The sequence below is a fragment of the Stenotrophomonas lacuserhaii genome, from assembly GCF_014836545.1.
GTDB classification, from domain to species: Bacteria; Pseudomonadota; Gammaproteobacteria; order Xanthomonadales; family Xanthomonadaceae; genus Stenotrophomonas; species Stenotrophomonas lacuserhaii.
On record NZ_JACSQS010000001.1, the window covers coordinates 112517 to 167849 of the forward strand.

The 55333-nt window shown below is 65.0% G+C and carries 59 protein-coding genes and 2 tRNA genes; 51 read left to right on the plus strand and 10 right to left on the minus strand.

Annotated elements, in window-relative coordinates:
• The first annotated feature begins 16 nt into the window (after window positions 1-16).
• Window positions 17-271, plus strand: coding sequence for a helix-turn-helix domain-containing protein (locus H9654_RS00555; RefSeq protein ID WP_191768167.1), 255 nt, complete (start codon window positions 17-19; stop codon window positions 269-271).
• A 4-nt stretch (window positions 272-275) separates the two neighbouring features.
• On the opposite strand, the gene H9654_RS00560 is transcribed toward H9654_RS00555, so the two are convergent.
• On the minus strand, window positions 276-470 hold the full coding sequence (locus tag H9654_RS00560) for a hypothetical protein (protein WP_191768169.1): 195 nt from the start codon (window positions 468-470) through the stop codon (window positions 276-278).
• A 54-nt stretch (window positions 471-524) separates the two neighbouring features.
• Here H9654_RS00560 and H9654_RS00565 point away from each other — a divergent pair, with 54 nt between their 5' ends.
• From H9654_RS00565 to H9654_RS00605, 9 genes are all read left to right on the plus strand, one after another.
• Window positions 525-1004, plus strand: a complete 480-nt coding sequence (locus tag H9654_RS00565; RefSeq protein WP_191768171.1) for a phage regulatory CII family protein — start codon at window positions 525-527, stop codon at window positions 1002-1004.
• Window positions 1001-1183, plus strand: coding sequence for a hypothetical protein (locus H9654_RS00570; protein WP_191768173.1), 183 nt, complete (start codon window positions 1001-1003; stop codon window positions 1181-1183). Before H9654_RS00565 ends, H9654_RS00570 begins: the two co-directional genes overlap by 4 nt.
• The gene (locus H9654_RS00575; protein WP_191768176.1) at window positions 1180-1497 is read left to right on the plus strand and encodes a winged helix-turn-helix domain-containing protein; all 318 of its coding nucleotides are present in this window, start codon (window positions 1180-1182) and stop codon (window positions 1495-1497) included. The genes H9654_RS00570 and H9654_RS00575 overlap by 4 nt, the downstream gene beginning before the upstream one ends.
• A 104-nt stretch (window positions 1498-1601) precedes the next feature.
• Window positions 1602-1814 carry a hypothetical protein gene (locus tag H9654_RS00580; protein WP_191768178.1) on the plus strand — a complete coding sequence of 71 codons (213 nt, stop codon included), beginning with the start codon at window positions 1602-1604 and terminating at the stop codon, window positions 1812-1814.
• Window positions 1815-1817: 3 nt separating this feature from the next.
• Window positions 1818-2801: a hypothetical protein gene (locus H9654_RS00585; protein WP_191768180.1), complete on the plus strand. Its 984-nt coding sequence runs from the start codon at window positions 1818-1820 to the stop codon at window positions 2799-2801.
• Entirely contained in the window at window positions 2794-3243 is a 450-nt protein-coding gene (locus H9654_RS00590) for a hypothetical protein (protein WP_191768182.1), read from the plus strand. Before H9654_RS00585 ends, H9654_RS00590 begins: the two co-directional genes overlap by 8 nt.
• Window positions 3233-3424: a hypothetical protein gene (locus H9654_RS00595; RefSeq protein ID WP_191768184.1), complete on the plus strand. Its 192-nt coding sequence runs from the start codon at window positions 3233-3235 to the stop codon at window positions 3422-3424. The genes H9654_RS00590 and H9654_RS00595 overlap by 11 nt, the downstream gene beginning before the upstream one ends.
• Entirely contained in the window at window positions 3421-3627 is a 207-nt protein-coding gene (locus H9654_RS00600; protein ID WP_191768186.1) for a hypothetical protein, read from the plus strand. Before H9654_RS00595 ends, H9654_RS00600 begins: the two co-directional genes overlap by 4 nt.
• The gene (locus H9654_RS00605; protein ID WP_191768188.1) at window positions 3624-4028 is read left to right on the plus strand and encodes a recombination protein NinB; all 405 of its coding nucleotides are present in this window, start codon (window positions 3624-3626) and stop codon (window positions 4026-4028) included. Before H9654_RS00600 ends, H9654_RS00605 begins: the two co-directional genes overlap by 4 nt.
• A 17-nt stretch (window positions 4029-4045) precedes the next feature.
• Here H9654_RS00605 and H9654_RS00610 read toward each other — a convergent pair whose 3' ends face one another.
• Window positions 4046-4639 (minus strand): DUF4145 domain-containing protein, encoded by a 594-nt coding sequence (locus H9654_RS00610; RefSeq protein ID WP_191768190.1) that lies wholly within the window; start codon window positions 4637-4639, stop codon window positions 4046-4048.
• Between the two features lie 154 nt (window positions 4640-4793).
• Here H9654_RS00610 and H9654_RS00615 point away from each other — a divergent pair, with 154 nt between their 5' ends.
• From H9654_RS00615 to H9654_RS00655, 9 genes are all read left to right on the plus strand, one after another.
• Window positions 4794-5102 carry a hypothetical protein gene (locus H9654_RS00615; protein ID WP_191768192.1) on the plus strand — a complete coding sequence of 103 codons (309 nt, stop codon included), beginning with the start codon at window positions 4794-4796 and terminating at the stop codon, window positions 5100-5102.
• Window positions 5099-5539 carry a RusA family crossover junction endodeoxyribonuclease gene (locus tag H9654_RS00620; RefSeq protein WP_191768194.1) on the plus strand — a complete coding sequence of 147 codons (441 nt, stop codon included), beginning with the start codon at window positions 5099-5101 and terminating at the stop codon, window positions 5537-5539. Before H9654_RS00615 ends, H9654_RS00620 begins: the two co-directional genes overlap by 4 nt.
• A gap of 225 nt (window positions 5540-5764) precedes the next feature.
• Window positions 5765-6478, plus strand: a complete 714-nt coding sequence (locus H9654_RS00625) for a hypothetical protein (protein ID WP_191768196.1) — start codon at window positions 5765-5767, stop codon at window positions 6476-6478.
• A 117-nt stretch (window positions 6479-6595) separates the two neighbouring features.
• Window positions 6596-6670 (plus strand) — tRNA-Gly (locus H9654_RS00630).
• A 65-nt stretch (window positions 6671-6735) separates the two neighbouring features.
• Window positions 6736-6810 (plus strand) — tRNA-Met (locus H9654_RS00635).
• Window positions 6811-6823: 13 nt separating this feature from the next.
• Complete coding sequence (locus H9654_RS00640; protein ID WP_191768198.1) at window positions 6824-7384, plus strand: glycoside hydrolase family 19 protein; 561 nt, start codon at window positions 6824-6826, stop codon at window positions 7382-7384.
• On the plus strand, window positions 7381-7836 hold the full coding sequence (locus H9654_RS00645; protein ID WP_191768199.1) for a hypothetical protein: 456 nt from the start codon (window positions 7381-7383) through the stop codon (window positions 7834-7836). The genes H9654_RS00640 and H9654_RS00645 overlap by 4 nt, the downstream gene beginning before the upstream one ends.
• Window positions 7833-8315: a hypothetical protein gene (locus H9654_RS00650; RefSeq protein WP_191768201.1), complete on the plus strand. Its 483-nt coding sequence runs from the start codon at window positions 7833-7835 to the stop codon at window positions 8313-8315. Before H9654_RS00645 ends, H9654_RS00650 begins: the two co-directional genes overlap by 4 nt.
• 1 nt (window position 8316) lies before the next feature.
• Window positions 8317-8586 (plus strand): hypothetical protein, encoded by a 270-nt coding sequence (locus H9654_RS00655; RefSeq protein WP_191768203.1) that lies wholly within the window; start codon window positions 8317-8319, stop codon window positions 8584-8586.
• Window positions 8587-8590: 4 nt separating this feature from the next.
• On the opposite strand, the gene H9654_RS00660 is transcribed toward H9654_RS00655, so the two are convergent.
• On the minus strand, window positions 8591-8758 hold the full coding sequence (locus H9654_RS00660; RefSeq protein ID WP_191768205.1) for a hypothetical protein: 168 nt from the start codon (window positions 8756-8758) through the stop codon (window positions 8591-8593).
• Window positions 8759-8794: 36 nt separating this feature from the next.
• On the opposite strand from H9654_RS00660, the gene H9654_RS00665 reads away from it, so the two are divergent.
• The 23 genes from H9654_RS00665 (at window position 8795) to H9654_RS00775 (ending at window position 33938) form a co-directional block, all read left to right on the plus strand.
• Window positions 8795-9415 carry a putative metallopeptidase gene (locus H9654_RS00665; protein WP_191768207.1) on the plus strand — a complete coding sequence of 207 codons (621 nt, stop codon included), beginning with the start codon at window positions 8795-8797 and terminating at the stop codon, window positions 9413-9415.
• Window positions 9416-9445: 30 nt separating this feature from the next.
• Window positions 9446-9919: a DUF2280 domain-containing protein gene (locus tag H9654_RS00670; RefSeq protein ID WP_191768208.1), complete on the plus strand. Its 474-nt coding sequence runs from the start codon at window positions 9446-9448 to the stop codon at window positions 9917-9919.
• Between the two features lies 1 nt (window position 9920).
• Window positions 9921-11330 carry a phage terminase large subunit gene (gene terL, locus H9654_RS00675; RefSeq protein ID WP_191768210.1) on the plus strand — a complete coding sequence of 470 codons (1410 nt, stop codon included), beginning with the start codon at window positions 9921-9923 and terminating at the stop codon, window positions 11328-11330.
• On the plus strand, window positions 11330-13114 hold the full coding sequence (locus H9654_RS00680) for an anti-CBASS protein Acb1 family protein (protein WP_191768212.1): 1785 nt from the start codon (window positions 11330-11332) through the stop codon (window positions 13112-13114). The genes terL and H9654_RS00680 overlap by 1 nt, the downstream gene beginning before the upstream one ends.
• 3 nt (window positions 13115-13117) lie before the next feature.
• Window positions 13118-14239, plus strand: coding sequence for a DUF2213 domain-containing protein (locus tag H9654_RS00685; protein ID WP_191768213.1), 1122 nt, complete (start codon window positions 13118-13120; stop codon window positions 14237-14239).
• A 3-nt stretch (window positions 14240-14242) separates the two neighbouring features.
• A complete protein-coding gene (locus tag H9654_RS00690; protein ID WP_191768215.1) occupies window positions 14243-14710 on the plus strand; it encodes a structural cement protein Gp24 in 468 nt (155 codons plus the stop codon).
• 13 nt (window positions 14711-14723) lie between these two features.
• Window positions 14724-15662 (plus strand): DUF2184 domain-containing protein, encoded by a 939-nt coding sequence (locus H9654_RS00695; RefSeq protein ID WP_191768217.1) that lies wholly within the window; start codon window positions 14724-14726, stop codon window positions 15660-15662.
• 45 nt (window positions 15663-15707) lie between these two features.
• A complete protein-coding gene (locus H9654_RS00700; protein ID WP_191768219.1) occupies window positions 15708-16322 on the plus strand; it encodes a hypothetical protein in 615 nt (204 codons plus the stop codon).
• Window positions 16323-16324: 2 nt separating this feature from the next.
• Complete coding sequence (locus H9654_RS00705) at window positions 16325-16837, plus strand: DnaT-like ssDNA-binding protein (RefSeq protein WP_191768221.1); 513 nt, start codon at window positions 16325-16327, stop codon at window positions 16835-16837.
• Window positions 16834-17190, plus strand: a complete 357-nt coding sequence (locus H9654_RS00710; protein WP_191768223.1) for a hypothetical protein — start codon at window positions 16834-16836, stop codon at window positions 17188-17190. Before H9654_RS00705 ends, H9654_RS00710 begins: the two co-directional genes overlap by 4 nt.
• Window positions 17190-18281, plus strand: a complete 1092-nt coding sequence (locus tag H9654_RS00715) for a phage minor head protein (protein ID WP_191768225.1) — start codon at window positions 17190-17192, stop codon at window positions 18279-18281. The genes H9654_RS00710 and H9654_RS00715 overlap by 1 nt, the downstream gene beginning before the upstream one ends.
• Window positions 18262-18687, plus strand: coding sequence for a hypothetical protein (locus H9654_RS00720; RefSeq protein ID WP_191768226.1), 426 nt, complete (start codon window positions 18262-18264; stop codon window positions 18685-18687). The genes H9654_RS00715 and H9654_RS00720 overlap by 20 nt, the downstream gene beginning before the upstream one ends.
• The gene (locus H9654_RS00725; RefSeq protein WP_191768228.1) at window positions 18684-19088 is read left to right on the plus strand and encodes a phage tail terminator-like protein; all 405 of its coding nucleotides are present in this window, start codon (window positions 18684-18686) and stop codon (window positions 19086-19088) included. The genes H9654_RS00720 and H9654_RS00725 overlap by 4 nt, the downstream gene beginning before the upstream one ends.
• A gap of 9 nt (window positions 19089-19097) precedes the next feature.
• Entirely contained in the window at window positions 19098-19340 is a 243-nt protein-coding gene (locus H9654_RS00730) for a hypothetical protein (protein ID WP_191768230.1), read from the plus strand.
• A 380-nt stretch (window positions 19341-19720) separates the two neighbouring features.
• Window positions 19721-20179 carry a hypothetical protein gene (locus H9654_RS00735; protein WP_191768232.1) on the plus strand — a complete coding sequence of 153 codons (459 nt, stop codon included), beginning with the start codon at window positions 19721-19723 and terminating at the stop codon, window positions 20177-20179.
• Window positions 20180-20280: 101 nt separating this feature from the next.
• Window positions 20281-20673, plus strand: coding sequence for a hypothetical protein (locus tag H9654_RS00740; RefSeq protein WP_191768233.1), 393 nt, complete (start codon window positions 20281-20283; stop codon window positions 20671-20673).
• A 28-nt stretch (window positions 20674-20701) separates the two neighbouring features.
• Window positions 20702-21016: a phage tail assembly chaperone gene (locus tag H9654_RS00745; RefSeq protein WP_191768235.1), complete on the plus strand. Its 315-nt coding sequence runs from the start codon at window positions 20702-20704 to the stop codon at window positions 21014-21016.
• A 2-nt stretch (window positions 21017-21018) separates the two neighbouring features.
• Window positions 21019-24339 (plus strand): phage tail tape measure C-terminal domain-containing protein, encoded by a 3321-nt coding sequence (locus tag H9654_RS00750; protein WP_191768237.1) that lies wholly within the window; start codon window positions 21019-21021, stop codon window positions 24337-24339.
• Entirely contained in the window at window positions 24336-24689 is a 354-nt protein-coding gene (locus H9654_RS00755) for a hypothetical protein (RefSeq protein ID WP_191768239.1), read from the plus strand. Before H9654_RS00750 ends, H9654_RS00755 begins: the two co-directional genes overlap by 4 nt.
• Entirely contained in the window at window positions 24686-25147 is a 462-nt protein-coding gene (locus tag H9654_RS00760) for a DUF1833 family protein (RefSeq protein ID WP_191768241.1), read from the plus strand. Before H9654_RS00755 ends, H9654_RS00760 begins: the two co-directional genes overlap by 4 nt.
• Window positions 25147-25542, plus strand: coding sequence for a peptidoglycan endopeptidase (locus H9654_RS00765; RefSeq protein ID WP_191768243.1), 396 nt, complete (start codon window positions 25147-25149; stop codon window positions 25540-25542). Before H9654_RS00760 ends, H9654_RS00765 begins: the two co-directional genes overlap by 1 nt.
• A complete protein-coding gene (locus H9654_RS00770; RefSeq protein ID WP_191768245.1) occupies window positions 25533-33428 on the plus strand; it encodes a host specificity factor TipJ family phage tail protein in 7896 nt (2631 codons plus the stop codon). Before H9654_RS00765 ends, H9654_RS00770 begins: the two co-directional genes overlap by 10 nt.
• A gap of 54 nt (window positions 33429-33482) precedes the next feature.
• Window positions 33483-33938 (plus strand): hypothetical protein, encoded by a 456-nt coding sequence (locus tag H9654_RS00775; RefSeq protein ID WP_191768247.1) that lies wholly within the window; start codon window positions 33483-33485, stop codon window positions 33936-33938.
• Window positions 33939-34102: 164 nt separating this feature from the next.
• On the opposite strand, the gene H9654_RS00780 is transcribed toward H9654_RS00775, so the two are convergent.
• Entirely contained in the window at window positions 34103-34546 is a 444-nt protein-coding gene (locus H9654_RS00780) for a BLUF domain-containing protein (RefSeq protein ID WP_191768249.1), read from the minus strand.
• A 522-nt stretch (window positions 34547-35068) separates the two neighbouring features.
• On the opposite strand from H9654_RS00780, the gene H9654_RS00785 reads away from it, so the two are divergent.
• The gene (locus H9654_RS00785) at window positions 35069-35443 is read left to right on the plus strand and encodes a hypothetical protein (RefSeq protein WP_191768251.1); all 375 of its coding nucleotides are present in this window, start codon (window positions 35069-35071) and stop codon (window positions 35441-35443) included.
• A gap of 276 nt (window positions 35444-35719) precedes the next feature.
• Here the strand turns inward: H9654_RS00785 and H9654_RS00790 are convergent, their stop codons facing one another.
• Entirely contained in the window at window positions 35720-36019 is a 300-nt protein-coding gene (locus H9654_RS00790) for a hypothetical protein (protein WP_191768253.1), read from the minus strand.
• Between the two features lie 479 nt (window positions 36020-36498).
• Between H9654_RS00790 and H9654_RS00795 the strand changes: the two genes are divergently transcribed.
• A complete protein-coding gene (locus tag H9654_RS00795; RefSeq protein WP_191768255.1) occupies window positions 36499-37128 on the plus strand; it encodes a hypothetical protein in 630 nt (209 codons plus the stop codon).
• A 24-nt stretch (window positions 37129-37152) separates the two neighbouring features.
• Here H9654_RS00795 and H9654_RS00800 read toward each other — a convergent pair whose 3' ends face one another.
• The 4 genes from H9654_RS00800 to H9654_RS00815 all read right to left on the minus strand — a co-directional run bounded on the left by H9654_RS00800 (window position 37153) and on the right by H9654_RS00815 (window position 49462).
• Window positions 37153-38310 carry a tyrosine-type recombinase/integrase gene (locus tag H9654_RS00800; RefSeq protein ID WP_191768257.1) on the minus strand — a complete coding sequence of 386 codons (1158 nt, stop codon included), beginning with the start codon at window positions 38308-38310 and terminating at the stop codon, window positions 37153-37155.
• A 347-nt stretch (window positions 38311-38657) separates the two neighbouring features.
• Window positions 38658-39470: a hypothetical protein gene (locus H9654_RS00805; RefSeq protein ID WP_191768259.1), complete on the minus strand. Its 813-nt coding sequence runs from the start codon at window positions 39468-39470 to the stop codon at window positions 38658-38660.
• A 1059-nt stretch (window positions 39471-40529) separates the two neighbouring features.
• Window positions 40530-40733, minus strand: a complete 204-nt coding sequence (locus H9654_RS00810) for a hypothetical protein (RefSeq protein WP_191768261.1) — start codon at window positions 40731-40733, stop codon at window positions 40530-40532.
• Window positions 40734-40753: 20 nt separating this feature from the next.
• Window positions 40754-49462: a glycoside hydrolase family 94 protein gene (locus H9654_RS00815; RefSeq protein ID WP_191768263.1), complete on the minus strand. Its 8709-nt coding sequence runs from the start codon at window positions 49460-49462 to the stop codon at window positions 40754-40756.
• A gap of 210 nt (window positions 49463-49672) precedes the next feature.
• Here H9654_RS00815 and H9654_RS00820 point away from each other — a divergent pair, with 210 nt between their 5' ends.
• Entirely contained in the window at window positions 49673-49990 is a 318-nt protein-coding gene (locus tag H9654_RS00820) for a hypothetical protein (RefSeq protein WP_191768264.1), read from the plus strand.
• Window positions 49991-50107: 117 nt separating this feature from the next.
• Window positions 50108-50968 carry an excinuclease Cho gene (gene cho / locus H9654_RS00825; RefSeq protein ID WP_191768266.1) on the plus strand — a complete coding sequence of 287 codons (861 nt, stop codon included), beginning with the start codon at window positions 50108-50110 and terminating at the stop codon, window positions 50966-50968.
• A gap of 192 nt (window positions 50969-51160) precedes the next feature.
• On the opposite strand, the gene H9654_RS00830 is transcribed toward cho, so the two are convergent.
• Complete coding sequence (locus tag H9654_RS00830; RefSeq protein WP_191768268.1) at window positions 51161-51523, minus strand: hypothetical protein; 363 nt, start codon at window positions 51521-51523, stop codon at window positions 51161-51163.
• Window positions 51524-51691: 168 nt separating this feature from the next.
• Between H9654_RS00830 and H9654_RS00835 the strand changes: the two genes are divergently transcribed.
• The 5 genes from H9654_RS00835 (at window position 51692) to H9654_RS00855 (ending at window position 55059) form a co-directional block, all read left to right on the plus strand.
• Window positions 51692-52057: a hypothetical protein gene (locus tag H9654_RS00835; RefSeq protein WP_225211776.1), complete on the plus strand. Its 366-nt coding sequence runs from the start codon at window positions 51692-51694 to the stop codon at window positions 52055-52057.
• Window positions 52058-52140: 83 nt separating this feature from the next.
• Window positions 52141-52401, plus strand: coding sequence for a hypothetical protein (locus tag H9654_RS00840; protein ID WP_191768272.1), 261 nt, complete (start codon window positions 52141-52143; stop codon window positions 52399-52401).
• A 328-nt stretch (window positions 52402-52729) separates the two neighbouring features.
• Window positions 52730-53119, plus strand: a complete 390-nt coding sequence (locus H9654_RS00845) for a hypothetical protein (protein WP_191768274.1) — start codon at window positions 52730-52732, stop codon at window positions 53117-53119.
• Window positions 53120-53205: 86 nt separating this feature from the next.
• Complete coding sequence (locus H9654_RS00850) at window positions 53206-53682, plus strand: hypothetical protein (protein ID WP_191768276.1); 477 nt, start codon at window positions 53206-53208, stop codon at window positions 53680-53682.
• 12 nt (window positions 53683-53694) lie between these two features.
• Window positions 53695-55059, plus strand: coding sequence for a S41 family peptidase (locus H9654_RS00855; RefSeq protein WP_191768278.1), 1365 nt, complete (start codon window positions 53695-53697; stop codon window positions 55057-55059).
• The last annotated feature ends 274 nt before the right edge of the window (window positions 55060-55333 follow it).

The window sequence follows — 55333 nt, forward strand, 5'->3', positions numbered from 1 at the left end:
TGCTTAAGATGGGGCCATGAACGCCATCGCCACTGCCATCGAGAAATTGGGTTCCGGCCAAGCCGGTGTTGCTCGCCTGCTGGGCGTCACGCCGCAGGCAGTGAATCAATGGGTCAGCAATAACCGACCCGTTCCCGCGCGCCACGTGCTTACGATCGAGCGTGCCACGGGTGTAAGCCGTCATGCGTTGCGGCCAGACGTCTTCGGACCGGCTCCTAAGGGGCAGGGCGCAGCCAACGACAGCTCGCAGGCGATAGAGCGCGCGGCCTGACTGATCAGGCCGCTGCATCTTCGGGCTCCCACATCCACAGCACTTTGCCGCCGCCAGCGGGAACCGGCCCGAGGTCCGGAAGGGCAAGGGGAAAAGCCTTGGGCTTCCCATCAACCCTTCGCAGCACGAACGGCTTCCCGCACATGCGGACCAGCGACACCACCTGATTCACCGACCTCCCTGAGTTGTTCATGTCCATGGCGCTGATCATCCGCCGGCCCTGCAACCCATTCCACGTTCACGAAGCGAACCAATGAACATCATCGACGCTGCCCACAAGACCGTAAAAGACTCGCCCGGCGGCGCCGAGGCGCTGGCTACGCGACTGATCACGACCAACGACAAGGGTGAAGAGAAGCCCATGTCGGGCGCTGTTCTGCGCAACAAGGTCAACCCGAATAACACGACGCACCACGTCACGCTCAAGGAAGCGAGCGAGATCATGGACCTCACCGGTGACCACCGGATCCTAGTCGCGCTCGCGGCCGAGCATGGCTATGGCCTGCATCGCCTTGAAGCACCAGAGAACGCCGGTTGCCTCACCAGCACCATCCTGGCCACCTCCGCCAGCAAGGGCCAGTTTGCGAAGGTGCTGAACAGCTGCCTCAAGGATGGGCTGATCACTGACAACGAGTTCGCACAGCTCCAGTCGGCAGCCAGTGATGTGCAAGCCGCGATGATCATGTTGATGTCGCTCCTGCGCGAGGCCAAGGGCCAGCGGGGTGTTCTGTGAGCCGCCTCGAAAACGACATCCGCGCGCGCGAGCCCGACCGCCAGAAGATGCAGGCGAAGCTCGACGCATTCTTGGCCAAGGGTGGCCAGATCGAACGGCCGGGAACGCCATCACCCATCAAGCCCCTCTCGATGCGCGACTACGGCGATATCACGTGGGCACGGAGGAATGAGCAATGAGCCACCTTCCCGCACGCAACACCGATCCGGATACCAGCCACGAAGCCGCGCGCGACCTTGTGGATTCGGGTACGCAGGCACAGCAGCACGCCCAGGTGGCGTCAGCGTTGCGCCAGCATCCGGGCCTGACCAGCCGCGAGCTGGCTTTCTCTGCCGGCCTCGACCGGCACATGGTCGCCCGCAGATTGCCAGAGCTCGAGGCCGAGGGCCTGGCCGTCCATGGTGCGCCCCGCATCTGCAGCATGAGCCGTAAGCGCTGCCAGACCTGGCTGCCAGTGCTGGCAGGCGAGGACGGCATTCCTCTGGCAGCCTAGTAACTATCTGCCGTCCCCCTAATCGACGGGTAGCTCCCGTCGAGACAGTCCGAGCCTAGCGGGTTGGGGGAACGGCTTCATCTAGGCATCTAGGAGAAAGTTCAATGAGTGATAAGTTCGATTGGTCCAAAACTGACAGTGACACGGTCGTTGTGCCCAGCGTGCGCGGCGTCGCCGTGTACGAGAATGAGCGAGACGATGTCGTGATCCGTCAGGAGGCGGGGCCGCTGGATAGTCACGACGACTTCGTCATTATCCCGAGATCCTTTGTCCCGGCCCTCATCAAGGCGCTGCAGGCCGTGGTCGAGGAGAACTGAGCCGTGGCCGGCGACTGGATCAAGTTTGATGTAACCACGCCCGACAAGCCCGAAGTCGTGAGGATGGCTGCCGTGCTGGGGATCGATCAGGATGCGGTCGTCGGCAAGCTCTTGCGCGTATGGGTGTGGGCCGATCAGAACTCCATCACCAGTAACGGTGGATGTAACGGCGTTACCGTTACATCGGCGTTTCTTGATCGGCTCACTTTCTGCCCTGGCTTCACTGGGGCCATGCGTAACGTTGGGTGGCTGACGGGCGAGGATGGGAACCTGTCCTTGCCTAACTTTGAGCGCCACAACGGGAAAACCGCGAAGGAACGGGCGGTTACAAATCGACGTGTCGCCAAGAGCCGTGCTGGTAAGGGCACGAGTAACGCGCCAAGCGTTACGGATGTAACGGTGCCACCGTTGCAAACACCGCTACCAGAGAAGAGAGAGAGAAGAGAAGAAGCTTCTACTCCAGACACATCACAGCAAGCACCAGAGATCTCTGAGGGCGCGACCTTGGCTGGGCAGGCGTGCTTGATGATGCGCCGAGCCGGATGCCACACGACGAACCCGAGCCATCCGGATCTGCTGGCCGCTCTGGGCGAGGGCGTAACGCCGCAGGCCTTGGGCGACACGGTCACCGAGGGCTTGAGCCGCGCACCACCGGTGGCGAAGCCCTTCGCCTGGGCGATCACAACCGCCCGGGCTCGCCACGCCGAAGGCCCCAAGCAACCCCCGCAGAACACCGGAACCCAGCATGGAACACGTCGCCTCGCTCCTGCCGACCAAGTTGAGCAGTTCATCCGCGCCCGAGAGCAGGGCGGAAACGTCATCGACGCCACGCCTGCAATCGCAGCACGTCATGGATCAGTTGTGGAAGCACATGGCTCAGATCTACGGCCACAAGTGGACGAGTGGGTACACGGCGGATCCGGCGGGGGCCGCGGCGAAGACGTGGTCGAAGGGTCTTTCCGGGTTGTCGGGAAGGCAAATGGCTGACGGCCTGGCTGCGTGTATCGCCACTGCGGATCCGTGGCCGCCGACGCTGCCGCAGTTCCGGATGATGTGCCTCGGCATCCCACCGTTCGACGCGGTCCGTGCCGATGCTGGCCAGCAGGATGGCTTCACGCGGCTGGTGTGGCAGTACCTGGACGGACACCGCTACCGGCTGGCCAGCGCCGACAAGGCCGACAAGCTGCTGCAGGCCGCCTACAACCGGGCGAAAGAGTTCGTGATGCGCGGCGGTGAACTGCCGCCGGTGCCGGTGGCTGAGATCGAGCACGAGGTGCGGCATCCGGTTCCGGCAACCCGCGACCAGGTTGCCCGCCACATGGACGACATCGCGGAGCTGCTGGGCGTCGCGGATCCGGCGCCGCAGGTGCAGGGCGACCAGCAGGCTGGGCCGGCGAGCGAGCCCGAAGAGGTGCGCCATGCAGCCTGAGGTCAGCAGCGACCTGCTGCGGCGCGCGCGCCAGGCCGGGCGCTTCATGCGCGAGGCGCACAAGCCGCGCAGCTCGGTGCCGCTTTTCGCGATGGGCATCGAGGGACACCTGCAGCGCAAGGAATGGGAGGCCGGCTGGGATCAGCGGGATTACGAGATGAAACTGGGAGTGGCGGCATGAGCCTGGAAAAGATCGACACCAGCACGACGGCTGGGAAGGTGAGGGTGATGCAGGCCTATCTGGATGGCGCCACGATCAAATACCGTGGTCATGGGCGTCCGAGATCACTTCTGCGCGGGACCTTCACCCGTGACGATCCCGGGCAGCCGCTGTGGTCCTGGTCGGACATCGACTATTCAGTCGTTCAGGAAGTGGCGGAATGAGCGCGCTCAAACCAGAGGACTGGCAGGACCGCGGCGAGGGGATGATGACGACCAAGCAGCAGCGCATGCTCAACGCCATCTGCGGTGATCTTGCCGCCGGCCTGTCCTGGCACGGCCAGCGCCTCACGAAGGACGACTGGCGGCACATGGTAGCCGGCACGATGCTGGGCTGGCGCCTGATGCCGGCGATTGACAGGGGGCAAGGCGCCCCTGGTCACATCATGCTGGGCGGATCCAGCATGAAGCTGACTAAGTCGCTCGCCTGCGACGCCATCACCGTGCTGGTGCACATCGGCGACCACCCGGAGGAGCAGGGCATACGCGCGCGGCCGGTGCGCTGGTCTGACACGGTGCTGCTTGGGCTGGGCCACAACCCGAGTGACTTCGCGGAGGCCGCGTGACTGTTTCTTTTCAAACGTCACTTGGCGCCTTCAGACGCCATTTTCTTCAACGCGACTTGCGCAGGAAGCGTGAACGTGTAGATAAGGAAGAGCTCGGTAAAACTTTCCAGCTGCGCGATTTCTTCGTCCGTCAATTCTGTCGCGCCATGGGCGCCCTTATTTCCGTCCAGTCGAATCGCGTGAGCCCAGTCCTTAAGGTCTTCGGTAAGTCGTCCTGCATCAAAGAGGGCGTTGATCCGGGAAGCGAGCGACAGCTTTTGCAAGTTTTCATCAAGTTCGCACGTCGCAACGTCGAGCGCCTTTCTGAACATTGCCGCCGCCGCGTCGTTTTGCTTTCGTCTCGCATTGTCGATCCCTTGAAGGTACGTCCTCTCGACAGTTTTCGATGTGAAGTGAGGCGCCGTATGTTGTTCTCTCTCGGGGTACGAATTGACTACTGCAAGATTGTAATAACCAACGACTTCCTCAAGGGTGCCGTTGTCCTTAAACAATGGGGCGCTGTCGTTATTGCCCTCGTAGATTCGAACGCAAGTAATGTCCCGGCATCCGTTACAGGCAAATATTCCCGTGACCAAATGTGGGCTGCTCCTCGATGCGGCAACGAAGGTCATGCCGATTTTGTTTGCGAGACAGTGAGGACAGTCTGCGACGTGAGTGATAGGCATGTTTTTGCTGACCATCATGGTCGTGAGTCAATGGAAAATAAGTTATCTCATTATCTGAGGAGAGAGGAAAGTGCCTGCGTGCACCAAAGGGGCGGCTGGGATGCACGCTAATTACCGTGATCGCGCGTTGCTCGATGCGGTGTACCACGTCGAGTGCACCCTGCAGATCGAGCGCTGCTGCGAGGGCGGCTTCGGCGAGCCTGCGCACAGCAACCAGAGCCGGCACGGCAAGGGCGGCGCGCTCAAGGCGCACGACTGCTTCGTGGCGGCGGGCTGCAGGGCATGCCACCGCGAGCTGGACCAAGGGCGGCGCTTCACCCGCGAGGAGAAGGCCGAGATCTGGCAGCGCGGCCATGAGCGCACGATGCTGGCCCTGTGGCAGATGGGCGCGATCCAGGTGGCTGCATGAGCATCCGGATTGTGGTCTACGGGTCGCCGGCGCCGCAGGGGAGCAAGTCGTTCAAGGGGCTGGCCAAGAGCGGCCGGGCGATTCTGGCCGAGTCATCGAAAAAGGTCAGGCCGTGGAGGCAGGACGTCAAAGCTGCGGCGGAGCAGGTGCGAGCGCAGTTGGGCCTCGCGCTGCTGGATGAGCCCCTTTGCGTCCGGATGACCTTCACCCTGCCCAAGCCGACCAGCGCCCCGAAGCGCCGCGTAACCTTGCCGAGCAAGCTGCCCGATCTGTCGAAGCTGGTGCGTTCCACCGAGGACGCCATCACCGACGCGGGCGTCTGGCGCGATGACGCCAGGGTGGTGGAGTGCACAGCCTCGAAGCGCTACCCGGGCGAGGGCGTGGACGCGCTCGATGCGCCGGGCTGCGTCATCGAGATCGAGCGGCTGCTGCCATGACCACACCGCGCTACAGCGAGGAGATCGGAGGACCTCGGCACTCAGTTCGCGTGGGCCTGCTGATCGCCTGCCGGGTTGCTGACAAGTACCGGCGCCGCCTCCCCACCGTCCAGGAGCTAATGGACGACTTCGGCATGCACCGAGCCACCGCATATCGCTGGCGCGCCACCCTTGCGGAAGCGCGCGGCATTCCTACCACCAGCAGTACCCCAGGAGAGAACACCCATGGCTGACCGCCGCGAGATGCTGGCCCGCCTGAACCCACAGACCGTGCGCTTTGACGTGGGGCAGGGCGGAGGCGCGCCCAGCCTGACGACGTCCGATATCGCCGCCGCGCTCGGCATGGTCCCGGCCGGCTTGGGCCGCGAGGTGATGGAAGCGGTGTACCTGCCCGATGGAGCCCTGCGGCACCGGCCGAAGCTAACTGAGGCGGTGCTGGCCATCGTCCGGCCAGAGTTTACCCGCCGCGCGCGAGCGCTGGCCGATGCGGAGGCCGACCTGGAGTTCGTGCAGGCCATCGTGTTGCTGGGACGGCGCGGGATGTCGGACGCGCAGCGTCGCGCTCTGCAACAGCGCAAGGTTGCCGTCGACCAGGCGCGCGCCGCCGCTTGGCCGCGCAACACCTACCAGCACCTGAGCCGAATGGTCGACGCCGTGGTGCAGGAGCTGGCCAGCGGCAACCGGTGCGAGGCGTGCCGCGGCGCTGGCATCGTCGAAGACAAGGGCTGCGCGGCCTGCAAGTGCACCGGCATGGAGCCTCTGCCCGACCGTCGTCGGGCTCTCGCAATGGGGTGCGATCCCTCGGCGTACCCGAAGCGCTGGAGGCCGGTGTTCGAATGGTTGCTGTCGGAGCTGCATCAGGCGGGCGAAGTGGCAGCGCGCAACTTTTCCCGCGCACTGAGCAACTCCGATTACGTACCCGAGGCACGCGCTGCATAGGCTCTGAAAATGTGGTGTTGCTGGGTCCATGCTTTGACCTGCAGAATCCACATCATCGCGAGACTTGGCCGCCGGCCAAACTCATCAGCCCCGCCATCGAGCGGGGCTTTTTCTTGTGCGGGCCTGGCCGAGTGGCTCAGGCATCAGCCTTCCAAGCTGACCACATGGGTTCGATTCCCATGGCCCGCTCCAGCTACGCCCGCATCCCCACACCGGATCAACCCTCGTGCCCAGCCGGCAGCGGGGCGGGCACCCATTGCAGCGTGGAGAAGCGGCATCTCGCCGGGCTCATAACCCGGAGGTCGCCCGTTCGAATCGGGCCGCTGCTACCAGTACAGGGGCACCATGGTGAGCATCGAAACAGTCGCCGCCGGGATGGGGTTCTCGCCGGCATTGGCGCTGGCCCTCGAACAGGCCTGCCATCGCTTCGGCATAAACACCGAGCTTCGCGTCTGCCACTTCCTGGCGCAGGTAGCGCACGAGAGCGGCACGGGTCGCTGGCTCAAGGAACTGTGGGGGCCGACGCCCGCGCAGAGCCGGTACGAAGGCCGCAGGGATTTGGGTAACACGCAGCCTGGGGATGGCTTCCGCTTCCGGGGCCGAGGCGGCATCCAGCTCACCGGCCGCGACAACTACGAGAAGTACAGCCAGGCGATCTACGGTGATGACCGCGCCGTCCGTGATCCGGACATGCTCGCCTCGTTGCCCGACGCTGCACTGGCGGCCGGCTACTTCTGGAGCCGCGACAGGATCAACGCCGTCGCTGACCGGGACGACGTTCTGGCGGTGAGCCGCGCTGTGAACCTCGGCTCCCCCACGAGCAAGGCCATGCCGAACGGCCTGGACGACCGCAAGCAGAAGCTGAAGCTGGCTAAGGCCGGATACGCAAGGTTGGTAGGCCGATGACTGAACCCGTGAGCACTCTCAAGACCGTCGTCGGCACCTTCACCGCGGCGGTGGTGGGCCCGGCGACGGCTGACGCCCTGCGGCAGGCCGAACGGGTCATCCTCGGCGTACCTCAGTCGGTGCTGCTGGTAGCCATCGCCGGTGCCCTCATCGGCGTGCTGCTGCTGCCGGAGAAGGACGCAGAGCGGGTCTCTGCCGATGCAGCCCGACCGCGCGGGCGCCGATGGATCCAGAGCGGCACCCGCCTGCTGGCCTTGGCCGTCGCGGTGATCGCTTACGCAATCCTCGCTGCCTGGGTCATCGCTGTCGCGGGCTTTTGGTTCCCCTCACTCGCCGGCGCGCCCCAGCTGCCGCTGGCAGGCATCTCCGGAGTCGTCATCCGCCGCCTGCTGCCGAGCTACCTCAAGCTGGTAGAGCGGGCGACTGGCGCAAATGGAGGCACGTCCCCATGAACAGCGTTCTGCAACTGCTCTCCGCCCTCTGGGGCCTCATTGTCGGTTGGCTTACCGGCACCGTCCGGTGGCTGAGGAAGCCCGGCAGCCTCGTCAAGGTCTTCTGCGCGGTGCTGGCGTTCGGTTGTCTCGTGTCCGGCTTGACCGCCTACGAGCGGGAGCAACGGATCCAAGAGCTCAGCGCGCAGGTGGTCAAGGTCAAGGCCGACTGGCGTGCCGACGCCGACCGCCTGCAGGCCGACGTAGACGCAAGGGATGCCAGGCTTGCCGAGGTGGCCAGCACCCTGCGGGCGGAAGCCGAGAAGCTTGAGCGCCTCAGGGCGGAGAGCGCGCAGGCGCTGAACGAGCTGGCTGGAAAGATCGAGGCATCTGAGAAGGACGCCTCCACCTGGCGCGAGCGGTACGAGGAGCGCCCCGACACATGCCAGGCAGCCCTTGAGCTGCTGGACTCTGCCTGCCCAGCCCTCAAGGGGTACTGAGATGCGGATCGTGATCATCGCCCTGTTGGGCAGCCTCGCCGCCTGCGCCTCCGAAGCGCACAAGCCGAACCCGCCGGCGCCTGTGGTAGTCAGTGTGCCGGTTGCCACGTATGTGCCGATCGCTCCGGAGCTGACCAAGCGGTGCAGCTGGCTGCGGGACGGCAGCCCATCAGCGGTGTTCTCAGTGAGCAACGGTCGCAAGCGCTGCCTGCTCCAGTACGAGGCCCAACTGGACGGGGTGGAGCAGGTTCAAGGCAAGCCTGTCCCCTGATCTCCTATCCGGCGTGGAAGAAATCCCAGCCTTCGTCCGTTACCTCCGGCTCCTCGTCATTCATGATCACGTATCCCAAGCGAACGGCCCAGTCCAGTTTCGCTTGATCGACGGCGTGACCGTTGGCGACATCCATGATGATTGCCTGCTGCTCGGCGGGTCCCCACTGCATCGTTGTGCTCCTTGTGATGTCCGGAGATGGTAGCCCATGGGCAGACCCCAGCCGCCAAGTGTGCTGCACGACATCGACCTGGAAGACATGGCCATGCGGTTTCGGCCTGCTCCCGACGTCTGGCAGTGGATCGAGGCAGAGGTGCTGTCCGAGGATGGCAGCCTCCACAACCCCGATCACCTCCACCTGCAGGGCGCCGACGTGGGCATCCTCTGGGCGGGCAGCTGCTTCACCAAGCAGGGTAGAACGGTGGTGGGGCAGGCTGAGCTGGTCGCCTTCCGGGCAGGTGGGTGGCAGAAGGCCCGCATGGAGCGCCAGATGGTGGACTGGTTCGGCCGTGTGCCCGAGGTGGTGATCACCCTGGCCGCTGACTACTGCTCCCAGTGCAGCGACACCGAGTTCTGCGCGCTGGTGGAGCACGAGCTGTACCACGTGGCCCAAGAGACCGATCAGTACGGAGCCCCGAAGTTCAGGCGGGACGGAAAAGCTGCGCTCATCATGCGCGCCCACGACGTTGAAGAGTTCGTGGGAGTGGTCCGACGATATGGGGCAGGGGCAGAGGTCCAGCGCCTCATTGACGCAGCCAAGGGGCCGCCTGAGGTGGCCAGACTCGATATTGCCCGGTCCTGTGGGACGTGCCTGCTCAGGGCCGCCTGACCTGACTGGGCCTGACAAGGTTCCCAGCCAATGCCCGCCCTCAGTCCCGACATCAAGACGTTCATCGTCCAGCAGCTGGCGTGCTTTGACACCCCCACGCAGGTCGTGGACGCCGTCAAGAGCGAGTACGGGCAGGCGGTGTCCCGCCAGGTGGTGGAAGGCCACGACCCCACGAAGAAGGCTGGCCAGAAGCTGGCGAAGCGCTGGGTGGACCTGTTCAACGAGACCCGGGAGCGCTTCAAGACCGAGACGGCGGACATCCCCATCGCCAACAAGGCCTACCGGCTGCGTGCGCTGCACCGCATGGCTGTGCGAGCCGAGAGCATCAAGAACATGGCACTGGCCGCTCAGCTCATGGAGCAGGCGGCCAAGGAAACAGGCGGGGCCTACACCAACAAGCAGCAGCTGGAGCACAGCGGCCCGAACGGAGCACCCATCCAGAGCGCGGACATGACGCCGGGCCGGTTCCGTGACGTGGCGCGGGGGCTTATGGAGGACGTGTGACGTGACAGAGCTGACCGCCGAACAGAAGGTGGTCGCTGCGGAACTGGCGCGCGAGGACTTCTACTTCTTCAGCCGCTACACCTTCCTACGGAAGAAGAACTTCCCATGGATGAAGGCAAAGCACCACGCCCAGCTGTGTGCCGCGCTCAACCGCGTCTACCGCGGCGAGTGCAAGCGCCTGGTGATCAACCTGCCGCCCCGGTACTCCAAGACCGAGCTGGCGGTGGTGAACTGGATTGCGTGGTGCCTGGGCAAGGTGCCGGATTCCGAGTTCATCCACATCAGCTACGCCGCGCCACTGGCGCTGAACAACAGCTCCAATGCCCGCGAGCTGGTACAGCACGAGGTCTACCGGGAGATATTCCCCGAGCTGGAGCTGCGCAAGGACAGCAGCGCGAAGGGCGACTGGCGGACCACGAAGGGCGGGGTGGTGTATGCCACCGGCGCCGGCGGCACCGTCACTGGCTTCGGCGCAGGCAAGGCCCGCCCAGGCTTCGGTGGCGCCATCATCATCGATGACCCGCACAAGCCGGACGAGGCGGGCAGCGACAAGGTCCGTGGCGGGGTCCTTGATTGGTTCAACAACACCCTGCAGTCACGCGTGAACAGCGCCGACACCCCGATCATCGTCATCATGCAGCGGCTGCACGAGGGTGACCTCGCCGGGTGGCTGCTTGGCAGGAAGCCCGGGCAGCCTCCAGCGCCAGGCGGTAACGGTGAGGTCTGGGAGCACGTCTGCTTCGAGGCCCTCTCCGAAGAGGGCGAAGCGCTCTGGCCGGAAAAGCACAGCGTCAAAGACCTTCTGCGCATGCAGGAGGCCATGCCTTACGTCTTCGCAGGGCAGTACCAGCAGCGGCCCTCGCCACTCGCCGGCGGCATCATCAAGGCCGGCAGGATCGAGATCGTGGATGCCCTGCCAACCGGCCTGCGCATGCTGCGCGGGTGGGATCTGGCGGCCACCAAGGACGCCGGCGACTGGACTGTCGGGGCAAAGCTGGCGCGTGACAGGGACGGGATCATCTACATCGTGCACGTTGCCCGCGAGCGGGGCGGGCCGGACGAGGTCGAGAAGCTGGTGGTGAACACGGCCAAGGCCGACCGCTGCAAGCAGTCGCTGCCGCAGGATCCGGGTCAGGCAGGCAAGGCGCAAGCCGCGTACCTGGGCAAGAAGCTGGTCGGGGTGCCTTTCGCGTTCACCACCGAAACGGGCGACAAGGTTACTCGTGCTTCGCCGTTGGCTGCGCAGATCAACGTCGGCAACGTCCGCATGCTCCGCGCCGAATGGAACGAGAAGCTGCTGGACGAGTTCCGCATGTTCCCCAACGGCAACAACGACGACCAGGTGGACGGATGCGCACGCGCATTCAACGCCATGGGCGGTAGCAACTACAACTTGGGGAACGCGCTCTGATGGGCAAGCTCGCACAAATCAAAGACGGGCTGGTCAACCTGGTCGCCAACCTGGGCACGCAGCGTGACAAGTCCGCTGCCACTGCGTATGGCCTCCCGGTGCTCAATGAGCAGGACGCCAACAACGCTTACCGCGGCACCTGGCTGGCTCGCAAGGTGATCGATATCCCAGCTATGGACAGCTGCCGGAAGTGGCGGGGATGGAGCGCCGACCAGAAGCAGATCAGCGCGATCGAAGCGGAGGAAAAGCGCCTCGGGGTGCAGCAGAAGACCCTCGACGCGATGATCCGGGCGCGACTGGTGGGCGGGGCGGCGCTGTATATCGGCACCGGCAACTCCGATCCGATGCAGCCGCTGAGGCCAGAGACAATCGGCAAGGGCGGCATTCGCCACATCAACGTGCTGTCCAAACGTGTGCTGCAGGGCGGCGAGCTTGATCGCGACCCCGAGTCGCCCGGCTACGGCCGCCCGGCCTTCTACAACCTGAACAGCGGCACCGCTGGCCAGCTTCGCATCCATCCCTCGCGCTTGGTGATCTTCCACGGTGCGCCCAAGCCAGACCCCGAGCTGGACGCGGGTGACGGCTGGGGCGATTCGGTGCTGATGGCGATCAGTCGCGCCCTCAAGGACGCTGATGCCACCACCGCGAACATCGCGTCCATGGTGTTCGAGGCCAAGGTCGACGTCATCAAGATCCCGGACTTCATGGAGAAGCTCGCAGATCCGGAGTTCGAGCAGCAGATGCTGCAGCGCCTGCAGCTGGCCATGATGGCGAAGGGCATCAACGGCACCCTGATCATGGATGCCGCCGAAGAGTACGAGCAGAAGCAGCTCCAGTTCGGCGGCCTGACGGACGTGCTGATGTCCTTCATGCAGATGGCGTCGGGCGCAGCCGATATCCCGATGACCCGCCTGATGAGCCAGTCACCTGGGGGCCTCAACGCCACCGGCGAGAGCGACCTGCGCAACTACTACGACCGGATCAGCTCGGGCCAAGAGCTGGTGCTGAGCCCCGCTCTGCAGGTCTTGGATGAATGCCTGATCCGCTCCGCGCTCGGCACCCGTCCGGAAGAGGTGTTCTACAACTGGCGCAGCCTGTGGCAGACCACCGACAAGGAGCGGGCCGACATCGGCAAGACCACCGCCGAGAGCATCAAGATCGTTGCGGAGACGAAGCTGATCCCCGACGATGTGATGACCACGGTGGCAGTGAACATGCTCACCGAGGCGGGCGTGGCGCCCGGTCTGGAATCGGAAATGGCCGAGTACGCGCTGTCGGCGCCCGAAGGCGACGATCCGGACGACGACGAAGAGAGGGGGGCAGCAGCCACGCCGGTTGTCGATGCGGCACCGCGCTCGCTGTATGTCCGCCGCGACGTTCAGAACGTCAGCGAGATCGCAGCCTGGGCGAAGGGGCAGGGCATCACAGACCTCCGCGACGACCTGCACGTCACCATCGTCCACTCCAGCCAGGCATTCGACTGGATCAAGGCGGGTAACGCCAATGACTGGTGCTCGGACGGCAGGGATGAGCTCGTCATCCCCGAAGGTGGTCCGCGCGCAGTCGAGCCGCTGGGTGGCATGTCGGCGGTGATCCTGTTCGCTTCCTCCCAGCTGGTCTGGCGCCACGAAAGCATCATCCGCGCGGGTGGGTCTCACGACTTCGAGGACTACACGCCGCACATCAGCCTGACGAAGGCTCCCATTGACCTCTCCAAGGTCGAGCCGTACCGGGGCCGCATTGTGCTCGGGCCGGAGATCTTCGAAGAGCTTCGCGAGGACTGAACCATGTTCCTTACTGACCGCGTCTCGGTGTCGGCTCCACGCCGCACCGCAGACGGCTACCTCGTGGCCGACGTCAAGGTGGCCCGCACTGGCGTGCAGGACTACCTCGGCAGCGAGCTGGGAAAGCCCGACATGCCCATCGTCAGGCTGTATCGGCCGCCGGAAGAGGTCTTCTCGCAGGATGCGATGACCAGTTACGCGTATCGGCCCGCAACGGTCGATCACCCGGCGCACATGGTCGATGCGAACACCTGGAAGGCAGTGTCGGCTGGCCAGACCGGCGGCGAGGTGGTCCGTGACGGCGAGTTCGTCCGGGTGCCGCTGGTGCTGATGGATGGCGCGGCCATCAAGGCCTACGAATCGGGCAAGCGCGAGCTGTCCATGGGCTACACCGCCGAGATCGTCTTCCGCGATGGCGTCACGCCCGAGGGCCAGCCCTACGACGCGGTGCAGACGAACCTCCGCATGAACCACCTCGCTCTGGTCGACAAGGCCCGTGGCGGCGCACAGCTTCGCATCGGGGACGGGGGCGCCCCTGGTGCTCCGGATCCCGGCCCCCATCACCACCAGAAGGAACCAACCATGAGCGACAAGACCATCCTGGTCGATGGGCTGTCCGTCGTGACCAACGACGCCGGCGCACAGGCCATCGGCAAGCTGCAGGCGCAGCTGAAGGACGCGCAGACCGCGCAGGCGTCCGCTGACCACACCCACCAGACGGCCATCGCGGTCAAGGATTCCGAGATCGCCAAGCGCGATGCCGAGATCGATTCCCTGAAGGCCCAGGTGCTGAGCGACGCGGCGCTGGATCAGCGTGTGCAGCAGCGCGGCGACCTGATTGGCAAGGCCAAGGCCATCCACGACGCCGACTACAGCGGCAAGACCGATGCCGAAGTCCGCAAGGCTGCCGTGGTCGCCAAGCTGGGCGATGCCGCCATCGCAGGCAAGCCGGATGCCTACATCGAGGCGCGCTTCGACATCCTGGCCGACAGCGCCAAGCCGCGCGACCCGGTGGCGCAGGCGATGCGCGACGGCGCCGTCCAGCGCACCCCGGTCAATGACAACGGCTGGGCAGCTTCGGTTGCCGGGCTCGATTACCGCACCGCCGGCCACAAGGAGGCCTAAGCCATGGCACTGCAGAACACCTACCTCGACACCCAGCCGGCCGCCATTGCCGGCGCGCCGGCGACTATGCTGCCGGCGACCGAAATCTCACGCACCATCGAAGGCGCGGCCGTCGCCTTCGGCAAGGCGGTGGAGCAGGGCGCCACGGACAAGAGCGCGAAGCCCTTCGCCGGCGGGAACTTCGTCGGCATCGCGCTGCTGGATCGCTCTGCGTCCGGGCTCAGCGTTACCGCAGGCCAGGTGACGGGCCGCGCGATCGATGCTTTCGGCGTCGGTGAATCGGCGCGCATCCGTACGAAGGGCGACGTGTGGGTCGTAGCTGCGGTGGCTGTCGATGCCGGCGACGGCGTCTACCTCACCGACGCCGGGGCGTTCACCAACGCCGAGGCTGACAACACCGCCATTTCCGGCGCCCGCTGGGACACCAGCACCACCGCCGCCGGCCAGCTGGCCGTCGTCCGTCTCGGCTAAGGAGCCAAAACCAATGAATGGACAATCCCTGCACCTGTTCGATGCGCAGGCCGCCCTCGGCTTCGTCATCGCCCAGGCATCGATCATCGAACCGGGCGTCTACCGTACCCGCTACCCGTCGGTGCAGTACCGAGACCTGATTCCGGTCGACACCTCCGGCAGCGAGTTCGCCACCTCGGTGACCTACTTCTCGTCCGACCAGTACGGCAAGGCCGGCTGGATCAACGGCAACGCGGACGACATCCCGAAGGCCGGCACCAACCGTGCGCAGCACCAGACTGGCGTGCACACCGCTGGTATCGGCTACGGCTACGGCTGGGAAGAGATCGGCCGGGCGCAGCTTCTGGGCATCAACTTGCAAAGTGACGACGCCAACGCGGCGCGCCGGGCATCTGAAGAGATGGTCGACCGCGTTGCACTGCAGGGCGACGCCGACAAGGGCTTCACCGGGCTGTACAACGCGGCGGGCGTGATTCCGGTTGCCGCGCAGACCGGCAATTGGACGGTCGAAACCGACACGAACCTGATCGTGGGCGTGCTCAACCAGGCGCTGCTGAACGTCTTCAACGGCACCAACACAGCGTCCATCGCCGACATGCTCCTGCTGCCGTGGTCCCGCTTCAATCTGCTCGCCACTCGCAAGATGAGCGAGAACAGCGACATGACCGTGATGCAGTGGTATCTGGCCAACAACCTGTACACCGTGCAGACCGGCCAGCAGCTCACTGTGCGCGGCGTGCGTGGCTTGGACACCGCAGGTGTCGGCGGCACCACTCGCTTGGTCGCTTACCGCAAGGATCCGGAGGTGCTGAAGCTGCACATGCCGATGCCGCACCGCTTCCTGCCGGCCTGGCAGAGCGGCCCGCTGCGCTGGGACATCCCGGGCGTGATGCGCCTGGGTGGCCTGGACGTGCGCCTGCCGAAGGAAGTCGTCTACCTGGACGGCATCTGATCCAAACGGCCCCGGCAGATAGCCGGGGCCTCACCGGAGCGAAGCATGAAGATCACCAACAATCACAGGGGCCCGCTCGGGCTGCCTGACGGCACTGTGCTGGCGCCGGGCGTTGAAGAGACGGTCGCCAACTGGGAGCAGCTGAAGAAAAACACCGTGGTGCAGGGTTGGATCAGGGCGAAGATCCTGACCCTCGGCGGGGATGCCAGTGCTTCCGCGCCGCAGGCACCTAGTCTGCTGGGTTCCAACGTGCTGCCCGTACGCATCGATCTGGTTGACGACGTCTCCGTGTCGCTGGGCGACGTAGTCCGATGTGCACATACCGCTTCCGGCCTGTCCATCGAAGGCTGGAACGAGCTGGACGACACGCTGCGCGAGGCCAAGCTGGCCGACGCGATTGAGCAGCTGCGCTCGGAAGCCTTGGCCAGTGCCGAGGTCGAGGCGAGGACGCGTGCCGATGCAGCCCTTGCTGCGGCGGGTGCTGCGAGCACGGGCGGTGCTATTGGTCCGGATGGCGGCGCCGCGCCGGATCCGGTCACCGACAAGGCGGTGCTGGTCGCGCGTGCCAAAGAACTGGGCGTCGCCGGCGTCGGCTCGCACTGGGGCATCGGCAAGCTGCAGGAAGCCATCGCCGAGGCGCAGAAGAAGAGCGAGGGCTGACCATGTACGGCACGCTGGAAGGGGCGGACACCTACCATCAGGCGCGCGGCAACGCCGCTTGGGGCGCGGGTGATGACGGCGCGCGCACCGCAGCGCTGAACCGCGCCACGGACTACATCGACGGTCGTTACCGGGTCCTGCTGCCTTCCGGCCGCTGGGCATCGATGTTCCCCGGCGTGCGTACTGCGGGACGGGGCCAGCCCAACGAGTGGCCCCGCACCGGTGCGATCGACAACGAAGGCGCCCGCATCCCGGCGGATGAGGTGCCTGTCGAGATCCTGCAGGCTACCTATGAGGCTGCGCTGCGCGAACTGGCGAAGCCGGGCAGTCTTTCGCCCGACTTCGTCGCCAGCTCGCTGGCCATCCGCAAGAAAGTGGGGCCCATCGAGGTCGCCTACAGCGACAAGGCCGCTGATGGTGGCGTTCCGACGCGACCGGTGATCACGGTCGTTGACGAGATCCTCGCGGCCCTTCTGCGCGCGCCAAGGTCGATGCCGGCCGTGAGGGTCGTATGAGCGACTTCTACGACGAAATGCGGGACGTGGCGGCCGAGATGATTGCCGAGTTCGGCTACCTGACGCAGTTGCAGCGCAACGGCGTGCCCACCGGGCCTCCGCACAACCCCCAGCCTGGCCAGCCCACCAGTCACGACTGCACGGTGGTGGAGCTGGAATACAGCCTCACCGACCGCGACGGCACGCTGGTGCTGAAGGGCGACAAGTTGGGCCTGATCTCCACGGCAATCGACATCGAGCCGGTCAAGGACGACCGGATCCTGCTGGGCGGTGTGCCCTACAACTTCATTGACCTGCAGCCGCTCTCTCCCGGTGGGCAGGTCCTTCTCTACGAGTTCCACGCCCGTCGCTGATGGCCAGCCTATCCTCCCGCGAGATCGAAAGGCTTGCCATCCGGCTGGAGCCGGCCATCCGCCGTGCCTTCGTGCAGGCTCTGATCGAGGTGCAACGGCAGGCGCCGCTGGATCTGGTGGCGGACCTGCTGCGTGCTGGCCAGGTCGATACGGTGCTCGAAGCGCTGGGTCTGGACGCGGCGCGCTTCTCGCCGCTCTCAGAGGCGATCCGGCAGGCCTTCGTCGCTGGTGCTGATGCAGGGCTCGGCGAGATGCCGCCGCTTCGTCTGTCGCTGGACCCGATCATCACCGGGCGGTATCGCCCCCGGTCCCCATCGCCGGCGCTCCGGCCATCGTTCGACCTGCGCAACCCAGCCGCCGAGGGCTGGCTACGAGACAACTCGTCGCAGCTGATCACCGGCATCATCGAGGACCAGCGGACGCTGGTGCGGGGCGCGCTGCAGCAGGGCATGGCCGTGGGGCGCAATCCCCGCCAGACCGCTCTGGACCTGGTGGGAAGGGTCGGCGAGAGTGGGCGCCGGGCTGGCGGTCTCGTGGGCCTCACGGCTCAGCAGGGCCAGTTCGTAGCCAACGTGCGCGCGCAGCTGGCCAGCGGCGACCCCAATCAGATGGCGGCCTACTTCGGACGCAAGCGTCGTGACAAGCGCCTGGACGGCATCGTCAAGCGCGCCATCGCGGCCGGCAAGCCCGTGTCGCAGGCCGACATCGAGAAGATCGCGGGGCGCTACGCGGACCGGCTGCTGGCCCTGCGCGGCGAGATGATCGCGCGTACGGAGTCGATCACAGCGATGAACGCTGGCCGGGAGGAGTCGTACCGGCAGCAGATTGAGGCTGGGAAGCTGGCCCCTGAGAACGTCACCTGCACCTGGTCGGCTACCGGTGACCGCCAAACAAGGCACAGCCACGCGGCGATGAACGGCCAGCGGCGCCGGTTCGGCGAGCCATTCGTGACGCCGAGCGGCGCCCAGATGAATTACCCCGGCGACAGCTCGCTCGGTGCAGGTGCGGAAGAGACGATCGGCTGCCGCTGCATGAAGCAATACCGGATCGACATGACGGCGGAGGTGCTGCGTGGCCAACAAGTTCGGTGACCAGGTGAAGGCCTTCGCAGAGAAGGCCAAGCAGCGCCAGTTGGCGATCTTCCGTGAGTCGGCGCAGGCGGTGATGGAGGATGCGAGCACGCCGGAGGGCGAGGGCGGCAAGATGCCCGTGGCCACCGGCTTCCTTCGCAACTCGGCAGTAGCATCAACCGCAGGCCCTCCCGACGGCTCTGGCGGCGATCCTTCGCTGGTGTTCGCCGGCGTCGAGCTGGGGCAGTCGGTGTGGGCGGGTTGGACAGCCGCCTATGCCCTGCGCATGGAGCACGGCTTCTATGGTGAGGACAGTCTCGGCAGGGTCTATGCGCAGGCCGGCAAGGGGTTCATGCGCTCAGCCGCGCAGAACTGGGCGTTCACCGTCGACAGGGTGGCAAAGGACGTGAAGGAACGGATCAAATGAGCGACACCGCCATCTATGACGCCTTCGCAGGGCTTGTCGGAGAGTTCGCTGCCGCTATTGGTCTCCCGTGCTCCTATCCCGGCCTCGGCCTCACGCCGCCGGCCACCGGCGCGTGGTTGGAGCTGCAGTGGTTCCCCAACCAGACCCAGAACTACGGGATAGGCGACGACGGCCCCTCTCTGCTGCAGGGGTTCGGGCAGTTGTCGGCCTGTTACCGGCCGGGCGGCGGCATCGTCGTGGGCACCACGATCACTGACCAGATCATCGCCGCCTTCGCCAAGGGCACCGCCTTCGCCGGGGTGCGGGTGTATCGGAAGCCGTGGACCAGCTCGATCATCCAGGATCCCGAGCGGATCATGCATCCGGTGACCATCCCCTGGCAGGGCTTCGTGTCGGGTTAGAATCCGGGCATGAGCCACAAGCCTCCCGCCCTCCACCTGGTCCGCAGTGACGCCCCGCCCACTGAGGGCGAGCTGGCGCAGTTGCGCGAGGCGGTCGATCGCATGCGGCGGAACCGCCACTTGCTGGATGCTTTCAACCGGGAGCAGGCTGCCTTCGTGCGGTCGGAGTTCCTCGCCTACGTAGAAGCCGGCTTCACCAGGCCGCAGGCGATGCAATTGGTGGCCGCAAAGCTCTCGCAATCTGGTAAATAGGTTATTCCAGTCAACCCGAGGCGGCAGCAATGAGCGTTCGACTCACTCCCAACGGAACCTACGTGTTCGGCACACCCCGGCTTGCTCCTGACGGAACCTATGTTTCTGGCCCCAACATCCGCCTGGCTCCCAATGGAAAATACGTCGGAGGAACGCCTCGCTTGGCACCCAACGGAGCGTATGTGGCAGGGCGACCGACCCTCGCGCCCGACGGTTCGTATGTGGGTGGCAAGCCCATCCTCTGTCCGGATGGACGATACATAGGCGACGGTTCGGAATAGACAAATACCATCGGGGCCCGCGAAAAGCGGGCCTCTTCTGTTTCACCAACACCCCGCCCCGTGGCGGGTTTTTTATGCCCATCGCGAGGAGACTCGGCCATGCCCGAAGCACAAACCAATAGCGGTTCCAAGCTTTCCATCTGCGTCATTCCCCAGAACAAGGACCTCACCGAAGCCGAGTTCGCGGCCCTGACCTATGTCCAGGTCAAGAAGGTCGGCAATGTCGGCGAGCGCGGCATCACGACCAACATCGTCACCTACGACACCTGGGACACCGCGGTCGCCCTGAAGGGCAAGGGCATCTCGAATGCCGGCGACCCGGAAGTGGAAATGGCACGCGACTTGGCCGACCCGGGCCAGATCGCCATGCGCGCCGCTGGCCAGCCCGACGTGCAGGACGCCTATGCGTTCAAGGTCGAGCGTCCGAGCGGCGAGGTCGAGTACCTGCGCGGCCTGGTGACTGGCCCCCGCACGCCCGGCGGCCGCAACGAGGACTTCGTGTTGCACGTGTACTCGCTGGCCCTGAACCAGGTGCCGGTGGAAGTGCCGGCGCCGTAACCGAACACCTCGGGGATAGGGCGGCCGCCTGACAAGCCGGATCTGATCCGGCCGGCTTCCCCGAGGTTCTCTCTCCGGATCGATTTCACAGGGATCACGTCATGACCGAATTGACCACCATCGTTGCCGCCGAACGCCGCATCGACATCAAGCACCCGGCCACCGACGAACCGGTCGGCCTGGTCATCACCATCCTGCCGGATAGCCACCCGCAGGTCCGGGCAGCCTCCCGCAAGGCGACGAACGAGCGCATGCTCGGTCGCGGCAAGGTCACGGCTGAGAAGCTGGAGGCCGGACGCCTCGACCTGCTCGTGGCATCTGTAGGCGGCTGGGACTGGCAGGGCGAGCTGACCTTCCACGGTGAGAAGCCGGAGTTCAGCGAGAAGGGGCTGCGCAGCCTCTTCAAGGAGCTGCCGTGGGTAAGCGACCAGGTCGATATCGCCCTTGGCGACCGTGCGGAGTTCTTTCGCCACGCTGACGAGCCGACTGGCTGAAGCTGCCTACACCGTCGTCCGTTATGACATGGCGGACGAGCAGGGGGAAACCCGACGGCAGCGCAACGAGCGCTTTGAGATCGCCACCCCGGACATGGACCTTCCCGATGAGGGCCTCCACGTCTGGGAGTGGTTCTGGGACCTGTCTGCCCGACGGCGGGCAGGTCCTGAGGCGCTGAGCTACAGCGACGTCGGGGACTGGCAGCGTCTGCTGCAGCTGGACCTGCTCCCGCAAGAGGTCGCGATGCTCATGGCAATGGATGACAAGTACCTCGCCGCCGTGCGGGAGGACCAAGCGGCAGCCCGGGAACGGGCGCTTGATGCGCAGAACGGGAGCAGGTGAAGATGGCTGATATCGCGGAGCTTGGGTACAAGGTCGATTCCAGCGGGCTGCTGGAGGGCACCAAGGCTCTGGACGACAACGCGGCGGCCGCTGACAAGGCCGGTGGTGCTGCTGAGCGCTTGGAGAAGGACTACCAGGCGTTGGCGCGCACCATTGATCGTTCTTCCAGCGCGCTCGGCGACCGCCTCGGCGGCGCGTTGGATCGTATCGGCACTGGCACCGGTGCGGTCATCGCCGAGCTGCAGGCATTGAACCGCACCAACGTGGAGATGTTGGCCTCGCTCGGCGGGCTCGAGGGAAAGCTCGGCGGCACTGCATCGCAGCTCCAGAGCTACGGTGCCGCCGGCAAGTCCGCTGCGGCTGACACCGCGGCTGTCTCTACCGCCAGCCAGAAGCTGCAGACCGATATCGCAGCCCAGGAAGCCCGCTTCCGGTCCGTCGCGCAGCAGGCGGTGGCCTATGCCGAAAGCATGCGCGGCGCAAACGTCTCAGATAGAGCGCTGGCCGAAGCCGCTCGGGAGAGCACTTCCGCGCTCAATTCTCGCGCCATGGTGATGGCGAATGCCGGAAGTGAGCAGGAGCGGCTAGCCTCGCGAGCGAAGCTGCTGCAGGCGGCCGAGGCCCGCACTGCGGTGCAGGCGAAGGATGCGGCACGCGCTACCCAGATGCAGGAGCTGAACCTGCAGAAGCTGCTCGGTCAGATCGACCCTACCGTCGCGGCACTGAACCGTCTGGCCGATCAGGAGCAGCGCCTAGCGAAGGCTCGTGACCTCGGCCTGCTCAAGCCGCAGGTGTTCCAGCAATACCAGTCGCAGCTGGAGGGCGTGCGCGAGAAGACCCTCGCAGCATCACGCGGCAGTGATGGCCTGACCAACGCGTTCGGCAGGCTGAACATGCAGTCAGCCGAGACGCAGCGGAACCTCTCACAACTGGTGACCTACCTGGCGACGGGCAATTTCGGCATGGCGGGCAACCAGATCATGCAGTTGGGGAATCAGGCCGGTATCGCGGGGCGCCTCTTCAGCGTGGCTGGCATTGCTATCGGCGGCACGGTGGCATCGCTTGGCGCCTTCGCTGCGGTGGCCGCGATGGGGTATTTCGAGCTGCGCAAGTTGGAGGGCGGCCTGGCCGCAACCGGCAACGCCGCCGGCTTCACGGCTGGTGAGCTGATGGCGATGCGGACGGAGCTGGGGCGTGCCGCAGGCAACTACAGCGACGTGGGCGCGGCGCTCGGAGCCCTTGCGCGAGAGGGGCAGGCAAGCGGTGCGACCCTGGAGCTGATCGCGGCGTCCGCGACCAACCTGTCACTGATGACCGGGACCGCCGTAAGTGCAACCGTCAACGAGATCCAGACGCTGGCAACAGGCGGTGCTGATGCGCTGGCCAAGCTCAACGAGCGTTACAACTTCCTCACCCCGGAGGTCTACCGCCACATTGAGGCAGTCCGCGAACAGCGCGGCGACTATGCGGCAACACAGTCCGCCCTTGAGCAGTTCGACGACGTGATGCGCGACCGCGCGAACAACATGGTCGAAAGCGCCGGGATCGTGGAATCTGCATGGAAGGGCGTTGTGACGACCTTCCGTGGTGCGCTAGAAGCGGTGAAAGCCGTTGGGCGGAACGACCTCGACAGCCAGTTGAAGGATGCGCAGGATAGCCTTGAGTTCTTCCGCAATCTGCAGCGAAGCCCCATTCCAGGCGACGCCTCGAGGGGGCGCGTAGGCGAAACTGACATGCGTCAGCGCATCGCCGACCTCACGGCATGGAAAGCCGAGCTGTCGGAGGGCGCCAAGGTTCTGGAAGTCGTGCAGCGTCACAATCGTGAGGTTGTCGCTACGGAGCGCGAGGCAGCGAAAGAGCGGGCGGGAGGGGGGGAGGCACTCACCGCACGCCTCGCGGGCCTGGACCGCGAGGCCTCGAAGCTTCAGGCGCGGAACAAGATCATCGAGATGTACAACAAGCTGGCCGACAACGACGCCAGGCACTTCGATGGCTCGATGCAGCGCCTGATCGCCAAGGCTCAGGGTGACGTCGACAAGCAGTTCAACCGGAGCGAAGGCATCGGCCGAAAGAACACCGATGACGGTGCCGCCCAGAGTCTGCTGGCGAACATCCAGCGGCAGATCACCGCCAACGAGCAGTTGGCGGAGAGCGGTTCCAAGGTCACGGCCAGTGACCGGCTGGTGATCCATACGCGCCAGCTTCTGGACGACAAGACCAATACGATGACGGCCTCCACCCGGAAGCTGCTGGAAGCCTTGATTCCCACTCTGCAGGCCACGGACGCGGCCGGGCAGGCCGAGGTACAGCGGCAGCGCGGCATGCAGGCATCGATTGCGCTGACGGAGCGCCTCGCGCAGCTGGAGAAGCAGCGCCAGGAGCAGGCGCAGGTCGACCTGATGGGGTTGGGGCGCGGTGCAGACGCGACCGCGATGCTGCAGCGCCAGTTGGATATCCAGCGGCAGTATCTGGACGAGACGGAGAAGCTGGACAAGGCGCAGCGGGACAAGAGCACTGCCCTCAGCCAGGCCGATTACCAGCAGCAGCAACTGGCCCTGCAGGCGAGCCTGGAGCGCTCGCTCGGTATCGAGCGCTCCTACCAGCAGCAGCGGATGACGTTGCTCGGCGACTGGCGTACAGGGGTCACCCGGGTCTGGGAGGACTACGTCGCCTCAGCCACCAATGCGTCGGAGCAGGCGGGCACGGTCGTGAGCAATACGCTGACGGGCTGGGAGGACATGTGGGTGCGCGCGGCCAAGACCGGCAAGCTGTCTTTCAGCGACCTGGCCAACTCGGTAATCGCCGACATGGCCCGGATGGCCTCCAAGCAGGCAGCTTTGGGACTGTTCGGCAACGCACTCGGCGGCCTCTTCGGCGGTGGCGCTGGATCCTACACAGGCAACGGAACGGGCGCGGGATCCGTTGGCGGCTTTGGCAATAACGTCGGCAACTTCCTCAACTACGGCGGCGGCCGCGCGCGCGGCGGCGGCGTTCAGCGCGGATCTTTCTACGAGGTCGGTGAGTTCGGGCATCCAGAGCTGTATGAGGAAGACGGGAAGCACTACCTGATCCCGGGCAACAACGGCAGGGTGATCCCTGCCGCCCCCTCCGCCGGCGGCGCAGCCAGCGGGAGTGGGTCCTACAAGGTGGAGATCAACAACCACGGAGGCGGCCAGGTGCAGACCCGCCAGACCACGGAGCGCATGCCTGACGGCAGTGAGCTGAAGAAACTGGTTATCGACATCGTGGGCGAAAGCCTCGACGGCGGTGATCTCGGATCCCTTGGACGCAACAAGTACGGTTGGCAGGAGGCAGTCGGATGAGTGAATGGCCTAGCTATGCCACGGTGCGCTTCAGTGGACTGTCAGAGAGCTTCGATCCGTCGGTTGATCGGGTGGAGATGGAGCGCGGCGTCCCGAAGGAAAGCATCATCAACTCGGACGTGATCTTCCAGATCCAGGCAACTGTCCTGTTCAAAACGCCAGAGGACGCAGATTCCTTCGAGGCCTGGTACTTCAACGACATCAAGCGCATCGGGTGGTTCTCCATCCGGCACCCTCGGAAAGGGACCCTCACGGCGAAGATCGTCGGCGGCAACATCGGCAGTTTGTCTCCGCAGGCGCCAAGCTTCTACTTCTCCCAACGGACCATGACGCTGGAGTACCTCCGATGAGCACTTTCCTTGAGCGGCGCCAGCGCGTAACAGATACAGCTGGCACGTTGATGCTGCTGGAGGTGAGTGCCCCGTCTTTTGTCGAGACGCTGCGCATTGCCAACGACACCCGGGACTGGACCAGCAATGGCGTGCTGTTCATCGGCGTGCAGTTCGGTTTCAAGATGCCTGATGACGTGCCAGGACAGGCCCAGCGGGCTCAGCTGGTTCTGAGCAACGTGGGCAGCGCCATTACGGAGGACCTGGAGCGGCTGGCGCCAGGTGAGCTGGTCATGTGCCGCATGATCATCACCGACCGGGAGGACCCCAACTTCGTCTGGCAGGAAAGCTTCCTGCCGATGATGACGGTATCCGTCAACTCGCAGACTGCCCGGGCGAGCTGTGGGGTGGACTTCTACACCCGGCAACAGGCGGTGCGCCTGCGCTTCAACCCCCACGTGTCCCCAGGAATCTTCTGATGCGCGCGACCGACGTCGAGCAGTTCACCTGCATCCCCTACGACCCCGACACGTTCGACTGCGCCGACCTGGTGGCGAAGGTGCAGCGCGAGCTATTCGGACGGTCGGTGGAGATGCCGAGCCGCCGACCGCGCGGCCCTCGCGGGGAGGCGGAGCTGGGCGAGCTGTCCAAGCCGTATGCCAAGCCCCGCGAGGGGCCACCCCACGACGGCGACCTTGTCCTGATGTTCGATCTCGGACAGCGCAGCCCCGGCCATGCCGGGGTTTTCTTTTTTCTGGACCACGAAGGCTGGGTCCTGCACAGCAACGAGCGCAGTCGCTGCAGCGTGCTGCATCGCGCCCGCGACCTGACGGGCTTTGGCCTGCGCATCGAAGGAATATACGAATGGGTCTGATGGATAGCCCGGCCTCCAGCGGCCGCCTGATTGTCACGCCGCACCCTGTGCTAGTTGACGGCCAGCGCAACCAGCCGGCGGACCTGCTGCCTGGCGAATCGCTGTGCACGTTCCTCCACCGTCATGTGGCGGACCTTGATGCGCAGGATTGGGTAGTGCTGATCGGCGGGAAGGCAGTGCCGCGCGACATGTGGCCCTATGTCTACCCTAAGCACGGGCAGGTTATCGAAGCCCGTGGCGCGGTAGGCCGTTCTGCTGTGGCGTTGGTCGCCACCCTCGCTCTGACGTATTTCACCTTCGGTATCGGCAACTTGGCCACGTGGGGTGCCGGTGCCGCCCTCAATGGGCTCGGCTCGGCTGCGGCTGCCGGCATCTACATGGCCGGGTCAATCCTGATCAATCGCGTGCTGCAGCCGAAGCAGCCCAAGGCGGGCGCAGCTGCGCCCACGACGTATTCCATCGCAGCCGGTCGGAACCGGCCCCGCCCGTACGAGCCGCTGGGGCTGCTGATCGGCTCGATGCGCATCGCGCCCGACGTGATCAGCAACTACTACACCCATTACGAGGGCGATGATCAGTTCCTCTCGTTCGTGCTGACGCCCGGCCTCAACGTGCACAGCGTCGAGGCCCTGTACAACGGTGATGCGCTGCTTGCCTCTTACGACGGCGTGCGCGTGTGGCACAACGGCTTCCCTGGCATGCCCAGTGCGGAGATCCCGCTGTACAGCAATGCCGACGTTGTCGACGGCGGCACCTTGCTGGACACCAGCAACGACCCCAAGCACCAGCCGAGCGCGTGGGTGCAGCGCACCAGCTCCGCCGGCACCATCCGCTTGATGGTGGGCGTCGAGTTCCAGATCTGGGACCGGTCCACGAAGGGCAAAGACAAGCAGAACAGCGACCAGATCCAGATCCAGTACCGCGCTGCCGGCACGGCCAACTGGCAGGTGTTCGGCAACTACAACGTTCGCGGCACCAACAACAAGAGCCAGCGTGCCAGCTATGCGATCGACGTGCCCGAGGGGCAGTACGACGTGCGCGTGCGCGTGGCCGGCAACAACACCGACGGCTCGGGTGCTGAAGCGTCGTTCGTCTGGACCACGCTGACCAGCGTCCAGCGCGACACGGCAAGCTATGCGGGCATCCCGCGCATCGGCATCCGGATGCAGGCCAACGGCCAACTCAACGGCGCACCGGACGAGATCCGTTGCGTTGCCCATTCCATGCCTATCTCGGTCTGGACTGGCTCGGAGTGGGTCACTCAGCGCACCAGCAACCCGGGTGCATGGATCCTCGCCTACGCACGCGGCATCTACGCGCCAAACGGCGACCTGGTCGCGGGTATGGCGATGCCGGAGCGGCAGATCGACATTGAGGGCCTTAAGGCCTTCATGCTCCACTGCGCCGCGAACGGCTTCACCTACGACAACTTGATCACCGATGTCCGCAACCATCAGCAGGTTCTGGACGTGCTTGCCCTTGCAGGCTTCGGGCAGATCAGCTGGCCGCGCGGACGGCTGTCCGTTGGTTGGGCTGCCGATGAGCAGCCGCTGTCGGGCGTGGTCAACATGGCCACGATCAAGAAAGGCGCCTTCCAGGTCGATTACACACTGACCAACGGCGCCGACGGGATTGAGTACACCTACCTCGACAGCACCACGTGGGAGGCCAAGACCCTCCGCGTGCCGGCGCCGGGTGTCACCACGATGCTCAATCCTGCCCAGGTGACAGGCGAAGGCGTGACCACCGAGGCCCATGCGGTGATGTTGGCCCGCTGGCACCTGGCGCAGAGCCTGTACCAGTACAAGGCGATCAGCTACAGCACCGATATCGAGCACCTGTCGTACAGCCGCATGTCCATGCTGGCCCTGCAGCACGACATGACGCAGTGGGGTTACGGCGGCCGGGTGCGCGGCGCTACCCTCTCCGGCGGCCGCGTGCGTCTGCTCCTCGATGAGCCCGTGCCCGCACCCGCGCAAGGCAATGCCTACGTGGGCGTGCGCATCCCGGGCGAGCGCGTGTACCGGGTGCTGGCCGTGCAGCCCTTCGCGGGCACCAGCGCCTCCGTGGTCGTGGACTGGCCATCCGATGCCCACCTGCCCGGCACGCGTTTCCAGCGGCCCAATGGCACGTGGGAAGAGAACCCGGCCTGGGACACGCTGTGGATCTACGACTTCAAGCAGACCCCGGGCCTGCGCGTGCGCGTGACCAGCATCCGCCCCGAGAGCGACCTCAAGGGCGCTGCGGTCGAAGTGGTGGCCGAGAGCCCGCAGTTCTGGCAGTACGTGAAGACCGGCGAGTACGTGCGGGATCCCAATGAATCCCTGCTGCAGACCCGGCCGGTGGCCAGCGACCTGAAGATCACCGAGCGCCAGGTGGTGCAGGGCGACACCGAGTACACCGAGCTGCAGGCCAGCTTCGCCATCACCGGCCCGGTGGGCGACACCGTGGTGCTTTCCGACCTGGACGGCAACGCGGCGCTCGAGGAAGTGGCCAGGACCGTCACCCGCACCGCGACGTGGCGGATTCCGGGCGCTGGCACCTACCCGGTCACCGTGCGTCCCTACAGCCCGGACGGCAATGCGGGTGTGGCTGCCTCGGTCATCTATACCACCCGGGGCGCCGACGCCCCGCCGGTGCTGGTAGACATCTTCGACGTGGAGCAGCTGAGCGGCGGCGTGCGCCGCTATACCTGGGGCTTCTTCAGCGGCACCATCCAGTCGGCCAACTTTGCCGGCGTGGAGATCCGCTACATCGCCGGCACGCACGCGGCACCGGCGTGGGATGAAATGACCCCGCTGGGCGACGACGGCTATCACGCGTCTGCCTTCGAGGCTGTCCTGCCGCCGGCGGGCGAGTGGACCTTCGCCTGCCGGTCGCGCAACACCGCTGGCACCTTGTCCACCGGCATGCAGGTGCTGGCCAAGACCCTGCCGGCGAACCTGGGCGAGGTCATCGGCGGTATCGAAGACTCGCTTGAGGAGCAGATCCAGAAGCAGGTCGAGCAGCAGCAGCAGATCGACCGCGATCGCGCTGACAGCATTGCGCGTGACGCCGCTGAGGCTGCTGAGCGGGCGGCTGCCTTCGCGCAAGCGCAGGTCAACCTGGTCAACGAATCGGCCCTACGCCTGGCCGACGTGCAGAGCGTCCGGGACCGGGTGGTCGCCGTGGCCGAGGACGTGGCCGAAGAAGAGGCCGCCCGCATCCAGGCGATGCTCAACGCGAAGCTGGAATGGAAGGCCGATATCGCGGTGGAGACCACTGCGCGACAGAGCGACGTGGAGTCGCTGGCCCGGCAGGTGTCGTCGGTCGCCGCCGGCAGCGGCACGCAGTTCGACAGCAAGCAGGTCTGGTACTTCGACACCACCGTGGAGGGCTGGACCGGCAACGGCACGCCGACCATCGTGGACGGCTGGCTGCGGCCGGCCAACCAGGCCAGCAATCCGCACATCACCTCGCCGGCGGCGCTGGCGGTGGACGGCGCGGCGTACCGCTTCATCAAGATGCGCCTGCAGCGCGTCGGGACCCCGACGTGGCGCGGCTTGGTTCAGTGGATCACCAACGCGGACACCACCTGGAACACCGCCAAGTCGGTGACCATCCCGGCGCCGAACTTCGACGCCAACGGCATGGCCACCTTCGACGTGGACAACGTGCCGTGGAATGGGGCCTCGCCCATCAGGCAGATCCGGCTGTCGCTGGCCAGCAACCAGACGGCGACCGCCTACCTGCTGTTCGATTACATCGCCATCGGCCGCCCGACGCCCGGCGCCAGCGTTGCGCTGGTCCAGCAGGAGACCTTGGCGCGCCAGACCGCTGACGCCACCGAGGCGACCCAGCGCAACACCCTGGCGGTGCAGCTGCGCGGCGACTACGCCGGCAGCGACGCGGCTGCAGCGCAAGGCCTGATCGGTCAGGTGAACTCGGCGCGGATCGAGGGCGACCGGATCATCACCGAGCGCACCAGCCTCATCGAAGGGCGCCTGCCGGCCGGCAACGGCCAGGTGGCCAGCCAGGCTGCGGTCGCTGCGGTCGATCAGGCCAGCGTTGATCGGGACAATGCCAACGCGCTGTCGATCAACAACGTCAAAAGCGGCCTGGACGGCGTGCTGCGCAGCTTCAATGCCATCCCCAATGGCGCATTCGACGTTGACACTTCCAGCTGGGCGGCTTCCGGCTCGGGGAGCAGCTTCAGTTGGGACCCGCTGGAGAAGGCGCTGCGCTCCGGCGCAGGGTCTATTCGGGTGGCGAACACGACGCCGATCACCATCAACCCCGGCGACGCGATCACGGTCAATTTCAGAACCAAGAGCAGCGAGGACATTACAGGTACGGATTCGGTCACCGTCGGGTTCATTCCCAGCCTGGGGAACCCGACTGGGTGGGTGCAAAGCTGGTCGAACTGGATCAATGCGGTCGGCGGCGCGTGGGGATCGCGGTCCTACACCTGGACCGTGCCCAGCACCTTCAACCCGCAGCAGCTCTACCTGCGCTTTGCCGCCGGCAGCATCCGTCCGCTCACCAGCGCCTATGTGCTGATCGATGACGTGGTGGTGCAGACGCCAGGCAGCATCGGCGACCTGCAGACCCGGGTTGCGGCCAATGCCCAGTCCACCGCCGCGCTCACCACGGAGGTGACCAACGTAAAAGGCCAGGTGACGGCCCAGGGCGCGGCGCTGACCCAGACCCAGCAGGAGGTGGCGGGCAAGGCGTCCAACGCGGCCCTGCAGAGCCTGACCGGGCGTGTGGACGTCCACGACGGCCAGATCAGCGCCCAGGGCGCGGCGATGACCGCTGTGCAGTCGCAGCTGGGCAACATCGGCGGTGACAACCTGATCGGTAACAGCAGCTGGGATGTTGATGCCGTCGGCTGGTCGAATTCCAGCACCGGTCAGGGCGCGGGTCTCATCAATCAGTCGCTGGTGGACTCGGCGTTGCCAAACAGCACCAAGGCTTGGCGCTGGAATATGAGCAACTGGCCGGTAGCAGGTTATCGCGAAGCCATTTCAAACAGCGCCGTGCGCGTGCTGCGTATCGAAGGCGGAAAGAAGCACACAATGTCGGTGTACATTCGTGGCACCGCAGGACCGCGCGTGTTCCTGCAGTTGCGCTGGTATGACGCGGCAGGCGCCACCATCCGCTATAGCTCCACCCCAGTGGGCGCGCCGTTCGTTGTCACCGAATCGTGGGATCGCAAAGTCTTCGTGTTTGACGCCCCGGCCGATGCTGTATCGGCGAACACTTACATCCGCATCTACGGTGCCAACACGGTTGACCAGTGGGTTGAACTGGACAACGTGCAGATCCAAGTCGGCGAAGTGGCCACGGGCTACGCGCCATCGGCGGGCGAGCTCAGTAGTGGACTGGCCGCCAATGCGGCCGCCACCAGCGGCCTCTCCACGAAGGTCACCAGCCTGGAGGGTGCCGTTACCGCTCAGGGAACCTCGATCTCCAATGTGCAGGTGGACCTTGCCGCGGCGAACGTGAATCTGGATCGCGCGTTGCGCTCCGGCAGCAACATGGTCGTGGACGGCAGCTTCGAGCTGCGCCCGGTCGGCACGGTGATCCACTCCTGGGCCGTCAGCGTGGCCGGCGGCCGCACCGGCGCCAACGCACTGCAGCTGAGCTTCGCGTCAAATGTTCGCAGTACGCAGATCCAGGTCTTCGAAGTTCAGCCTGACCGCGTTTACTACTGCGAAGCGTGGGTCAAGCGGGTTGGTCCGGCTGCGGGCAATATCCAGCTGCGTTTCCAGCTGAGCGACAACGGCGCGTTGCAGACCTACCCGAACTTCCAGTCGTTGAACCTCAGTTCCATTTCTGAAACTGAGTGGACGAAGATCAGCGGCTACGTGCGGGTGGCAGCAGGGAAGAACCGCGCGGTCCTGCAGCTGAACAGTGCAGCCGCTACCACGTCAGCCACGCAGCTGCTGTGGGATGACTTCGTGCTGATGGACGTGACCGAGGCCTACAACGCTCAGCAGACGGCCACGGCGGCGGCGCAAGCTACCAGCACGCTCGACGGCAAGGTCACGCTGATCGATGGCGTCGTCACCGCGCAGGGCCAGGCCATTACCACGGTCAGTGCCGCTGCCGGCGCCGCCGACGCGAAGGCCGGCACAGCTCAGGCCGCAGCCCAGGCTGCAGCCGACGCGGCTGGGGCGAAGGGCAAGGTGCTGTATCAGTCGGCCGCGCCGGCGGCGGCGGATCGGCTGACGCAGAACCTGTGGATCGACACGACGGGCAATGCCAATACGCCCAAGCGCTGGAACGGCTCAGCGTGGGTTGCGGTGACGGACAAGGCCGCTACCGACGCGGCTGCTGCCGCAGCCGCTGCTCGATCGGTCGCCGACGCCACGGCCAGTGGGCTGTCGGCCACCAACGCGTGGGTACAGGCCGCTGACGGCGTGCTCAACGCGCACACGACGCAGATCAATCAGGCGCAGGCGGCTATCGCAGGCAAGGCCAATGCGTCGGCTGTCATCGAACTGGACGCCAAGGTCACCGCGAACATTACGGGCGGTGGCAACCTGTTGACCAACGCGTCTTTCTCCGAAGCCGGGCGCAAGCCGTGGGGCTTCCTGTGGAACGACAACGGCTTCTATCAGGAAATCGAAAAGAACTATCTTGACCCCGGGTTCTGGCCCAAGGGAATGAACAGCTTGGGATTCCGTGGCCCGGGTTTCCCGCCCGCAGGCCAGAGCCGCTTCGGGCTGGTGGCGAACGAAAATGTGATTGCCGCACAACCGGGCAAGCGCTACATCGCATCGGTGTACTTGAATGGCCATCGCTGCGCTACGTGCTGCTATCTCGCGTTCTATGACAATGCGGGCAACAACGTGGGCGAGTGGACCGACCCTGAGCGAGTCGGTTACTCACTGGGCGGCAGCCCGTCGTTGGCCGAAATGCCGCGCCAGTTCGTGTCACAGATCGCACCACCGACCACGCGCACCGTCCGCATGGGCTGGCGTGCCCGGGCTCACGCGGACTTCGGTGGCGATCCGTACTTGTGGGCTGTTCGCCCGATGTTGGAACAGGTTCCCGACAATCAGACCCAGCCGTCACCTTGGTCCGCTGGCGGTTCGGAGGACCATGCAAGCATCAACCTGATGACCGACGTGAACGGCAACGTCAGCGGCATGCAGGTGAAGAACAGCGGCACGACCAGCGAAATCAACTTTCTGGCAGATGTGCTGAACGTACTGGGCTCGGGCGGAATCGATGGCTTCGAGATGACCAAGGGCCGTATCCGCGCATGGTCCGGAAACTTCCAGGCAATCATCGGTGCGCCCTTCGGGCCTGATGGCTTGATGCTGTATTTCGGGCCGAACGTCGGAGTCGGCAATGCCAGCAAAGCCATCGCCACGATCTGGTTTGACCGTTTTGGCAATGCCTACTGGGGTGGTGCTATCGCCGCCGGTGCGCTGAAGAACGCGTTCCAGTCCACCAGCATCCAGACCGTGGGCAACTCCGTCACGGTGGGGCCATTCGATACCAATGGCCGCAACAAGAACGTGGTGGTCAGCTTCCAGCGCAACATCAGCCGCACAAAGTGGGCAGGTGGAAACACCGGTTTTGTCGTCGGCGGCGGATCCAACTATGCGGTGATCCAGGTCTTCCGCCAGGTCGAGGGCCAAGCAGAAACACTATGGACCCAGTTCACGGTCGGCGGCGACGTGAACATCTTCAACCAGAACGATGGCAGTGACAGCGCTGAGTCGTACTGGAATGGGGCCTACACGCTCAACGACCAGGCTGACGGCACCGCTCGCCGTACCTACCGGGCAGTGGTCGCCGACTACGGCGAACGGACCGTTACCCACCAGTCGGGCTCCTTCGATACGCAGAACGTTTCGCAGAGCCTGTCGCTGGTCTCCATCGAGCAGTAACGCTGCAGGGCCGCCGGCGCATGCGCGGCCCATCCTTTCCAAGAGGTGGTACACATGAATTTCGATACCGTATTGAACCTCCGCACCGAGAGCGCTGGCCAGCGTGGCGTGGTCATTCTGCAGTTCGTCCCGCAGCAGGCCATCGGCACGCAGCAGCTCACCCTCTCCACTGCACCCGCGACCGCCGCAGCCATGGAGGTCGGCGCCCGCTACAACTGGACAGCCGTGAAGGTTGAACCAGGTGATGGCGGCACCGGCGGCGCGTCGACCGCCATGAGCTTCGCGGCCACGTTGAACCAGCGTACCGAGTCCGCGAGTCAGGCTGGCGTGGCCACCCTGCAGTTCCTGCCGGAGGCCAGTATCGGGGCGCCCCAGCTGACCATGACGGTGCCGCTGGCCGTGTCTTCGCCGCTCGAGGTCGGCTCCACCTACCGCTTTGAGGCGGTCAAGGTCGAGGAGCCGACCGACCAGGCACAGGCGCCGGTTGGTCCAGTCGAAGAGGCTGGGTAAGTCGCTGCACAACGAACGGGTTAGAAATGGGTGCGTGCTGGAGGCGGCGCGAAGCTTTACCCCTCTCGAGCTTAGCGTGTGACGTGGAGCAAGCTGAATACCTGTGCTAGCCGCGCCCGTGCTCCGGCCGCTCGCTCGTGTCTCTAAATATGCACGTCGTGGCGTCAGGCGGCGTCGCGATGCCTGCGAATCAAGTACATAAGCTTGTCAATTCCGGTAGCGCCAGTGGGCGTTTCAAGCAAATCATCCCAGTTGGCTTCCGCCAAGCTCGAAAGCTCCAACCCTTCTGCTGGAACAAACTCCATAGACCAATAAGGAATCAGCCGACTCTGGATGCGCCGCGAAACCAACGCTTCGATCTCCGCGTGAGCACGCGCACCAGCGATCCTACCCATGACAGCGTCTAAACCGTCTTGAGGCCCCTCGATGTATTGAAAGAAGTACTGCCCATCAAACAGCAGCACGCCGGTGACGCCGGCGGTTTGATTGAACATGGAAGACTGCCGTGCGATCCGCGTCAGCCCGATGTCATCTAAGGGTTCACGCGCCCTGCTCATGTAGGCGTACGCCTGCAACATTTTCCGCACCGTATGGAGATAGCGGCTCATGCTACCCTTGCGCCGCGTCGGGGTGCATGAACGATTCAGTTTCGTCCTTCGGTCCATCACTTCTTCTCACGCTTTCCAAGAATTGACTTCTCTAACCTCCTACGCGGGTATCTAGCAGTTAAGGACGGGAAGTGGATAGCAAGAAGGGCTCCGAGAACCTCAAAAGCTTCAACACTGGCCGCTTTCAGATAGTTGACGTGCAGCATTCCAGTGGCGCGGGTCATCGACAACCAAGGTTATCCGCTGTGATTGCCAAGTGTGGGGCGTGTAATGCGGAGTTTACCGCTATGGAAGAGGGCAGCTTGACTGCAATTTCCGGAGGAGCGGTTCTTAGCTGTCCAAGTTGTGGGCAGCGACAAGCGCTCGGAAAGAGTGTGTTCGACTGAATTTCTCGACGCACTGAAGTGACCTGCGTCGAGCGCCGAGACAGGAGCGGCTTGGACGGTCACCGTTAGCCAAGTCTGCGATCTTCAAGCGGCGCGTATCGGGCTGCGAGACTGGGCAGGCCTATGCTCCCGTCCCATGAACGCCGACACACAGACCCTGATCCCCATGCCCGATGGCTTCTGCTGGAAGCCACGCTGCCACTTGGACACGCTGCCGACGGGGTTATTCCTGCACGGGGTGCAGGTGGCCTCGATGCAGCAGAGGGTCGACGGTTCATGGCTGGCCAGGCTGAGTCCCGAGGATGGGATGCATGCGCCGCTGCTGCTCAAGCCGTGCAGCTCCTTTGATGCCGGCCGGCGCGGGTGCGAGCTGTGGGCTCTACGCCACGAGCAGCTGCTGCGGCGGAAGGTGGCGAAGAAGCTGCAGTGGATCCAGGACCACGTCGTGCTGCGGGGTAGGGGGAAGCAACTGGACCCGGGCGACGTGCTGGGGCGGTCGGCGTCTCGTTAATGCGTCCTGCAGCTGGGCAGGAACCGTACGGCCGAGAGCGGCTGCGAGGCGTTGCATGAGATGCAGGCGACGGTGATGCACCGTCCCGCCGTGCTCCGTTCAACCTGCCGCTGCCCGCAGCCGGTGCAGTAGAGAGAGAACGCCAGCGTTCCGTTTGCGGCGACTTCGGACGTATCGACGGCTTCTACGCAGAAAAATGGGGACGTGCTCATCCGGTGTCAGGCAGGCCAAGGGTGAGATTTTCTACCAAGCCCGCCGTGAAGCCGGCGCAGTGGGCTATGCAGGCTGGTCACCACTGGTTCTGCGCGCGGCGCCATCGATGTGGTCCGATAGCCCGGCCAGCGCTTGCTGGAACGCCGCATCAAAGAGCGGGGCGCCGGTCGCGCCGGCTCCATGGACGTCGGCAAGCTCTGGCAACACATGCGACCACAACTCTGCCAGGGCCGCCGGAGCGGGGTGGGCGGCGACGACAGCGTGCAGGCCGTACTCCAGCGCCTTGATGTACCCACGAGCTGCCTGCAGCTCGAGTTCGCACGCTTCCAGGCGCTGGAGGATCTCGGACGCGGACTGGTCCATGGGGCGGCTCGCTGCATCGGGGGGTGTCCATTCTACGGCTGCAGTCAGCTGCCGTTGCCTGCGTATCGGCTCCTGCGACGCGGCGGCCGGACACTGGGCCCATGACGAGAGAGCACGCGGGTAAGGCGCGCTGGGCGCGCGGCAAGGCCGAGGACCTGCACAGGCAGGCCCGGGAACTGGAGCAGGACCGGAGCGGCGATTGGCAGGCCATGGCTCGACGGCGGCGAGGCGCTGCGCGTCTGCGGCGGGAGGCCGACAGGTTCGACTCCATGGCGGCTCGATGGCGTGACCCCAAACTGACCCCAGTCGCCTGATAAGTCATTGATTGCACTAGACCACCAATGATCGCGACTGAGCGCCTTAGTCGTTGTTTTTGTTGATGTTCCCCAACCTTGACATGGTAGTGCCCCGCCCGCGTTGGACAACCCAGCGTTCGCCCGCTATACCACCACTTAACTTCTGATAGTGATGGCGCAAGGATGGCGGATTCGGCATGGGTGGGAATCATCGGCATAGTGAGCACTGGTGCTGTAGGCGTAGCCGGTGCGTACTTCGCGTACAAGGCTCAGCGAACGCCGCTTCGTCAGGCGCTTTACGAGCGACAGTTGAATGTCCTATCAGACTTCTCGGTCCTAGCAACCCGGGCCTGCAAGCTTGCCGCACTGCTGACAGATGCTTCTAAACTTGAGGAGCCCGAGCTGAGAGCGGTTGGCTCGGCGTGGGATGAGGTGCAGGAGCAGATGCTGGAGGTGGTTCAGCGCGGCAGCATCATCCTTCCAAGCACGGTGTATGGCGCAGTCACGCAAGTCCGCTTTATGGCCGACAGGTTCGGCGAGGCGTTCGATGAAGGCGTGAACGTGGGCAAGGCGTACTACGAGCTGACGGGAGCCGTCACGCAGGCAGGAATGGTCTCGAGAATGCTTGCGGGGGCGGATGCGCTCAGCACCGAATCATTGAGCCTGCACAGTCGAAACGGCTACGGCGCCTTCGCGGACGTGGGGGTGCAAAGCATGGCACGCCTATCAAGATTCTTCTGGGGTGAGCGGCGGCGAAAAGAGCGGCCTTCGGAAAAGGTCACCGATTCAGAGATAGCCCAGCCGCCGGAGTAGGGCGTCCGCGATCCAAGGCGGATTTCATTGCCTCTCCAGTCCACTGCAGAACAATGCCCAGGCTCGCATTAGAGCTCGTCGTTTCTCGATCAGAGCCCCTCGACGATAGGCCGCTTCCGTTTTGTCACGGATCGCATGGGCAAGGGCCATCTCAGCAACATCCCGAGGGAAATCGGTCTGCTCTGCCGCCCAGTCCCGGAAGCTGGATCGGAAGCCGTGGACGGTGAAGGGTAGGCCGAATCCTTTCGGCGCTGGCTTCTGGAGCAGGTAGAGCATCGCGTTTTCGGAGAGCGCGAAGGGAGGCGCGGAGCGGGGCAGGCCTGCGAGGATTGCTGCTGCCGCTGGCGTCAGTGGCACGACATGTTCGCGTCCCCCTTTCATTCGTGACGCGGGCACGGTCCAAAGCATCGCCTCCAAGTCGAATTCAGCCCACGTGGACCCGGTGACCTCCTCGGTGCGCGCCGCCGTGAGGATGGTGAAGCGGAGCGCCCGCCGCGACTTCGCATCGCGCTCCGGCAGCCTGGCCATGAAGGCCGGCACATCCACAAACGGCATGGCCGCATGGTGCCGCTTCGGCTTGACCTTGCTTGGCTTCGGCAGGAGGTTCTCCAGGTGCCCACGCCAGCGCGCTGGGTTGTCCCCATCGCGCAGCCCGTGGACCTTCGCCCAGTCCAGCACGCGCTCGATGCGGCCCCGCACGCGGGTTGCGGTCTCCGTCTTCGTAGACCAGATCGGTCTCAGGCATGCCATCACCAGGCTGGTGTCGACCTGAGCGATGGACAGCGATTCGGGTGGGCCGTAGTCCCTGAGCGACTGGGCCCACTGGTCGGCCTGGGCATTGTTCTTCCAGCCAGCGCGGTGCGCATCAATGTAAGCCTCTGCGGCCTGGCCGAAGGTGGACCCTGCGCTCCGAGCTGCCCGGCGGGCGTCGATGGGATCCTGGCCGCCGGCGAGGTGCTTGCGATGCTCCAGCGCTGCGGCGCGCGCTTCCTGCAGGCTGACCACCTGAGTGGAACCCAAACCCATCTCTCGTAGCCGGCCATCGCGGCGGAAGCGCAGCACCCACGACTTCGAACCTGTCGGCTTCACCAACAGGTATAGGCCACCGCCGTCGGCGTGATAGCCTTGCTTCGTCAGGGTCTGGATTGCTCTGGCGCTGAGCCGATTGATCGGGCGCGCCATTAAAACCGTCCCATACTTTGTCCCATACTTCCGGGTGCGATTGAGTGAGACGGCATGGTATGGGTGTGGAGTCGCACAGACTGATACGCCTAGCTATTGAGCCAACATGAGGCGCAGTGAGACGGCGCAATCGGCCACTCTCTCCGCCAGATACACAAGACGCCCCGAAAGGGGCGTTTTGCGTATCTGGCGGAGAGAGTGGGCTGGCAGAAGCCGCGCGGGTTCGACGGATTCGCCTGGAGCGAATCCGGACAGCGTGGGTCAGCACCCGTCAGAGGGGAGTAGTGATGCCCCGTGCGGCTTCAGAACGCAAGTGAGGCCACGTGACTCGGTGACCTTCAGCCGCCCTACAATTTCGGTCGGCCGCGCAGCTCGACATCTGAACTACTCACAACGCGAACGGCCTTCAAATTGTGATCGTAGATCGCATATCGCGTGGGGCTGCTGGCAATCATTACGCCATACGCGATGCGCTCGCCGCCCTCCCAAAGCTCGTCGAATTCATCATCCGCTACCGATTGAAGCGCAGCCTTGTGCAGTGCCGCGCGTTCCTTTCCTGACCTCTCTCCAATGATGCCGGGCAGCGCGGAAAGCAGAAGCACGCAGGTAAAGACGGTGATCATCAGGTAAATTGCCGCCGCCGACAGCGCCATTGATCTCGATATGAGCTTCAGCCAACCTGGAAGTGCTGCGATGCATCGAGTCGACCATTGAGGAGGCTCGCGGCTAGGCAAGCGCAGCAGTAAAAAGCCGACGGCGAGCATGACGAAAACCACGGCGCCCAAGCCCCAAGGTATGGCGGAAAACACCCCAAGCCCTTGCAGAATGACGGCGTAATACCCGTTTACGATTTTCCAATCAGCGCTGCGTTCGAACACGCCGTCGCCGATACCCCACTGCCTTAGGTATGTGACATCCTCCACATGACCGCAGCCATGGAAAACAAAGCCGATGATAGTCGCTAGAGCCGCCATGGCACCGATAAGAGTAAAAAGTCGGGCTAGGCGACTGGACGGTGTGGTATGCGTTGGGATCACAATATTTGCTTCGCATTTTTCAGAGTTGAGGTCCCACGGCGCGCAGCAGTGGAGAGGAGAAATGTTGATGATGGCAGCTTGATTTGTTTCACCTTGGTGGAATTGTGCTCCCGCCTCGTACAACTAATGCGAGAGGACAATCGACGACGAAGGTCCGGTTCGGCGGCACAGTCTTCCACCGCTGCTCATGTCATCTGCTGGAACTCAGTACCGAGACCGATAGTCCCTGATCATTTCGGCGGTAACATCCTCCGGATAGCAAACGGGCGAGTATCCGCGGCCGCGACTGTAAGAGCTCCGTTTCCCACAGCGACTACCATTCGCGGCGGTGTTGAAGGGGCAGGGGCAGTTGCCTGGCGTGGATGCTATGGACTGCTGGATCAAGGCTGTCCTGATCTGAGCATCTGTAGGCGGCGTGACGGACGGCTTCGCCGCTGCCGTGGGAGCAAAGGCGAGCGCGGCGATTAGCAGTTTGGTACTGAGCTTCATGGCTGGGTCCTTCCAAGTGCCAATGATCTTGGCGAGGAGGCCATGCAAAAGTCGTGCCAGATGACGTGCTCGATAAGCGGCCAAGGATCAGTTGCGAAACAATTTGGTAGCAGTTCCGCAGAAGCCCTCCTGAATCGTTTAGCTCACCACATGGCCCAGACTGGAACGGGAAGGCCCTTGACCAAGCCAAGCCCCAGTTACACCCTGCCCCCTTCCCATCACTCGTGGCAACCTCAAACCCGCACGCTCACCTACCCCGCAAGCGCCCCCATGGAGACCTTGATGCCTCCCGACGGCTGCCATCCCATCGTTCAAGGACGGCTATGGAGAGCCACCGATCCTGACCTGAATGAACGACGCGGAGACGAGTTTGTCCATGCGCTGATGGATGCACCTCGGACCGTCAAGGTGGACAAGGCCTCTGCAGATGAGGAGGCACTTGCAGCTGCGCGGCAGGCAATAAACGCCCCCAAGGTGTGACCCGGCGAACGGGGCTCCGTGTAAATGGACCGATGGTTACCCCGACCTCAACCGGCGCATGAGCAGCAACACACCGTAAACTGGCTGGTTCAAGAGTGAGGGCAGCCGCGCAGTTGGCGGCGACAAAGATTCCACCACCAACGGACTTTGAACCCGCCCGCGACTCAAGTCGGAGGACGCCGAGGATGCCGTCGTTACAAAGAGACGGTGTCATCATTCCTTGAACCCCGGCGGCAGCTCCAGCCCATGCCCGCTAAGCATGGTCTGCATCAACACCCGCACCTGCTCCTTCTCCGTGTGCCCGCACTGGTCCAGAATCTCTTCCGCCAGCACCTCAAATTGCGGCCAGAACTGCGCCGGATGGCGCACGCGCGCCACCCAGTGGTGCAGCATTTCCGCCAGCGCATCAAGCTGCACCTGTATTTCTGGCCGCACGCTCATCCCGAGGATGAACCCAGGTCGAGCGTGACGTGGTAGCAATGTCCGTCGTCGCGGAGCCGGACGGTGAGGTCCGGCTGCAAAACGCCATCCACATGCAGCGTAGGCGCACCCTGCGCAGTACGGGTCACCACGAACTCATACAGGCTGCGCCCGAAGCGGTAGCTCAGTTCGAACGACGGCCAGTGATCCGGCAGGCAAGGTTCAAGCGAAAGACGATCGCCGTCGCGACGGATGCCGAGCAGGGACTCTATCAGCAGGCGATACATCCACCCGGCCGACCCGGTGTACCACGTCCATCCGCCTCGTCCGACATGCGGCGACACGGCGTAGACATCGGCGGCCAGCACATAGGGTTCAACGCGGTAGGTCTGGACCGCCGCCGCGTCCAGTGCGTGGTTCAGGGGGTTGATCATGCCGGCCAGCTCCCAGGCACGCACTGCATCTCCCTGCTGTGCGAATGCCATCGCCGCCCACACCGCCGCGTGGGTGTACTGGCCGCCATTCTCGCGCACGCCCGGTACGTAACCCCGAATGTAGCCGGGGTCCTCGGTGGTCCGGTCGAAGGGCGGGTCGAGGAGCTGGATCAGCTTGGCGTCCTTGCGCACCAGATGCGTGTACAGCGAATCCAGCGCCTGGCTGGCACGCTCAGGCGCGGCAACGCCCGACAATACCGACCAGCTCTGGGAGATCGAATCGATGCGGCATTCCTGGTTCTGTGACGAGCCCAACGGGGCGCCGTTGTCGAACCAGGCGCGGCGATACCACGCGCCGTCCCAGGCATGCTGTTCCAGGTTCTGGCGCAGGCGTTCGGCCTGTTCTTCGCACCATTGGGCACGGGAGGCATCGCCACGGGCGTTGGCCAGCCCGATGAAGCGGCGAAGCGTGTCATGCAGGAAGAAGCCGAGCCACACACTCTCACCGCGCTGCTGGTCGCCGACGCGGTTCATGCCATCGTTCCAGTCGCCGCTGCCCATCAACGGAAGCCCACGTTCGCCGAGCAACCGGCACCCGCGCTCCAGCGCAACGACGCAGTGCGCATACAGTGTGCCGCGCTGTGCCGAAAGGGTAGGCATGTCGTAGTAGCCTTCCTCTTCGGCTGTCACCGCGCGCCCCTCGATGAAGCCGACTACTTCATCCAGCACGCTGGCGTCGCCGGTGACCTCCAGGTAGCGGCATGCGCCCTGGGGCAGCCACAGGTAATCGTCCGAGCAGCGCGTACGCACGCCTCGACCCTGCGGAGGGTGCCACCAGTGCATCACATCGCCTTCGGTGAACTGGTGTGCCGCGCAGAGCAGCAGATGTTCGCGGGTCAGGTCCGGGCGCGCGTGTACCAAAGCGAGCGCGTCCTGCAACTGGTCACGGAAGCCGAACGCCCCGCCTGACTGGTAGTAGCCACTGCGTGCCAGGTAGCGGCAGCCCAGGGTCTGGTAGACCAGCCAGCCATTGGCCAGTGCGTCCAACGCCGGGTCCGGGGTGCGTACCTGCACCGTGGCCAGTACGTTGCGCCAGTGGATGCGCACGGCGTCCAGCGCATCGATGGCTTCCTGGTTGCCCTGGCGGCTGCGTGCCAACGCCAGCGTTTCCTCGCGGTCGCGCCCCGCGCCAAGGCGGAACGTGGTTTCACTGCGCTCACCCGGCGCCAGCTCCAGCGGCACCTGGATCGCCGCGCAGGGATCCAGGCCGGCACCGGACCGTGCATCCAGGCGCTCGCGACGCAATGCCGCAGGTGCGTGCAATCCGCCGTTGCGGCCGATGAACTCCAGGCGGTCACAGGTCCAGCCACAACCCTCGGCATCGGTGTCGAAGAAGGCCATCCGGCCGCCGAACTCGGTGCTGTAACTGTTGCGCGCCAGCAGCGCCCCGGTCTGCGGGTCGCGTTCGGTAACCACGTGCATGCGTGACTTCGGGCGCAGGTCACCCATGACCCACTCAACGTAGCCGATGGCAGACAGCCGCCTTGGCCGGCCCGAGAGATTGTGCAACCGCAGGACCGAAAACTTCAGTGGCGCAGTGACATCGACGAAGACCCACAACTCGCTGGCGATGCCGTCTTCGATATGCTCGTACACCGTGTAGCCGAAGCCGTGGCGGGTACGGTAGGCACCGGTGCCCCGGCATGGCAGCGGCATCGGCGACCAGACACGGCCGCTGTCCTCGTCACGCACGTAGAAGGCTTCGCCGCCGGTGTCGGACACCGGGTCGTTGAGCCAGGGCGTCAAGCGGAATTCGTGTGCATTTTCGAACCACGTGTAGCCCGGCGCGCTCTCGCTGACGACCGTGCCCAGGCGGGCATTCGCGATCACGTTCGCCCACGGCGCCGGTGTCGGGGCGCCTTCGCGCAGCACCACGACATACTCGCGGCCGTCCTCGCTGAAACTACCGGTGCCGTTGTCGAACCGGCCGACGCCGCGATACGGAAGGAACGGCCACGGATCGTCCACCTCTTCGTCGTGCTCGACGCCCGGGGGCAGCCCGGGTTCGGGGCCCGGATCGGCGACGACGGGCAGCCCGGGCGTCGCGTCCATCGCCAGTGCCAGCTCCTGCTGCTCCGCCTGCGGCACCAGGGCCGGAATGCGCCGGACAGGTAGCGGCTGGCGTCCGACCTGCGCGGCCAGCGTGCCGTCCTCGTCGCTGATCACCACCCGTGCCACCGCCTGCAGCAGAATGCGGTCCTCATGACTCATGTTCTGCACCGGCCGCACGAAAATGCCGCCGGGGCGATCCAGCAGGCCCGTCTCCGAACTGGCGGCCACCATCCCCAGGATCTGGTCCTGCAGTTCCTGCCGATAGCCGGCCTTGCTGTCGTTCCAGATCACCAGGTCGGTGTTGAGGCCCTTCTGGCGCCAATACGCATGCGCCTGCACCAGTTGCCGGACCAGTTCCACGTTCTCCGCATCGGTGACCTTGAGCAGGACGATCGGCAGGTCGCCGGAGATGGCATGGCCCCACAGCCCGGATTGTCCTCGCTGGTTCTGCTGGAGGACGGCGGCGCCCGCGCGCAGCAGCGGATTGGCATACAGTACGTGGCTGGCCAGACGCTCGTACAGCGAGGCTTCGGCCTGGCTGGCGTTGATCTGGCGGCGCACCACCTGGCTGTGCGTCCAGGCCAAGTCGAAGACGCGGTCGGCCAGCCGGCGGTCACGGTATTTGTCTACCAAAGCCTCGCAACCAGGGCGATCGACGCCGATGCCGAACACCATGTCCAGCTGCACGGTCTGCTCGGGCTGAAGCACCACGCGGACGCGGATCGCCACGATCGGGTCGAGCACCGAACCGTCCGTGCCGGAGAGCTCGGCATCGGTGGTCAGCGCCTGCGGCGTCCGCGGCGTATTGCCACGACCGAGGAAGCGCGCACGGTCGGTTTCGTAGGAGATCGCCACAACTGCGGCGTCATGCACGGCGACCAGATGGAACATCCACGGTGGCACTTCGTCATGCGAACGGGGTCGGCGCGTGCACAGCACGGCCTGCTTGGCGGCCAGGATCTCGCTCTGCACGAAGAGGTTGCTGAAGGCCGGGTGCGCGTCGTCGGATGCGGCGGGGGCCAGCACCACTTCGGCATAGGTGGTGATCTCCACCGTGCGCTGGCGACGGCCGCGGTTGGTCAGGCGCAGGCGTCGCAGCTCGATGTCGTCCTCGGCGGAGATGGCGACCTGCAGATGGCTCTCGCAGCCGCGGCGCGCACCGCGGAACTCTGCCTTGGCGTCGGAGAAGATCGCTTCGTAGTTGTCCACCGGCACGCAGGTGGGCTGGTAGGCGGCAGACCAGAACTCGCCGCTGTCCACGTCGCGCAGGTAGCAGAACGACCCCCAGGCATCGGTGGTGCCGTCTTCGCGCCAGCGGGTGAGCGACAGGTCGCCGTGGCGGCTGTAGCCGCTGCCGGCATGGGTCAGCATGCCGTGGTAGCGCCCGTTGGAGAGCAGCTGCACTTCCGGGCGCGGGCCGCCCGGGTCGCGCAGGACGCGCAGGGAGGTCTCGTGCTCGGCCATGGCCGAATGCTCGCCCAGGGCTTCGACTTCATGCGGATGGAACAGGCCGATGCGCGGGATGCGTTCCTGCAGCAGCAGCAAGGTGGCCTGGAACTCGGTATCGGCAACGAAACGGCGCTGCATCGGCTGGTCGCGCAGCAGGTAATCCAGCGACAGCAGGCCCATGCCCTGGTGGTGGGCCATGAACGAACGCAGCAGCACGTGATCCTGCCCCGGCGGCACCCGGGCGGGGGTGTAGTCGATCGCTTCGTACATGCCAAAGCGCCCGGTGAACCCGAGACCTTCGAGTACCTGGAGGTTCTGGCACGCCGCCTCCGGTGCCACCATCAGCGCCATCATGCTGGCATAGGGAGCGATCACCCGATCCTGCCCCAGGCCGCGCTTGAGTCCCAACCCGGGCACACCGAACGCGCGGTACTGGTAGTTCAGGCGGGCATCCACCGCGTTGTAGCCGGACTCGGAGACGCCCCACGGCAGGTTCAAGGTGCGGCCGTAGACGATCTGCGCCTCCACCGCATGCCGCGCGGTCTGGTCGAGCAGCGTGTCGGGATAGCTGGGCATCACCAGCTGCGGCATGAGGTACTCGAACATCGAGCCACTCCATGACAACAGCGTCGGCGTGCCGTTGACCTCGGTGAGCATCCGGCCGAGCGCGAACCAGCTCTCCTGCGACAACTGCCCCTGGGCAATGGCGACGAAGGCGCACAGCCGCGCTTCGGACGCCAGCAGGTCGTAGAAGCTGTTGTCGAGGCGGTGGTCGTCGACGTTATAACCGATCGAGAGCAGGTTGCGGGTACGGTAAAACAGGAACCCGTATTCCATCAGCGAGAACTGCCCGGCACGGTGCGCCAGCGCCTGCAGCTGCTCGATGCGCGCGCGCGCGTCCGCACCGGCGGAACCGGGCAGGGCGGCCAACTGGCGCAGGCTGGGCACCGCTGCCTCGCCGTCCACTGCGGCATCGGCAGGCAGGTCGGCGAGTGTCGCGTGGGCGGCATGGCATTCGGCAGCGAACAGGGCCGGCCAGTGCAGCTCACCTTCCTCAGGCGCTGGCGGTGCCGGCCACTGCGCCAGCACGGCATCGGCCAGGCCGGCGAGCTCCTGCAACCGGGCGAGCAGCTGTGCCGCCCCACTCGGGTGGTCCGTACGCGTTGCCGCCAGACGCTGGCGAAGGTGGTTGAGCGCCTCGCCCAGTAGTGCGTCAGCGGGGCGATGGCGCTGCCGTTCCTCTTCCAGCACGCCGAGCGTATCGGCCAGGCCGTCGAACGTGTGTGGCGCCAGTACCGGCGCGTCCACCAGCGCGAGCAGACCTTGCCGCAGGGTAAGCAGATGGCCGGCCAGGTTGCCGCTGTCCACGGTGGAGACGTAGCGCGGCTGCAGCGGCGCCAGGGTTTCGGTGTCGTACCAGTTCAGGAAGTGGCCGCGATGGCGCGGCAACTGGTCCAGCGTATCGAAGGTGAGTGCGGTACGTTCGGCGACCGCGCCCAGCTGCAGCCAGCCGAAATCCCACGCGGACAGATTGGCCAGCAGGGACAGGCCGATGTTGGTCGGCGAGGTGCGCCGCGCCACCACCAGGGTGGGATGCTCCTGGATGTTGTCCGGTGGCAGCCAGTGATCCTGCTCGCGCACCCATGCCTGGAAGAACGACCAGGTGCGCCGCCCCAGCCGGCCCAGGAATGCCCGCTGTGTCACGGAAAGTTCGGCCACGCTTGCGGCCGGCGGCCGGCCGAGCCACGCCATCAACGCAGGGGCGAAGGTCCACGCCAACAGCAGCGGCAGGGCGACAGGAAGCGCCTGCGGAGCCAAAGTCGCCACGACCGCCGCCAGCGCAACCGCCAGCAATGATGCCGGCGCCATCACCCGCCATTCCGCGCCGCGGTCACTGCCGAGGCGGCGCTCGACTTCGCTGGACGGGTTCCATTGCAGCAGGTGGCGGCGGGTGACGGTCATGCGCCAGAGCGTGCGCAGTACCGCGCCACCGGCCAGCAACGCTTCGTAGGGCAGACACGCAACCTGGGTGGCCGCGCGCAGCAACGACTGCAGCGTGCCGCGCCCGACCATGATGTAGTGCGCTTCCAGCGGGGTGTCGTCCGGAACGCTCAGCGCATCGCGCAGCATGCCGATCAGCGGCGGCGCGAACCACAGTGCCAGCACCCATGCCGTCCACGCAGCCTGGCTTTCGGCATACAGCCAACCCGCCACCAGCAAGGCCAAGGCTGCGATCGGCACCAGGCTCCGGCGCAGGTTGTCCAGCAACTTGCCGCGCGAGAGCAGGCTGAGCCGGTTGCGTTCCCATCCCGATCCCGGGCGCGGTGTCCACGGCATCAACCAGGGCAACAGCTGCCAGTCGCCGCGGATCCAGCGCGCACGGCGCTTGGCATCGGCGGCGTAGCGTTCTGGATAGTCCTCGTACAGGCGCACGTCGCTGACCAGGCCGGCGCGTGCATAGCAGCCTTCCAGCAGATCATGGCTGAGGATGCGGTTCTCGGGCAGGCGACCCTCGAGCGCATGCTCGAAGGCTTCGACGTCATAGATGCCTTTGCCGACGAATGAGCCTTCGTCGAACAGGTCCTGGTACACATCCGAGACCATGCGCGAGTACGGATCGATGCCGGGCTCGCTGCCGAACATCCTGGCAAACCGCGAGGTGCGGCGCGTGCCCAGACTGGTGCCGACGCTGGGCTGCAGGATGCCGTAGCCCTCCACCACGCGTTGCAGGGCCGGATCGAAGCGCGGGCGGTTGAGCGGGTGCGCCAGGGTGGCGACGAAGGCGCGTGCGGCATCCCGCGGAAGTTGCGTGTCCGAATCCAGGGTGATGACGTAGCGCGCGCCGATCAGGGCCGCCACGTCACCGACGGTCTGCATGAAGGCGGTCGCATTGCCCTGGCGGAGCAGGGCATTGAGCGCTGCCAGCTTGCCGCGCTTGCGCTCGTGTCCCATCCAAACCCCTTCGCCGGGGTTCCATTGCCTGGGGCGGTGCAGCAGGTAGAAGCGATCGCCGCGCTCTGGAGCGTAGCGTCGGTTCAATTCGTCGATCCGCTCCACGGCGTGTGCAAGCAGGGCGTCGTCGGTCGGCGTCTCGGCGGCCGCAGCGTCGAGAAAATCCGTCAGCAGCACGAAGCGCAGTTGAGGATCGCGGTTGGCCAGGAAGCGGACTTCCAGCGCTTCGGTGAGGACATCAATGCCGTCGATGCTGGACAGCATCGAGGGGACTGCGACCACGGTGGAGCAGGCGGCCGGGATACCTTCGCTGAAATCGAGTTTGGGCAGCGGCCTGGGCGTGACCAGCACCGTCGCGGTCCAGTTCACCAGCACGATGCCCAGCTCGCTGAACACCAGCAGCCCGAGCAGCGCGGCCAGCCAGACCGGCGCCGCGCCACTGCCGCTGGCCAGCAGGCCCCCGGTGGCCAGCACCGCGAGCAGCGTGATCGGCAGCAGGTACAGCGACATCGGTACGCGATGCGCCAGTCGCGGTGCCTTGCGGTGGCGTGGTGCCACCTCGGCCACCGCGTCGATGGTAGCGTTCACGCCATCGCCGACCAGCCAGTAGCCCACGTGCGTGCGTGGCCCGTCGAGCGGCGCAGCCCGCGCCAGGTCCAGCGCGATGGTCGCCACGCGTTCCTCCGCGACGCGACTACCGCGGGCGATCTTTTCCACGACATGGCGATAGGCGTCGCGGGTGCCGAAATCCATCTGCGCGTAGACGCCCATGGGGTCGTCGCGCAGCCGCTGCTCGACCACGCTCATATCTTCGACAAAGGTGCGCCAATCCATCGTGGAGAGAAAGCGCAGGCTGCCGATACTGTTGCCGATGGAGACCTGGTCGGCCGCCTGCTGCTGTCCCTCGGCGGCGACCAGTTCCTCGATGCGCTGGCCCGCTGCGGCTGCCCACTGTTCCAGCCAGGCGACGGGCATGGCCCACGCGCCACCGCGCCCTTGCAGCGAGCGGGTCAGCTCGGCGATGAAGGCGCCGGTCAGAGGTGGCTGGGACCGTGCCATATCGGCCACCACCAGGACCACATCGGTAGGGGTGTCGGAGGCGGCGCGATTAAGGTTGTCCGCCCACTGCGCAGCCAGGCCGCGGTCGGTTCCGTCGCGCATCACCCGCGCCGCCATGCGCCGCAGATTCTCCAGCAGGGCCAGCCGCAGCATGATGGGAACGGCCCACAGTTCGCCCAGGCTCAGCGGAGCGAGCGACTGGTAGGAGGTGATGAAGCGGCCCAGGGTGTCGGCGTCGATGCGCCCATCGCCGTGCGCGATGGCCTGCATCGACAGTTCATACACGCGCGGCAATCCGGCCGAGGGGCCAGCGACAAGCGAAGGCAACTGCCGGCTATAACCACGGGGCAGGTGGCGTCGCGCGGTCTGGATCTGTTCTTCGATCAGGTAGTAGTTGTCGAGCAGCCATTCCCCGGCCGGGGTCACCGGCCGCTGTTCGCGCACCACGTTGCTGAGCAGCGTGTTGGCGTCTTCCAGGACGCGTTCATTGGCCTGCAGGCGGCCGAGAAGGCGCTCTGCACCGGGTCGCATCCGCACCCGATGCTGGCGCGCAAGCGAGCGTCCGTAGACCTCCATCTGTTCAACGCTGTACAGCGCGGCACGCAGTGGAACCTCGGTGGCTTCGATGGCGGGGACTGAGGCTTGGTGCTCACGCCAGCGCCAACGGACCAGACGACGCAGACGGAGCCAACGACCTAGAAGACGGCGAAAGTGGGGCATAGATTACCCATGAGGCAGGTCGCGATATGCATAGTTGCATTGCGGGTGCCGTGGTGGCTGTGAAGGCCGGCAACCGGAACACGTACATGGCTTGCCCGGCAGGCACCCTCTGTCCGCTCCAGCGCTGGGTACCAACACCGGACGACCACGTCGGCTTCGCATGTGGCAACCTCGAACCCGCAGGCTCAGCAACCCCACAGGCGCCCCCGTATGGAAACCTTGATGACCCCGGACGGCCGCTACCTCATCGTCCGAGGGCGGCTATGGCGAGCCACCAATCCTGACCTGGATGAGCAACGCAGAGACGAGTTGGTCCATGCGCTGATGGATGCACGTCGGGCCGTCAAGGCAGCCAAGGCCTCGGCAGATGGGGAGGCACTTGCCGCTGCGCGGCGGGCAGTAAACACCGCCAAGGTCGGCCTGGGCGAACGAGGCCCCGTGTGGTGGACCGACGGGTCCCCCGACCTCAACCGGCGCATGATCAGCAACACACCGTACGCCGACTGGTTCAACAGCGTGAGCGCGTGACCAACCACGATGCGGCAGGCGTTGCGCCAGTGCGTCCGTTGTCAACGGACAGGACGTCATCAAGCCACACCCGTCGATACAGCTGGCAGTCTGAATATCGCTGGTAACCTTCATTTCATGCCTTCATCTGCCGCTCAAGCACGTCGGTCAAGCCACGCATCTGAGTATCTGTATCCCGACCACCTGCGGGAGGTAGCCGCAGCGCTGCCCCGCCTGCCAGGGGTTTATACGTTTCACGGTATCGAAGGTGGCTTGCCTCTCTATATCGGCAAGAGCATCAATGTCCGTACCCGTGTAATGGATCATCTGCGCACGCGCGAAGAAGCCGCGCTCCTGCGGCAAAGCCGAAGCATCAGCTGCGTACGAACGGCGGGTGACCTGGGTGCCCGGCTGCTGGAGGCGCAACTGGTCAAGCGCCAGATGCCGCTCTACAACCGGCTGCTGCGGAAGCTTCCTCGGCAGTTCAGCCTGCGGCTTTATCGTGGCGAGGTTTCTGTGGTCAATTCGGCCGACTATGAGCTGGCCAGCGCTCCGATGCTCTACGGACTGTATTCCAGCGAACGATCAGCGTTGGAATCGCTCAGGCGCGTCGCCGACGATCAGGCGTTGTGCTACTCGCTGCTGGGTCTGGAGCGCTTGCCCAAGGGGCGCGCGTGTTTCCGTTCCATGCTGCGCCAATGCCTTGGCGCCTGCTGCGGAAAGGAGACCGCCGCTGAGCATGAGCTGCGCCTGCGTGCCGCGCTTGCGCATCTGGAGGTCACCGCGTGGCCTTACGGCGGCCGCATCGCGATCGAGGAGGCCGGGGAGGATATGACCCAGTTTCATGTTGTCGACAACTGGGCCTACCACGGCAGTGCGCCGACCCTTGCCAAAGCGCGGCGTATCAAACCAGGCGCCGAGCAGTTCGATCGTGACTCCTACAAGATTCTCCGGCATGCGCTGGACCGTGGCACAGCGGTTGTCCATCTGCTTTCCTGAAGCACTCCGCGCGGGCAATCGTGGCTGGCGGCCCCATTTACAAGCACACCAACCACCCCCTCGCCGAGCTACCCCAGGCGGGTTACCCATAACCCGCTTGTAAGCGCGACTGAACGCCGCCTGCGACGCATGCCCAAGACGCTCTGCCACCACCTCCATGGGCAGGTTCTCAGCGGGTCTGACGATTCATGTCTAGCCGTCTCGCAGGGTAACCAGGCGGCAACGCAGCGCGCCGGCCGCCGCCGCGATAGCCATGGCAGGCACCGCCAGCACCAGTGCGTATACCAGTCCGGCCAGCAACAACGGACCAAAGCCCGACACCACGGCCACTACCGGAACCTGCAGCGCCATGAGCAACAGTCCCCACAGCCACGCCCGCCGGGGAAAACAGGCGCCCAGGACTGCCGCAATGCCCAGCGCGATGGGATAGACGACCGTCCAGAACGCGGGCGCGTCCCATGGCTCGCCGCCCGGCGTCCGCCACGCCACCAGCACCCAGAATACCACGCCGACTTTCAGCGTTACCGCACTTGCTGCAAGCAAACTACCCGTCATCCGCATCGTTGGTCCCCCGCACGAATGCGCAGCATGCCACTGTCGCCGTTGACGGCGTATGACCAGCGACGCCACCAGGATGCCAGGCGCACCCCCTCCGCACCCACCTGTCGACGCATCGATTTCCGTCTCCATCCTTGAGACCAGCCCAACCTATCCTCCAGCCCCATGGACGCCCCCCAGCAAACCCTCACCCCCATGCCAGACCACTTCCACTGGAAGCCGCGCTGCCACCTCGACACGCTTCCCACCGGGCTCTTCCTCCACGGCGAGATAGTAGCCAGCATGCACCAGCGCATCGACGGCGCGTGGCTGGCTCGTCTCCATGCGGACGATGGCCTGGATACCCCGCTGGTGATGCGACGCTGCACTTCCTTCGATGCCGGCCGCAAAGGCTGCGAACTGTGGGCCCTGCGCCACGAACGTGCGCTGCGCCGCAAAGTGGCGATAAAGCTTCAATGGATCCAGGACAACGTGGTGCTGAGAGGCAGGGGGGCGCAACTGGAACGTCAGCACACAACAGGGCCCAGCTGATTCGGACGCCCAGACAAACCGGCTGCAGGCTACCCCGTCCGTAGATGATACCCACAGACAACTGCCGCCCTGGAAGGCTAGCAATGAAAGCCCTCTGGTACATCTCAACCACGATTTCACTGCTCTGCGCGGCGCTTGTCATCTGGCTCTCAGCCACCCAGGGCGCCGGCCCGAAGATGCTCGCGGCGATGCAGCTTTTCGTCCTCGGCGCATGCGCAGCCCTGGTCTGCGTCATCACCGCCGTCGCCCTGCAGGGCCGTCGCGTGGTCCCCAGCGCCGTGCTCCTTCTCGCCTACGCAGCAGCGTGCGTACTCTTCGTGCTGAGCCTCGGCAACGTCCGTTAACACCTCAGCCGCCGCGCCAAATCCGCAACTTTCCTCATGCACACGTCCGCCACACCAGCACACGATGTCCGTGCTGACCCGTAGGGCCAGCTGGGATTGGCATCCCGAACGTCGTTAGCAAAGCTTTTCCGTTGTCGCCTTCGGGTACGGCGGAGCATGCGCCCTCGTGCCATCCTTTTGGCGGACGGTGCGGGGGATCGCATGATCCGCGGGTTAACTGCTTTGTACGACGCCGGTACTTCGACCCGCACCGTCCGCCAACCCGCGCCTCGGCGCCGGTGGCCATGCCATGCGAGGTCACCCCTTGTCCGCAGAATTCAGAGCCAGCGTGCGCTTGTACGCGCTCATCGGCGAATCCGTCCACACGCTGCCCCCGCGCTTCGTCAAGAAGCTGGAAGGCATCCTGCAGGCCCACGAAAGTTCGCGGCACGCCTACCGCCCCACGGTGGCCGTACCGTCGCCGCGCCGGCGTTCGCCCAGCGACGGCTCCAACCCGGATCCACGCGCCGCCGCCGATGCCTGGCACTGCGATCTCAGATTGGTGGACCGCCAGCTGCGCGCCCTTGCCGACGTGCTGGAGATCGTCCATATGGCGCACCGCGACATACACACCTCGGTAGAGGAGGGGATATCCAGCGACAGCCTGATCGATGCCTTGCTGGGCGACGGCCGGGATAGGGTCAGGACGGCGCGTGACGCCCTGCGTGGCGTGCTTTAGGCCACCCGCCAAGTACCGCTACAATCGCGCACAGCCCGCAGCAAGCGGGCACGCCCGATCTACATCACCCCATGAGCAGGATGCACATGCGCAGATCCGTCTACACCTTCACCGAAACCCCGCACGTCATCGTCGGCCTCGGCGCCGCCCTCGTGGCGACTATTCTGGTCATCACCATCGCCAAGGGCTTCATGCTCTGGTTTGGCGCTGCGATCGCGGTGGGCTCCGCGCTTGCCGCGCTCCGCTCCCTGGGCGCAACGATCCTCGTCACCGGCGATTCGCTGACCCGGCGCTCGCCGTTCGGCGAGGTCCGCATCATGTGGCGCGACCTGGATGGCGTGGAAGTCGGCCCCGGTTGCAGGACGCTCCTGTTCCGTGCAGGCGACAAGCAGGTATGGATGCGCCGACCCGCCGAATCGGTAGCGGCGTGGTTCAAGGCATTCCACGACCAGGAGGTGGAGGAGGATGCGCTGGACCAGTTGTTGTACATGGCCGACGTGAAGCGTGTTTCTGCAGAGAAGCGCTGGCTGACGCCGCTTCGTGTTTCGCGTGGTCACGAGTGAGCGGAGGTCTTCATGAGGCATGTGTCCACGGCGCTGGTATTTTTGATTTGCTGCATTGTTGCAGGCTGCAATCTTGCCGGGCTTCCGCCTTTGGGTTGGAGCACCAGAGAGGAAGGAACGCAGGACTGTCGCTTCGACCATCAGGGTGACCCTTTGGTTGGACAGAACGCCTCGGTTCTCATCGAGGCCAAGCGCGGTTCAACGTGCCGAGTGATATACGTGCTGAAGAGTCAAGACTACGGCTCCAAGACACTCAAGCTGTCGGCGCGGCATCTGACCGCAGAGGGAGCCTCCTCGGTTCAATTGCGCGCTTTCGACGGAAAGAAAACGGTCGGGCGTGCAACGCGACGATTCGAGGGCGGGGCACCCAGCTCTGAAGCACTGATCCAGATAGAGCTGCCGAGGTCTTATGATCTAGTCGTGGTTTCCTTTGTCGCCGAGAATGAAGCCCGACTCGAGGTGAAGGGGCTGACGGTGGAATCGGCTGAATCCAAGAGCGCTGGGCAAGCGCAGGCTCAGGCGATATATGCCGAGGCGGCAGGCCTCATCAAGACCCATGCTCTGGCTTACGAGGCGCTTGGCCCAGAGCGCATCGAGGCGGGTCGGCCAGCCCCCGATGCCACGCTTTGGCAAGCGCGCTCGGCCATCAAAACCCTTCTGCGGGATTTGGGGGACGGCCATAGTTTCCTGATCTCGCCAGGTGGCCTGCAGGAGGCGGAGAGGATATCCAAAGCGGAAGTGGAGCACGCAACCTGGCGCATGTTTCGTCCAGGGATCGCGGTTATCCACGTGCCGATGTTCCGCGGAACGGACGATGAGCTTGAACGCGTCTTTGCGAACAGCATCCGGGAAGCTCTCGCGAAAGGACTGGAGGCGGGGGCCAGGGCGTGGATTGTTGACCTCAGTGGGAACAGGGGCGGAAACATGTGGCCGATGCTGTACGGCCTATCGCCCCTGCTGGGTACGGAGGGGGTGGGTAGCTTCCGCTATAGAGATGGCTCTTCCAGCCCTTGGACTCTCAAAAGCCACGAAGGGATTGTCGAGGTGCGAGACCTGGGAAATGTGCCGGTCGCGGTGGTGACTTCTGGGCGAACTGCCAGCTCCGGGGAAGCCGTTGCGGTGGCTTTCCGTGGCCGGCCTCTTACACGCACTTTCGGCGGTGCCACGTCTGGCTACTCTACGTCCAACACAACATACAAGCTTGCAGATGGATCCAGACTCTATCTCACCACGGCTGTATTTGAGGATCGGAACGGCAATCGCTATGGCGGCAAACTTGCCCCGGATCAGGTCGTTCAGGGCATAGGTCCTGAAGCATCAATCGGTGCAGCTGCTGAGTGGTTGGAAGCGTGTTTGCGTAATGAATGTAATGAGTAGAGCGGTCGAATGGTTCGCGGCCGGTCAGGCGTCAAGGGCTAACTGAGACGGGGTTAAAGCTGGCTTACGCGCTTCATGCTTCGTGGTCACGGGTGAGCGGAGGCAGGCCGTCAGCGGAATATCGATGGTGGTCAACGCTGGGATCTTCTTGGGGTTGTGGACGCGAGCGACGTCTATGAGCTGATCCGGGATCTGGCCATGTTTGGCCGCAGGGATATCGAAAGGCCCAGCTCGCGCTCGAGCCTTTCGACTGCAGCCTGTAGCTCCTCCGCCT

What these genes read in the sequence shown, in the direction of transcription:
- H9654_RS00555 (WP_191768167.1), top strand. Translation starts at nt 17, where the DNA reads ATGAACGCCATCGCCACTGCCATCGAGAAATTGGGTTCCGGCCAAGCC.
- H9654_RS00560 (WP_191768169.1), bottom strand. Translation starts at nt 470, where the DNA reads ATGGACATGAACAACTCAGGGAGGTCGGTGAATCAGGTGGTGTCGCTG.
- H9654_RS00565 (WP_191768171.1), top strand. Translation starts at nt 525, where the DNA reads ATGAACATCATCGACGCTGCCCACAAGACCGTAAAAGACTCGCCCGGC.
- H9654_RS00575 (WP_191768176.1), top strand. Translation starts at nt 1,180, where the DNA reads ATGAGCCACCTTCCCGCACGCAACACCGATCCGGATACCAGCCACGAA.
- H9654_RS00580 (WP_191768178.1), top strand. Translation starts at nt 1,602, where the DNA reads ATGAGTGATAAGTTCGATTGGTCCAAAACTGACAGTGACACGGTCGTT.
- H9654_RS00590 (WP_191768182.1), top strand. Translation starts at nt 2,794, where the DNA reads ATGGCTGACGGCCTGGCTGCGTGTATCGCCACTGCGGATCCGTGGCCG.
- H9654_RS00595 (WP_191768184.1), top strand. Translation starts at nt 3,233, where the DNA reads ATGCAGCCTGAGGTCAGCAGCGACCTGCTGCGGCGCGCGCGCCAGGCC.
- H9654_RS00600 (WP_191768186.1), top strand. Translation starts at nt 3,421, where the DNA reads ATGAGCCTGGAAAAGATCGACACCAGCACGACGGCTGGGAAGGTGAGG.
- H9654_RS00605 (WP_191768188.1), top strand. Translation starts at nt 3,624, where the DNA reads ATGAGCGCGCTCAAACCAGAGGACTGGCAGGACCGCGGCGAGGGGATG.
- H9654_RS00610 (WP_191768190.1), bottom strand. Translation starts at nt 4,639, where the DNA reads ATGACCTTCGTTGCCGCATCGAGGAGCAGCCCACATTTGGTCACGGGA.
- H9654_RS00615 (WP_191768192.1), top strand. Translation starts at nt 4,794, where the DNA reads ATGCACGCTAATTACCGTGATCGCGCGTTGCTCGATGCGGTGTACCAC.
- H9654_RS00620 (WP_191768194.1), top strand. Translation starts at nt 5,099, where the DNA reads ATGAGCATCCGGATTGTGGTCTACGGGTCGCCGGCGCCGCAGGGGAGC.
- H9654_RS00625 (WP_191768196.1), top strand. Translation starts at nt 5,765, where the DNA reads ATGGCTGACCGCCGCGAGATGCTGGCCCGCCTGAACCCACAGACCGTG.
- H9654_RS00640 (WP_191768198.1), top strand. Translation starts at nt 6,824, where the DNA reads ATGGTGAGCATCGAAACAGTCGCCGCCGGGATGGGGTTCTCGCCGGCA.
- H9654_RS00645 (WP_191768199.1), top strand. Translation starts at nt 7,381, where the DNA reads ATGACTGAACCCGTGAGCACTCTCAAGACCGTCGTCGGCACCTTCACC.
- H9654_RS00650 (WP_191768201.1), top strand. Translation starts at nt 7,833, where the DNA reads ATGAACAGCGTTCTGCAACTGCTCTCCGCCCTCTGGGGCCTCATTGTC.
- H9654_RS00655 (WP_191768203.1), top strand. Translation starts at nt 8,317, where the DNA reads ATGCGGATCGTGATCATCGCCCTGTTGGGCAGCCTCGCCGCCTGCGCC.
- H9654_RS00660 (WP_191768205.1), bottom strand. Translation starts at nt 8,758, where the DNA reads ATGCAGTGGGGACCCGCCGAGCAGCAGGCAATCATCATGGATGTCGCC.
- H9654_RS00665 (WP_191768207.1), top strand. Translation starts at nt 8,795, where the DNA reads ATGGGCAGACCCCAGCCGCCAAGTGTGCTGCACGACATCGACCTGGAA.
- H9654_RS00670 (WP_191768208.1), top strand. Translation starts at nt 9,446, where the DNA reads ATGCCCGCCCTCAGTCCCGACATCAAGACGTTCATCGTCCAGCAGCTG.
- H9654_RS00680 (WP_191768212.1), top strand. Translation starts at nt 11,330, where the DNA reads ATGGGCAAGCTCGCACAAATCAAAGACGGGCTGGTCAACCTGGTCGCC.
- H9654_RS00685 (WP_191768213.1), top strand. Translation starts at nt 13,118, where the DNA reads ATGTTCCTTACTGACCGCGTCTCGGTGTCGGCTCCACGCCGCACCGCA.
- H9654_RS00690 (WP_191768215.1), top strand. Translation starts at nt 14,243, where the DNA reads ATGGCACTGCAGAACACCTACCTCGACACCCAGCCGGCCGCCATTGCC.
- H9654_RS00695 (WP_191768217.1), top strand. Translation starts at nt 14,724, where the DNA reads ATGAATGGACAATCCCTGCACCTGTTCGATGCGCAGGCCGCCCTCGGC.
- H9654_RS00700 (WP_191768219.1), top strand. Translation starts at nt 15,708, where the DNA reads ATGAAGATCACCAACAATCACAGGGGCCCGCTCGGGCTGCCTGACGGC.
- H9654_RS00705 (WP_191768221.1), top strand. Translation starts at nt 16,325, where the DNA reads ATGTACGGCACGCTGGAAGGGGCGGACACCTACCATCAGGCGCGCGGC.
- H9654_RS00710 (WP_191768223.1), top strand. Translation starts at nt 16,834, where the DNA reads ATGAGCGACTTCTACGACGAAATGCGGGACGTGGCGGCCGAGATGATT.
- H9654_RS00715 (WP_191768225.1), top strand. Translation starts at nt 17,190, where the DNA reads ATGGCCAGCCTATCCTCCCGCGAGATCGAAAGGCTTGCCATCCGGCTG.
- H9654_RS00725 (WP_191768228.1), top strand. Translation starts at nt 18,684, where the DNA reads ATGAGCGACACCGCCATCTATGACGCCTTCGCAGGGCTTGTCGGAGAG.
- H9654_RS00730 (WP_191768230.1), top strand. Translation starts at nt 19,098, where the DNA reads ATGAGCCACAAGCCTCCCGCCCTCCACCTGGTCCGCAGTGACGCCCCG.
- H9654_RS00735 (WP_191768232.1), top strand. Translation starts at nt 19,721, where the DNA reads ATGCCCGAAGCACAAACCAATAGCGGTTCCAAGCTTTCCATCTGCGTC.
- H9654_RS00740 (WP_191768233.1), top strand. Translation starts at nt 20,281, where the DNA reads ATGACCGAATTGACCACCATCGTTGCCGCCGAACGCCGCATCGACATC.
- H9654_RS00745 (WP_191768235.1), top strand. Translation starts at nt 20,702, where the DNA reads ATGGCGGACGAGCAGGGGGAAACCCGACGGCAGCGCAACGAGCGCTTT.
- H9654_RS00750 (WP_191768237.1), top strand. Translation starts at nt 21,019, where the DNA reads ATGGCTGATATCGCGGAGCTTGGGTACAAGGTCGATTCCAGCGGGCTG.
- H9654_RS00755 (WP_191768239.1), top strand. Translation starts at nt 24,336, where the DNA reads ATGAGTGAATGGCCTAGCTATGCCACGGTGCGCTTCAGTGGACTGTCA.
- H9654_RS00760 (WP_191768241.1), top strand. Translation starts at nt 24,686, where the DNA reads ATGAGCACTTTCCTTGAGCGGCGCCAGCGCGTAACAGATACAGCTGGC.
- H9654_RS00765 (WP_191768243.1), top strand. Translation starts at nt 25,147, where the DNA reads ATGCGCGCGACCGACGTCGAGCAGTTCACCTGCATCCCCTACGACCCC.
- H9654_RS00770 (WP_191768245.1), top strand. Translation starts at nt 25,533, where the DNA reads ATGGGTCTGATGGATAGCCCGGCCTCCAGCGGCCGCCTGATTGTCACG.
- H9654_RS00775 (WP_191768247.1), top strand. Translation starts at nt 33,483, where the DNA reads ATGAATTTCGATACCGTATTGAACCTCCGCACCGAGAGCGCTGGCCAG.
- H9654_RS00780 (WP_191768249.1), bottom strand. Translation starts at nt 34,546, where the DNA reads ATGAGCCGCTATCTCCATACGGTGCGGAAAATGTTGCAGGCGTACGCC.
- H9654_RS00785 (WP_191768251.1), top strand. Translation starts at nt 35,069, where the DNA reads ATGAACGCCGACACACAGACCCTGATCCCCATGCCCGATGGCTTCTGC.
- H9654_RS00790 (WP_191768253.1), bottom strand. Translation starts at nt 36,019, where the DNA reads ATGGACCAGTCCGCGTCCGAGATCCTCCAGCGCCTGGAAGCGTGCGAA.
- H9654_RS00795 (WP_191768255.1), top strand. Translation starts at nt 36,499, where the DNA reads ATGGCGGATTCGGCATGGGTGGGAATCATCGGCATAGTGAGCACTGGT.
- H9654_RS00800 (WP_191768257.1), bottom strand. Translation starts at nt 38,310, where the DNA reads ATGGCGCGCCCGATCAATCGGCTCAGCGCCAGAGCAATCCAGACCCTG.
- H9654_RS00815 (WP_191768263.1), bottom strand. Translation starts at nt 49,462, where the DNA reads ATGCCCCACTTTCGCCGTCTTCTAGGTCGTTGGCTCCGTCTGCGTCGT.
- H9654_RS00820 (WP_191768264.1), top strand. Translation starts at nt 49,673, where the DNA reads ATGGAAACCTTGATGACCCCGGACGGCCGCTACCTCATCGTCCGAGGG.
- cho (WP_191768266.1), top strand. Translation starts at nt 50,108, where the DNA reads ATGCCTTCATCTGCCGCTCAAGCACGTCGGTCAAGCCACGCATCTGAG.
- H9654_RS00830 (WP_191768268.1), bottom strand. Translation starts at nt 51,523, where the DNA reads ATGACGGGTAGTTTGCTTGCAGCAAGTGCGGTAACGCTGAAAGTCGGC.
- H9654_RS00835 (WP_225211776.1), top strand. Translation starts at nt 51,692, where the DNA reads ATGGACGCCCCCCAGCAAACCCTCACCCCCATGCCAGACCACTTCCAC.
- H9654_RS00840 (WP_191768272.1), top strand. Translation starts at nt 52,141, where the DNA reads ATGAAAGCCCTCTGGTACATCTCAACCACGATTTCACTGCTCTGCGCG.
- H9654_RS00850 (WP_191768276.1), top strand. Translation starts at nt 53,206, where the DNA reads ATGCGCAGATCCGTCTACACCTTCACCGAAACCCCGCACGTCATCGTC.
- H9654_RS00855 (WP_191768278.1), top strand. Translation starts at nt 53,695, where the DNA reads ATGAGGCATGTGTCCACGGCGCTGGTATTTTTGATTTGCTGCATTGTT.